The 56,777-nt window shown below is 58.8% G+C and carries 54 protein-coding genes, 1 other RNA gene and 1 riboswitch (1 of these 56 running past the window's edge); of the genes, 17 read left to right on the forward strand and 38 right to left on the reverse strand.

Annotated elements, in window-relative coordinates; translation table 11 throughout:
• The 10 genes from ACR0ID_RS16310 to rplJ all read right to left on the reverse strand — a co-directional run.
• Positions 1 to 163: GTP-binding protein (locus ACR0ID_RS16310; protein ID WP_293573406.1), on the reverse strand; the 163-nt coding region annotated here is incomplete at its 3' end.
• Positions 164 to 223: 60 nt separating this feature from the next.
• On the reverse strand, positions 224 to 2,341 hold the full coding sequence (gene fusA / locus ACR0ID_RS16315; protein ID WP_480474062.1) for an elongation factor G: 2,118 nt from the start codon (positions 2,339 to 2,341) through the stop codon (positions 224 to 226).
• Positions 2,342 to 2,359: 18 nt separating this feature from the next.
• Positions 2,360 to 2,830: a 30S ribosomal protein S7 gene (gene rpsG / locus ACR0ID_RS16320; protein ID WP_093964348.1), complete on the reverse strand. Its 471-nt coding sequence runs from the start codon at positions 2,828 to 2,830 to the stop codon at positions 2,360 to 2,362.
• Between the two features lie 15 nt (positions 2,831 to 2,845).
• Positions 2,846 to 3,217, reverse strand: coding sequence for a 30S ribosomal protein S12 (rpsL, locus tag ACR0ID_RS16325; RefSeq protein WP_005621086.1), 372 nt, complete (start codon positions 3,215 to 3,217; stop codon positions 2,846 to 2,848).
• A 434-nt stretch (positions 3,218 to 3,651) separates the two neighbouring features.
• Positions 3,652 to 4,521, reverse strand: a complete 870-nt coding sequence (locus tag ACR0ID_RS16330; protein WP_480607048.1) for a DMT family transporter — start codon at positions 4,519 to 4,521, stop codon at positions 3,652 to 3,654.
• A 138-nt stretch (positions 4,522 to 4,659) separates the two neighbouring features.
• A complete protein-coding gene (locus tag ACR0ID_RS16335) occupies positions 4,660 to 5,439 on the reverse strand; it encodes a hypothetical protein (protein ID WP_480607052.1) in 780 nt (259 codons plus the stop codon).
• Between the two features lie 211 nt (positions 5,440 to 5,650).
• Positions 5,651 to 9,892, reverse strand: a complete 4,242-nt coding sequence (gene rpoC / locus ACR0ID_RS16340) for a DNA-directed RNA polymerase subunit beta' (protein WP_480607055.1) — start codon at positions 9,890 to 9,892, stop codon at positions 5,651 to 5,653.
• Between the two features lie 106 nt (positions 9,893 to 9,998).
• On the reverse strand, positions 9,999 to 14,135 hold the full coding sequence (gene rpoB / locus ACR0ID_RS16345) for a DNA-directed RNA polymerase subunit beta (protein WP_480607058.1): 4,137 nt from the start codon (positions 14,133 to 14,135) through the stop codon (positions 9,999 to 10,001).
• A 250-nt stretch (positions 14,136 to 14,385) separates the two neighbouring features.
• On the reverse strand, positions 14,386 to 14,763 hold the full coding sequence (gene rplL / locus ACR0ID_RS16350) for a 50S ribosomal protein L7/L12 (protein WP_209507787.1): 378 nt from the start codon (positions 14,761 to 14,763) through the stop codon (positions 14,386 to 14,388).
• 79 nt (positions 14,764 to 14,842) lie between these two features.
• Positions 14,843 to 15,361: a 50S ribosomal protein L10 gene (gene rplJ / locus ACR0ID_RS16355; protein ID WP_209507785.1), complete on the reverse strand. Its 519-nt coding sequence runs from the start codon at positions 15,359 to 15,361 to the stop codon at positions 14,843 to 14,845.
• Between the two features lie 447 nt (positions 15,362 to 15,808).
• On the opposite strand from rplJ, the gene ACR0ID_RS16360 reads away from it, so the two are divergent.
• On the forward strand, positions 15,809 to 16,579 hold the full coding sequence (locus ACR0ID_RS16360; protein WP_480520914.1) for a class II glutamine amidotransferase: 771 nt from the start codon (positions 15,809 to 15,811) through the stop codon (positions 16,577 to 16,579).
• Positions 16,580 to 16,636: 57 nt separating this feature from the next.
• Here the strand turns inward: ACR0ID_RS16360 and rplA are convergent, their stop codons facing one another.
• The gene (gene rplA / locus ACR0ID_RS16365; RefSeq protein ID WP_480607062.1) at positions 16,637 to 17,335 is read right to left on the reverse strand and encodes a 50S ribosomal protein L1; all 699 of its coding nucleotides are present in this window, start codon (positions 17,333 to 17,335) and stop codon (positions 16,637 to 16,639) included.
• 1 nt (position 17,336) lies between these two features.
• Positions 17,337 to 17,786, reverse strand: coding sequence for a 50S ribosomal protein L11 (gene rplK, locus ACR0ID_RS16370; protein ID WP_480474069.1), 450 nt, complete (start codon positions 17,784 to 17,786; stop codon positions 17,337 to 17,339).
• Between the two features lie 446 nt (positions 17,787 to 18,232).
• Here rplK and ACR0ID_RS16375 point away from each other — a divergent pair, with 446 nt between their 5' ends.
• Positions 18,233 to 19,444, forward strand: coding sequence for a peptidoglycan-binding domain-containing protein (locus ACR0ID_RS16375; protein ID WP_480474070.1), 1,212 nt, complete (start codon positions 18,233 to 18,235; stop codon positions 19,442 to 19,444).
• 96 nt (positions 19,445 to 19,540) lie between these two features.
• On the opposite strand, the gene nusG is transcribed toward ACR0ID_RS16375, so the two are convergent.
• The 7 genes from nusG to ACR0ID_RS16410 all read right to left on the reverse strand — a co-directional run bounded on the left by nusG (position 19,541) and on the right by ACR0ID_RS16410 (position 25,778).
• The gene (nusG, locus tag ACR0ID_RS16380) at positions 19,541 to 20,074 is read right to left on the reverse strand and encodes a transcription termination/antitermination protein NusG (RefSeq protein WP_209507773.1); all 534 of its coding nucleotides are present in this window, start codon (positions 20,072 to 20,074) and stop codon (positions 19,541 to 19,543) included.
• 195 nt (positions 20,075 to 20,269) lie between these two features.
• Positions 20,270 to 20,467: a preprotein translocase subunit SecE gene (gene secE / locus ACR0ID_RS16385; protein ID WP_480474071.1), complete on the reverse strand. Its 198-nt coding sequence runs from the start codon at positions 20,465 to 20,467 to the stop codon at positions 20,270 to 20,272.
• A 99-nt stretch (positions 20,468 to 20,566) separates the two neighbouring features.
• The gene (gene ccoS, locus ACR0ID_RS16390) at positions 20,567 to 20,725 is read right to left on the reverse strand and encodes a cbb3-type cytochrome oxidase assembly protein CcoS (RefSeq protein WP_209507770.1); all 159 of its coding nucleotides are present in this window, start codon (positions 20,723 to 20,725) and stop codon (positions 20,567 to 20,569) included.
• Between the two features lie 5 nt (positions 20,726 to 20,730).
• Positions 20,731 to 22,908, reverse strand: a complete 2,178-nt coding sequence (locus ACR0ID_RS16395; protein ID WP_480474072.1) for a heavy metal translocating P-type ATPase — start codon at positions 22,906 to 22,908, stop codon at positions 20,731 to 20,733.
• Positions 22,909 to 22,911: 3 nt separating this feature from the next.
• Positions 22,912 to 23,370, reverse strand: coding sequence for a FixH family protein (locus ACR0ID_RS16400; protein ID WP_480520916.1), 459 nt, complete (start codon positions 23,368 to 23,370; stop codon positions 22,912 to 22,914).
• A gap of 2 nt (positions 23,371 to 23,372) precedes the next feature.
• The gene (ccoG, locus tag ACR0ID_RS16405) at positions 23,373 to 24,800 is read right to left on the reverse strand and encodes a cytochrome c oxidase accessory protein CcoG (protein ID WP_480555827.1); all 1,428 of its coding nucleotides are present in this window, start codon (positions 24,798 to 24,800) and stop codon (positions 23,373 to 23,375) included.
• Positions 24,801 to 24,902: 102 nt separating this feature from the next.
• Positions 24,903 to 25,778: a LysR family transcriptional regulator gene (locus ACR0ID_RS16410; protein WP_480474076.1), complete on the reverse strand. Its 876-nt coding sequence runs from the start codon at positions 25,776 to 25,778 to the stop codon at positions 24,903 to 24,905.
• A gap of 100 nt (positions 25,779 to 25,878) precedes the next feature.
• On the opposite strand from ACR0ID_RS16410, the gene ACR0ID_RS16415 reads away from it, so the two are divergent.
• Positions 25,879 to 26,037 (forward strand): hypothetical protein, encoded by a 159-nt coding sequence (locus tag ACR0ID_RS16415; RefSeq protein ID WP_480474077.1) that lies wholly within the window; start codon positions 25,879 to 25,881, stop codon positions 26,035 to 26,037.
• Between the two features lie 152 nt (positions 26,038 to 26,189).
• Here ACR0ID_RS16415 and ccoP read toward each other — a convergent pair whose 3' ends face one another.
• The 4 genes from ccoP to ccoN are packed head-to-tail and all read right to left on the reverse strand — an operon-like array spanning position 26,190 to position 29,600.
• Complete coding sequence (gene ccoP / locus ACR0ID_RS16420) at positions 26,190 to 27,053, reverse strand: cytochrome-c oxidase, cbb3-type subunit III (protein ID WP_480488888.1); 864 nt, start codon at positions 27,051 to 27,053, stop codon at positions 26,190 to 26,192.
• Complete coding sequence (locus ACR0ID_RS16425) at positions 27,050 to 27,235, reverse strand: cbb3-type cytochrome c oxidase subunit 3 (RefSeq protein WP_209507756.1); 186 nt, start codon at positions 27,233 to 27,235, stop codon at positions 27,050 to 27,052. Before ACR0ID_RS16425 ends, ccoP begins: the two co-directional genes overlap by 4 nt.
• Before the next feature lie 12 nt (positions 27,236 to 27,247).
• Positions 27,248 to 27,976: a cytochrome-c oxidase, cbb3-type subunit II gene (gene ccoO, locus ACR0ID_RS16430; protein ID WP_480474079.1), complete on the reverse strand. Its 729-nt coding sequence runs from the start codon at positions 27,974 to 27,976 to the stop codon at positions 27,248 to 27,250.
• Positions 27,977 to 27,992: 16 nt separating this feature from the next.
• A complete protein-coding gene (gene ccoN, locus ACR0ID_RS16435) occupies positions 27,993 to 29,600 on the reverse strand; it encodes a cytochrome-c oxidase, cbb3-type subunit I (RefSeq protein WP_480520922.1) in 1,608 nt (535 codons plus the stop codon).
• Between the two features lie 201 nt (positions 29,601 to 29,801).
• Here ccoN and ACR0ID_RS16440 point away from each other — a divergent pair, with 201 nt between their 5' ends.
• Entirely contained in the window at positions 29,802 to 30,641 is an 840-nt protein-coding gene (locus tag ACR0ID_RS16440) for a universal stress protein (RefSeq protein ID WP_480607071.1), read from the forward strand.
• Positions 30,642 to 30,681: 40 nt separating this feature from the next.
• Here ACR0ID_RS16440 and ACR0ID_RS16445 read toward each other — a convergent pair whose 3' ends face one another.
• Together ACR0ID_RS16445 and fnrL are read right to left on the reverse strand one after the other, a co-directional pair.
• Positions 30,682 to 30,936, reverse strand: coding sequence for a GlsB/YeaQ/YmgE family stress response membrane protein (locus ACR0ID_RS16445; RefSeq protein WP_209507747.1), 255 nt, complete (start codon positions 30,934 to 30,936; stop codon positions 30,682 to 30,684).
• Positions 30,937 to 31,009: 73 nt separating this feature from the next.
• Positions 31,010 to 31,753 carry a transcriptional regulator FnrL gene (gene fnrL, locus ACR0ID_RS16450; protein ID WP_480520926.1) on the reverse strand — a complete coding sequence of 248 codons (744 nt, stop codon included), beginning with the start codon at positions 31,751 to 31,753 and terminating at the stop codon, positions 31,010 to 31,012.
• Between the two features lie 61 nt (positions 31,754 to 31,814).
• Here fnrL and hemN point away from each other — a divergent pair, with 61 nt between their 5' ends.
• Together hemN and ACR0ID_RS16460 are read left to right on the forward strand one after the other, a co-directional pair.
• The gene (gene hemN / locus ACR0ID_RS16455) at positions 31,815 to 33,170 is read left to right on the forward strand and encodes an oxygen-independent coproporphyrinogen III oxidase (protein ID WP_480607074.1); all 1,356 of its coding nucleotides are present in this window, start codon (positions 31,815 to 31,817) and stop codon (positions 33,168 to 33,170) included.
• Positions 33,171 to 33,380: 210 nt separating this feature from the next.
• Positions 33,381 to 35,309 carry an elongation factor G gene (locus ACR0ID_RS16460; RefSeq protein WP_480607077.1) on the forward strand — a complete coding sequence of 643 codons (1,929 nt, stop codon included), beginning with the start codon at positions 33,381 to 33,383 and terminating at the stop codon, positions 35,307 to 35,309.
• 24 nt (positions 35,310 to 35,333) lie between these two features.
• Here the strand turns inward: ACR0ID_RS16460 and ACR0ID_RS16465 are convergent, their stop codons facing one another.
• The 5 genes from ACR0ID_RS16465 to ACR0ID_RS16485 form a co-directional block, all read right to left on the reverse strand.
• Positions 35,334 to 36,911 (reverse strand): ABC transporter ATP-binding protein, encoded by a 1,578-nt coding sequence (locus ACR0ID_RS16465; protein ID WP_480474085.1) that lies wholly within the window; start codon positions 36,909 to 36,911, stop codon positions 35,334 to 35,336.
• Complete coding sequence (locus tag ACR0ID_RS16470; protein ID WP_480520930.1) at positions 36,908 to 38,014, reverse strand: ABC transporter permease; 1,107 nt, start codon at positions 38,012 to 38,014, stop codon at positions 36,908 to 36,910. Before ACR0ID_RS16470 ends, ACR0ID_RS16465 begins: the two co-directional genes overlap by 4 nt.
• Positions 38,015 to 39,109 (reverse strand): microcin C ABC transporter permease YejB, encoded by a 1,095-nt coding sequence (locus ACR0ID_RS16475; protein WP_480495962.1) that lies wholly within the window; start codon positions 39,107 to 39,109, stop codon positions 38,015 to 38,017.
• A 1-nt stretch (position 39,110) separates the two neighbouring features.
• Entirely contained in the window at positions 39,111 to 41,015 is a 1,905-nt protein-coding gene (locus ACR0ID_RS16480; protein ID WP_480607081.1) for an extracellular solute-binding protein, read from the reverse strand.
• Positions 41,016 to 41,185: 170 nt separating this feature from the next.
• On the reverse strand, positions 41,186 to 41,698 hold the full coding sequence (locus ACR0ID_RS16485) for a c-type cytochrome (protein ID WP_209507801.1): 513 nt from the start codon (positions 41,696 to 41,698) through the stop codon (positions 41,186 to 41,188).
• A gap of 120 nt (positions 41,699 to 41,818) precedes the next feature.
• Here ACR0ID_RS16485 and ACR0ID_RS16490 point away from each other — a divergent pair, with 120 nt between their 5' ends.
• Positions 41,819 to 42,652 (forward strand): prephenate dehydratase, encoded by an 834-nt coding sequence (locus tag ACR0ID_RS16490; protein ID WP_480495966.1) that lies wholly within the window; start codon positions 41,819 to 41,821, stop codon positions 42,650 to 42,652.
• Between the two features lie 118 nt (positions 42,653 to 42,770).
• Here ACR0ID_RS16490 and ACR0ID_RS16495 read toward each other — a convergent pair whose 3' ends face one another.
• The 4 genes from ACR0ID_RS16495 to nudC are packed head-to-tail and all read right to left on the reverse strand — an operon-like array spanning position 42,771 to position 44,766.
• Positions 42,771 to 43,115: an N-acetyltransferase family protein gene (locus ACR0ID_RS16495; protein WP_480607116.1), complete on the reverse strand. Its 345-nt coding sequence runs from the start codon at positions 43,113 to 43,115 to the stop codon at positions 42,771 to 42,773.
• Between the two features lie 42 nt (positions 43,116 to 43,157).
• Complete coding sequence (locus tag ACR0ID_RS16500; protein WP_480607084.1) at positions 43,158 to 43,286, reverse strand: hypothetical protein; 129 nt, start codon at positions 43,284 to 43,286, stop codon at positions 43,158 to 43,160.
• Positions 43,276 to 43,743: an SRPBCC family protein gene (locus ACR0ID_RS16505; RefSeq protein WP_480520938.1), complete on the reverse strand. Its 468-nt coding sequence runs from the start codon at positions 43,741 to 43,743 to the stop codon at positions 43,276 to 43,278. Before ACR0ID_RS16505 ends, ACR0ID_RS16500 begins: the two co-directional genes overlap by 11 nt.
• 39 nt (positions 43,744 to 43,782) lie before the next feature.
• Positions 43,783 to 44,766, reverse strand: coding sequence for an NAD(+) diphosphatase (gene nudC / locus ACR0ID_RS16510; RefSeq protein WP_480520940.1), 984 nt, complete (start codon positions 44,764 to 44,766; stop codon positions 43,783 to 43,785).
• Between the two features lie 183 nt (positions 44,767 to 44,949).
• On the opposite strand from nudC, the gene ACR0ID_RS16515 reads away from it, so the two are divergent.
• From ACR0ID_RS16515 to rsgA, 3 genes are all read left to right on the forward strand, one after another.
• The gene (locus ACR0ID_RS16515) at positions 44,950 to 46,818 is read left to right on the forward strand and encodes a bifunctional 2',3'-cyclic-nucleotide 2'-phosphodiesterase/3'-nucleotidase (RefSeq protein ID WP_480607088.1); all 1,869 of its coding nucleotides are present in this window, start codon (positions 44,950 to 44,952) and stop codon (positions 46,816 to 46,818) included.
• Between the two features lie 39 nt (positions 46,819 to 46,857).
• Positions 46,858 to 46,956: signal recognition particle sRNA small type (gene ffs / locus ACR0ID_RS16520), an RNA gene on the forward strand.
• A 158-nt stretch (positions 46,957 to 47,114) separates the two neighbouring features.
• Positions 47,115 to 48,143, forward strand: coding sequence for a ribosome small subunit-dependent GTPase A (gene rsgA / locus ACR0ID_RS16525; protein ID WP_480520944.1), 1,029 nt, complete (start codon positions 47,115 to 47,117; stop codon positions 48,141 to 48,143).
• Between the two features lie 36 nt (positions 48,144 to 48,179).
• On the opposite strand, the gene ACR0ID_RS16530 is transcribed toward rsgA, so the two are convergent.
• Complete coding sequence (locus tag ACR0ID_RS16530) at positions 48,180 to 49,037, reverse strand: alpha/beta hydrolase family protein (RefSeq protein WP_480607091.1); 858 nt, start codon at positions 49,035 to 49,037, stop codon at positions 48,180 to 48,182.
• A gap of 132 nt (positions 49,038 to 49,169) precedes the next feature.
• Positions 49,170 to 49,388, forward strand: a riboswitch (cobalamin riboswitch).
• 90 nt (positions 49,389 to 49,478) lie between these two features.
• Here ACR0ID_RS16530 and ACR0ID_RS16535 point away from each other — a divergent pair.
• Entirely contained in the window at positions 49,479 to 49,886 is a 408-nt protein-coding gene (locus ACR0ID_RS16535) for a hypothetical protein (RefSeq protein ID WP_480607094.1), read from the forward strand.
• On the opposite strand, the gene ACR0ID_RS16540 is transcribed toward ACR0ID_RS16535, so the two are convergent.
• The gene (locus ACR0ID_RS16540) at positions 49,878 to 50,390 is read right to left on the reverse strand and encodes a protein-tyrosine phosphatase family protein (RefSeq protein ID WP_480488864.1); all 513 of its coding nucleotides are present in this window, start codon (positions 50,388 to 50,390) and stop codon (positions 49,878 to 49,880) included. The genes ACR0ID_RS16535 and ACR0ID_RS16540 overlap by 9 nt on opposite strands.
• Positions 50,391 to 50,562: 172 nt before the next feature.
• Here ACR0ID_RS16540 and ACR0ID_RS16545 point away from each other — a divergent pair, with 172 nt between their 5' ends.
• The 3 genes from ACR0ID_RS16545 to recR all read left to right on the forward strand — a co-directional run bounded on the left by ACR0ID_RS16545 (position 50,563) and on the right by recR (position 53,524).
• The gene (locus ACR0ID_RS16545) at positions 50,563 to 52,326 is read left to right on the forward strand and encodes a DNA polymerase III subunit gamma/tau (protein WP_480607097.1); all 1,764 of its coding nucleotides are present in this window, start codon (positions 50,563 to 50,565) and stop codon (positions 52,324 to 52,326) included.
• Between the two features lie 189 nt (positions 52,327 to 52,515).
• Positions 52,516 to 52,869 (forward strand): YbaB/EbfC family nucleoid-associated protein, encoded by a 354-nt coding sequence (locus ACR0ID_RS16550; RefSeq protein WP_209507712.1) that lies wholly within the window; start codon positions 52,516 to 52,518, stop codon positions 52,867 to 52,869.
• 61 nt (positions 52,870 to 52,930) lie between these two features.
• Positions 52,931 to 53,524 carry a recombination mediator RecR gene (gene recR / locus ACR0ID_RS16555; RefSeq protein ID WP_480474099.1) on the forward strand — a complete coding sequence of 198 codons (594 nt, stop codon included), beginning with the start codon at positions 52,931 to 52,933 and terminating at the stop codon, positions 53,522 to 53,524.
• Between the two features lie 59 nt (positions 53,525 to 53,583).
• Here recR and ACR0ID_RS16560 read toward each other — a convergent pair whose 3' ends face one another.
• Positions 53,584 to 54,432 (reverse strand): class I SAM-dependent methyltransferase, encoded by an 849-nt coding sequence (locus ACR0ID_RS16560; protein ID WP_480607101.1) that lies wholly within the window; start codon positions 54,430 to 54,432, stop codon positions 53,584 to 53,586.
• A 161-nt stretch (positions 54,433 to 54,593) separates the two neighbouring features.
• Between ACR0ID_RS16560 and ACR0ID_RS16565 the strand changes: the two genes are divergently transcribed.
• On the forward strand, positions 54,594 to 55,091 hold the full coding sequence (locus ACR0ID_RS16565) for a hypothetical protein (RefSeq protein ID WP_480607119.1): 498 nt from the start codon (positions 54,594 to 54,596) through the stop codon (positions 55,089 to 55,091).
• Here ACR0ID_RS16565 and ACR0ID_RS16570 read toward each other — a convergent pair.
• Positions 55,088 to 55,717, reverse strand: coding sequence for a ribonuclease T2 family protein (locus ACR0ID_RS16570; protein WP_480607104.1), 630 nt, complete (start codon positions 55,715 to 55,717; stop codon positions 55,088 to 55,090). The two genes, ACR0ID_RS16565 and ACR0ID_RS16570, sit on opposite strands and share 4 nt — an antisense overlap.
• Before the next feature lie 130 nt (positions 55,718 to 55,847).
• On the opposite strand from ACR0ID_RS16570, the gene ACR0ID_RS16575 reads away from it, so the two are divergent.
• Complete coding sequence (locus tag ACR0ID_RS16575) at positions 55,848 to 56,609, forward strand: DUF1013 domain-containing protein (RefSeq protein ID WP_480474102.1); 762 nt, start codon at positions 55,848 to 55,850, stop codon at positions 56,607 to 56,609.
• A gap of 51 nt (positions 56,610 to 56,660) precedes the next feature.
• On the forward strand, positions 56,661 to 56,777 hold the 5' portion of the coding sequence (locus ACR0ID_RS16580) for a hypothetical protein (RefSeq protein WP_267363610.1). It continues 273 nt past the right edge of the window; 117 of the gene's 390 nt are visible here — the first part of the coding sequence; it begins with the start codon at positions 56,661 to 56,663; its stop codon lies beyond the right edge, outside the window.

Consider the following 56,777-nt stretch of genomic DNA (forward strand, 5'->3'; position numbering starts at 1 on the left):
CGCGGGCTTTCTCTTCCGGCGCGCCGTCAATCTGGTCATACGCCTTGAAGTCACCAAAATACTTGGTGATCGCTGCGGTCAGCGTCGTCTTGCCGTGGTCAACATGCCCAATCGTGCCGATGTTGACGTGCGGTTTTGTACGCTCAAACTTTTCCTTTGCCATGATGGCCTCCTTTTTCTGTAATGAAGGGAGCCCCGGAACGGCGCTCCCTCAAATCGTCGCTTATGCGTATTTCGCCTGGATCTCGTCCGAGATGTTCTGCGGAACCGGATCGTAGTGGTCGAACTGCATGGTGAACTGGGCACGGCCCGACGACATCGAACGCAGGGTGTTGATGTAGCCGAACATGTTCGCCAGCGGAACAAACGCGTCGATCGCGATTGCGTTGCCGCGGGATTCCTGACCCGACACCTGGCCCCGACGCGAAGTCAGGTCACCGATGATACCGCCGGTGTATTCTTCCGGGGTGATCACTTCGACCTTCATGATCGGTTCCAGCAGCTTCGCGCCAGCTTTGCGCATGCCTTCACGCATACACATACGGGCCGCGATTTCGAATGCCAGAACGCTCGAGTCGACGTCGTGGAACTTACCGTCCAGCAGGGCAACCTTGAAGTCGATCACCGGGAAGCCAGCCAGAGGGCCGCTGTCCATGACCGAGTTGATGCCTTTTTCAACACCGGGGATGTATTCCTTAGGAACGGCACCACCAACGATGCGGCTTTCGAACGAGTAACCTTCGCCTGCCTCGGTGGGCTGGATCTCCAGCTTGACTTCAGCGAACTGACCCGAACCACCCGACTGTTTCTTGTGGGTGTAGGTGTGTTCGACCGGCATCGAGATGGTTTCACGATAAGCCACCTGAGGCGCACCGATGTTGGCTTCGACCTTGAACTCGCGCTTGAGACGGTCCACCAGGATGTCCAGGTGAAGTTCGCCCATGCCCTTCATGATGGTCTGACCCGATTCCAGGTCGGTTTCCACGCGGAAGGACGGGTCTTCGGCGGCCAGACGGGCCAGACCCTGAGACATCTTTTCCTGGTCGCCCTTGGTTTTGGGCTCGACCGCGATCTCGATCACAGGATCGGGGAAGGTCATGGTTTCCAGAACCACCGGATCCTTCGGATCGCAGAGGGTGTCACCGGTGGTGGTGTCTTTCAGACCCGCCAGCGCGATGATGTCGCCTGCAAACGCTTCTTCGATCTCTTCCCGGTTGTTGGAGTGCATCATCATCATACGACCGATGCGCTCTTTCTTGCCTTTGGTCGAGTTCAGGATCGAGTCGCCCTTCTGCATGGTGCCCGAATAAACGCGGGTGAAGGTCAGCGAACCGACGAAGGGGTCGTTCATGATTTTGAACGCCAGACCCGAGAAAGCCATGTCGTCATCGGCACGACGTGCGATGTTACGAACTTCTTCCTCGTCGCCGGGTTTGAAGCCCATGTAATCAACAACGTCCAGCGGGCTGGGCAGGTAGTCGATCACAGCGTTGAGCAGCGGCTGAACGCCTTTGTTCTTGAACGCCGAGCCACCCAGAACCGGAACGAAATGCAGCGCCAGCGTACCTTTGCGCAGCAGTTTGCGCAGGGTCGGAACGTCGGGCTCTTCGCCTTCCAGATAGGCCATCATCGCGTCGTCGTCTTCTTCGACGGCCGCTTCGATCATCTTGCCGCGCCATTCGTCAGCCATGTCTTTCAGGCTGTCACGGATCGGAGCTTTGACCCAGCTTGCACCAAGGTCTTCGCCCTGCCACAGCCACTCTTCCATGGTGACGAGGTCAACCAGGCCTTCCAGCTCGGTTTCGGCACCGATCGGAATACCAACCGGAACAGCACGTGCGCCGGTGCGGTCTTCGATCATGCGAACGCAGTTGAAGAAGTCTGCGCCGATCTTGTCCATCTTGTTGACGAAAACCATACGCGGAACCTTGTAGCGGTCAGCCTGACGCCACACGGTTTCGGTCTGGGGTTCAACACCGGCGTTTGCGTCCAGAACGCAGACGGCACCGTCGAGAACCGCCAGCGAGCGTTCAACTTCGATGGTGAAGTCAACGTGGCCGGGGGTGTCGATGATGTTCAGGCGGTGCTTAGGCGTGTCAGCATTCTGACCGTCTTCGGTGCGTTCCCAGAAGGTGGTAGTTGCAGCCGAAGTGATGGTGATGCCGCGTTCCTGCTCCTGCTCCATCCAGTCCATGGTGGCTGCACCATCGTGCACCTCACCGATGTTGTGGGATTTACCAGTGTAATACAGGATACGCTCCGAGCAGGTGGTCTTACCTGCGTCGATGTGCGCCATGATACCGAAGTTACGGTATAGTTCGAGCGGATATTCGCGTGCCATTTGGATAAGCCTCTGGGATTACCAACGGTAATGGCTGAAGGCTTTGTTCGCCTCGGCCATCTTGTGGGTGTCTTCGCGCTTCTTCACGGCGGTACCGCGGGACTGTACAGCGTCCAGCAGCTCACCGGCGAGGCGTTCTTCCATGGTGTTTTCATTGCGGCCGCGCGCAGCGGTGATCAGCCAGCGGATGGCCAGTGCTTCGCGGCGCTCGGGGCGGACTTCGACCGGAACCTGATAGGTTGCACCACCAACCCGGCGCGAGCGAACCTCGACCGACGGTTTGATGTTGTCGAGTGCTTCGTGGAACACTTCGACGGGCGCGCGCTTGATCTTGCTTTCGACGCGGTCAAAGGCGTTGTAGACGATGCGCTCGGCGACCGACTTCTTGCCGTCGATCATCAGGTTGTTCATGAATTTGGTCAGAACCTTATCGCCAAACTTGGCGTCAGGCAGGACTTCGCGTTTTTCGGCGGCGTGACGACGTGACATATCAGCCTCTCCTTCTTACTTGGGACGCTTCGCGCCGTATTTCGAACGGCGTTGCTTACGGTCTTTGACGCCCTGAGTATCCAGAACACCGCGCAGGATGTGGTAACGCACACCGGGAAGGTCTTTCACACGGCCGCCACGGATCAGAACAACCGAGTGTTCCTGAAGGTTGTGGCTTTCACCGGGGATGTACGAGATGACCTCGAACCCGTTGGTCAGGCGCACTTTGGCAACCTTACGCATAGCCGAGTTCGGTTTCTTCGGTGTGGTGGTGTAAACACGTGTGCAGACGCCGCGTTTCTGCGGGCACTGCTCCAGGTGCATGGACTTCGAGCGTTTTACTTTGGGCTGCCGCGGTTTGCGGATCAGCTGTTGAATAGTTGGCATTCCGGTTTCTTCCCCGTTTGCAACACACATGACATGCACGCAACTGGCGTGCGGCTAACTTCGCTGCGCTGATGCGTCCACAAGCGCAAAACCCACGAGCGTTCCCATTCCGAGGTGAACGTCGCGGTTGTTTCTCAGAGGGCGCGAACTGCAAAATTGTCCGGGCCTTGACCAGCTCATTACTGGAATCGGCTATGGGGCGGCCCCCGGCACCGAGATGACGCGCGTAATAGGGGGAGTCGGCCCGAGTGTCAACAGCACGATACCGGTTGCCCGGCAATTGGCTGATCCGGGCCGTGCCTATATGGGTGCGCAGGCTCAACCGGGTTCATAAAACCGCCCTGCACCAGAAGCGCCAATGTTGAGCTGAACCCGCAACCGGAGGCCGGGTTTCGCCTTCGGATAACCAGTGTTCAGAGCTTTGTCACGCAGGTTCACGCCGCTTCCCGACGCGCGCGTTCCCGGAACAGCGTAAACAGTCCGGCGGCCACGATCAGTGTCGCACCCAGCATGGTCAGGCCGTCGGGCCATTCATCGAATACGGCCCAGCCCAACCCCAGGGCCCAGATCAGGCTGGAATAGCGAAACGGCGCGATGAACCCGACATCGCCCTGACGCATGACCATGACGCTGAACAGATAGCCCATCAGGACGAACACGGCCGCCGCTGCAACCAAAGAACCCGCAGCGCCGGAAACCGGAACCCATCCTTCGAACACCGAAGCAACCGCGGCGGCCACCGTGATGGAAAGAGACGTCGCCAGTGTCACCACCATTGACGGAACTTGGGGCGACATGCGTCGCGTCACCAGATCGCGAACCGTGATCGAAGCCACTGCGATCAGCGCGTAGATGGAATACAGGCTGAAGCCGTCAGGACCGGGTCTGACGATCAGAACCATGCCGCCAAAACCAATGGCAATCGCCAATATGCGCCGCCAGCCGACCTGTTCGGAAAAGACCAGCGCCGCGCCCAGCGTCACGGTCAGGGGCAGCGCCTGCAGAATGGCCGTCACATTGGCAAGCGGCATGTTCTTGAGCGCTGTCAGGAAAAAGAAGGTGGCCGACAGTTCGGTCAGGCTGCGCAGCGCAACCAGCCACCGGTCGTGATTTGAGAAATTGAGGTGCAGCGCCCCCAGATAGCGGGCAAGAGCGTAGACAAGGAAAACGGCCAGTACGCCCCGCATGGCCACCAGTTGGAACAAAGGCAGTTCCCGAAGCGCGACCTTGACCAAAGTGTCGTTCAGGGTGAAGGCCGCCATGCTGCCCATCATCAGCAAGGCACCTTTGGTGTTTGGGTTCATGTCAGATATGGCCCTGCGCAGAGTGATCGGGCCATTGGCCCAATCGGACAGCCGCCTGTCAACGCATCAAATCAGATCAGCGCGAGAATTGCCCTCCGACGCGTGCGGAGCGTTTCGAAAACGCCGACTGATCCCCTATCAGAGGCCGGATACCCGGCCGCCTCCGATACCTTCCACAGCCACCCCGGCGCTGAGCGTGTGCGTTGCAATCAACCCACCGGACATGTCCAGAACGCCAAGCTGGTTGCCGTTCTGAAGGGCGACATAAAGCTCGCGGCGTTTGGAGTTGATGCCAAGGCCAAAGCGTTCGATCTGCACCGCTGCGCCGACCGATGGATTGGTCGCGCGGATCGTCCTTAGAACCGTGCCGTTCAAATCCACCTCGGAGATCAGGCGATTGCGGATGAACAGCACATAAAGCGTGCCGGTCGTTTCATCAAAGGCCAGCCCGCCAATCGGCCCCTGTGGCTGGCTAAGGGTTATGTTGCGCACGAATTGCCCGTCGCGGGTCAGTTCCGCGATCATCACCCCGTTCGGATGGTCGAGGAAAAGATGGCCGTCGCCGCCCCGAATGGCCAGCCCGCATTCTTTTATGGGGAACTCGTCAGGTGTGATGCCACCGCATCCGGCCGGAACCCGCTGTGCCGCAAAGGTACGCAGGACACGGCCATTTCGGTCAAGCTCCTGTAGCTGGGTACCGGGAAGATTGCGCAGAAAGATCCGCCTTCTCGGCTCATCATAAGCCAGCCCGACGATCGAGCCGGATATCGGGATCAGGCGCGTCGTGCCGTTCGGGATCACGATCTCACGCGATGGCTGGCCCGGCGGCATCCCCACATAGGCATAATCCGTGCAGGCGGCCATCAGGCCCAGACCGAAAACCGAAAATACGCGCGACAGCTTTGTGACAGCTCTCATCATCCACCCCCGTCACCTGTGTGAATTCAAGGCGGATGGTAGCACAGTTTAGCCTAAATCAGAAAAACCCTGCTGTTATTGTAGGTCTCATACGGCAAGCGCGATATGCCAGTGGTCTGGAACTGCCCTAAGCGTGGCGTGCGTTTCAACCCTGAAAAAACAAAAGGCCCCGCGAAATCGCGGGGCCTTCCTAAACTTGTCAATCGGGCGATTACTCGCGGCTTTCGGGTGTTTCCACCAGCACGTCCAGCTCATCCCCGACCAGATCATCATCCATGATCGGCGCAGCCAGGGCAGCGGCCGCTTCGGCCTCTTCCCGGCGGGCTTCGATCACCACATTGTCGCGCGACTGCGCGATGTGGCGGACGGCCTGTGTGGCCCCACCGGTACCGGCGGGGATCAGGCGACCAACGATGACGTTCTCTTTCAAACCAACCAGCTTGTCCTTTTTGCCCTGCACGGACGCTTCGGTCAGTACGCGGGTGGTTTCCTGGAACGACGCGGCCGAGATGAACGAACGCGTTTGCAGCGAAGCCTTGGTGATCCCTAGAAGGATCGGCTCGCCCTGTGCCGGACGACCACCGCGAGCGATGGTCTTTTCGTTGGCTGCGTCGAACTCCTGCTTGTCGACATGTTCGCCTTTCAGCAGGGTGGTGTCGCCTGAATCCAGGATCTCCCACTTCTGCAGCATCTGGCGCACGATGACTTCGATGTGCTTGTCGTTGATCTTCACGCCTTGCAGACGATACACATCCTGCACTTCGTCGATCATGTAGTTCGCCAGCGCTTCGACACCCATGATGGACAGGATGTCATGCGGAGCCGGGTTACCGTCCATGATGTAGTCGCCCTTCTGTACGAAGTCGCCTTCGACAACAGGGATGTGCTTGCCCTTGGGTACCATGTACTCGATGGGCTCCAGTGACTCGTCAGCCGGTTCGATGGTGATGCGGCGCTTGTTCTTGTAGTCGCGGCCAAAGCGCACGTAACCATCGGCTTCTGCGATGATCGCGTGATCTTTCGGACGGCGGGCTTCGAACAGTTCGGCCACACGCGGCAGACCACCGGTGATGTCCTTGGTTTTGGCACCTTCACGCGGAATACGCGCGACAACGTCACCGGCTTCGATCTTCTGGCCATCTTCGACCGACAGGATCGCATCCACCGACATCGGATAGTGAACCGGGTTGCCCGCATCGTTGCGGACCGGTTCGCCATCGTCACCGACCAGAATGATCTCGGGCTTCAGGTCGCTGCCACGGGGGGCCGCGCGCCAGTCAATCACGATCTTCTGGGTCATGCCGGTTGCTTCGTCGGTCTCGTCACGGACGGCAAGGCCCGAAACCAGGTCGACGTATTTGGTGGTACCGGCTTTCTCGGCGATGATCGGCAGGGTGTAGGGATCCCATTCGAACAGCTTGTCGCCACGGGACACTTTCGCGCCTTCCTTGACGAACAGCTTGGAGCCGTAGCCCAGCTTGTGGTTGGCACGCTCTTCGCCGTGATCGTCCTTGATCACCAGCTTCATGTTCCGGCCCATGACGAGGCTTTCGCCTGCGGCATTCACCAGGATCTGCGGGTTCTCGAAGGATACGTTGCCGGCTTGGCTTGCTTCCTGGAACGACTGCTGACCACCTTGCGCAACACCGCCGATGTGGAAGGTCCGCATCGTCAGCTGTGTACCGGGTTCACCGATGGACTGGGCGGCGATGATGCCGACAGCCTCACCCGTGTTCACCATGGTACCGCGAGCAAGGTCACGACCGTAACAGGTGGCACAGACGCCTTCCTCGGACTCGCAGGTCAGAGGCGAGCGGATACGGGTCGACTGAACGCCAGCCTCATCGATGATGTCCGCCATCCGTTCGTCGATCAGCTGACCCGCGGCCACGAGCACCTCTTCCGTGCCCGGACGCAGGATGTCATCGGCAGCCACGCGGCCCAAGATACGTTCGGCCAGCGAGGCGACAACTTCACCATCGTTGACCGCAGCTTCGGCCGTGATCGCGCGTTCAGTGCCGCAGTCGATCTCGCGAACAATGCAGTCCTGTGCCACGTCCACCAGACGACGGGTCAGGTAACCCGAGTTCGCCGTCTTCAGAGCGGTATCCGACAGACCTTTACGGGCACCGTGGGTCGAGTTGAAGTATTCAAGAACGGTCAGACCTTCCTTGAAGTTCGAGATGATCGGCGTCTCGATGATGTCACCGTTCGGCTTGGCCATCAGGCCCCGCATACCGCCCAGCTGTTTCATCTGAGTGACCGAGCCCCGCGCACCGGAGTGAGCCATCATGTAAACCGAGTTCGGCTCCATGTCCGACCCGTCTTCGGCCTTGGCGACGTTCGAGATGGTGCTCATCATCGCCTCGGTCACGCGGTCGTTACACTTCGACCAGGCATCGACAACCTTGTTGTACTTTTCGCCCTGAGTGATCAGGCCGTCCATGTACTGCTGTTCGAAATCTTTCACCTGATCGCGGGTGTCATCAACGATGCCCCACTTGTCGTCTGGAATGACCATGTCGTCCTTGCCGAACGAGATGCCCGCCCTGAACGCTTCTTTGAAGCCCATCGACATGATCTGGTCACAGAAGATAACCGACTCTTTCTGACCGCAGTAGCGGTAGACGGTGTCGATCACCTGCTGCACTTCTTTCTTCCGCAGCAGGCGGTTGACCAGATCGAACGGCGCCTTGTTGTTCATCGGCAGCAGGGCCCCCAGACGCAGACGGCCCGGAGTGGTTTCATAGCGCTTCTGAACTTCGTTGCCTTCTTCGTCGATCTGCGTGATCCGCGCGGTGATTTTGGTGTGCAGATGCACCTCACCCGAGTCCAGCGCGTGCTGAACTTCGTCGATCGAACCAAAGACCTTGCCTTCGCCCGGCATGCCGGCACGTTCCAGCGACACATAGTACAGGCCCAGGATCATGTCCTGCGACGGAACGATAATCGGCGCGCCGTTTGCAGGCGACAGAACGTTGTTCGTCGACATCATCAGAACGCGGGCTTCCAGCTGTGCCTCAAGGCTCAGCGGGACGTGAACGGCCATCTGGTCGCCGTCGAAGTCGGCGTTGAAGGCCGAACAGACCAGCGGGTGCAGCTGGATCGCTTTGCCTTCGATCAGGACCGGTTCGAACGCCTGAATGCCAAGACGGTGCAGCGTCGGCGCACGGTTCAGCATGACAGGGTGTTCGCGGATCACCTCGTCGAGGATATCCCACACTTCGGGACGCTCTTTCTCGACCAGTTTCTTCGCCTGTTTCACGGTCGAAGACAGACCCTTGGCTTCAAGGCGCGAGTAGATGAACGGCTTGAACAGTTCCAGCGCCATCTTCTTGGGCAGGCCACACTGGTGCAGCTTGAGTTCCGGACCAGTCACGATGACCGAACGGCCCGAGAAGTCGACGCGTTTCCCCAGAAGGTTCTGACGGAAGCGGCCCTGCTTGCCTTTCAGCATGTCCGACAGCGATTTCAGCGGGCGCTTGTTGGCGCCGGTAATCACGCGGCCACGACGGCCGTTGTCAAACAGAGCGTCCACGGATTCCTGCAACATCCGCTTTTCGTTGCGGACGATGATGTCAGGCGCACGCAGTTCGATCAGACGCTTGAGGCGGTTGTTCCGGTTGATCACGCGACGATACAGATCGTTCAGATCCGAGGTCGCAAAGCGGCCACCATCCAGCGGAACCAGGGGGCGCAGTTCCGGCGGGATGACCGGGATCACGGTCATGACCATCCATTCAGGTCGGTTGCCCGACTCGAGGAAGGATTCAACAACCTTCAGACGCTTGATGATCTTCTTGGGCTTCAGTTCGCCTGTGGCTTCGGCCAGATCAGCGCGCAGCTGCTCGGCTTCGGCTTCCAGATCGATCTGGGCCAGCATCTCACGGATGGCTTCGGCACCGATATTGGCGGTGAACGCGTCCATGCCAAAGGCATCCTGCGCATCCATGTACTCTTCTTCGGTCAGCATCTGGCCGTAGGTCAGGTCGGTCAGACCGGGCTCGATAACGACGTAGTTTTCAAAGTACAGAACGCGTTCCAGATCGCGCAGCGTCATGTCCAGCATCAGACCGATGCGGGACGGCAGCGATTTCAGGAACCAGATATGTGCAACGGGCGCGGCCAGTTCGATGTGGCCCATACGCTCGCGGCGGACTTTCTGCAGAGTGACTTCCACACCGCATTTCTCGCAGACAACGCCGCGATACTTCATCCGCTTATATTTGCCGCACAGACATTCGTAATCTTTGATCGGGCCAAAGATACGCGCGCAGAACAGACCGTCGCGTTCAGGCTTGAACGTCCGGTAGTTGATGGTTTCAGGTTTCTTGATCTCGCCATAGGACCAAGACAGGATCCGCTCGGGCGACGCCAGCGAGACCTTGATCTCGTCGAAAACCTTCGGGGGCGTCAGCGGGTTGAACGGGTTGTTGGTGATTTCCTGGTTCATCTCTTTACCTCAGAGTTAGAGGGTGCGGGGGTCACGCAAAGCCGGGCTGAAGCCCGGCCTACGCCGGATCAGATGGTAGGCCGGGCTTCAGCCCGGCATCCCTTCGTCACTCATCGACCTCCGCATCCAGGAGTTCCATATTCAGGCCGAGGCCGCGGACTTCTTTCACCAGAACGTTGAACGATTCCGGTACGCCCGCTTCAAAGTTATCCTCGCCCTTGACGATCGACTCATAGACCTTGGTCCGGCCGGCGACGTCATCCGATTTCACGGTGAGCATCTCCTGCAGGGTGTAGGCGGCGCCGTAAGCTTCCAGAGCCCAGACTTCCATCTCACCAAAGCGCTGACCACCGAACTGCGCCTTACCGCCCAGCGGCTGCTGGGTAACCAGGCTGTAGGGCCCGGTCGAACGCGCGTGGATCTTGTCGTCCACAAGGTGGTGCAGTTTCAGCAGGTACTTGATGCCCACGGTCACCGGACGCGCAAATTGCTCACCCGTTCGACCGTCGAACAGGATCGACTGACCGCTTTGCGAGAAGCCCGCACGCACCAGCGCGTCGTTGACGTCAGCCTCTTTGGCACCGTCAAAGACCGGGGTTGCGATCGGAACACCGCGGGTCACGTTGCCCGCTGCTTCGACCAGCGTCTCCTCGTCCATGCCGGTGATGCCTTCTTCGTAGACATCTTCGCCATAGGCCAGCTTCATCGCCTCGCGCACCGGGGTCAGGTCGCCAGACCGGCGGTACTCACCCAGAGCCTCATCGATGTTCAGGCCCAGACCGCGCGCGGCCCAACCCATGTGGGTTTCAAGGATCTGACCAACGTTCATACGCGAAGGCACACCCAGCGGGTTCAGACAGAAGTCGACCGGCGTACCATCGGCCAGGAACGGCATGTCTTCCATCGGAACAACCTTGGAAATCACACCCTTGTTCCCGTGACGACCGGCCATCTTGTCGCCCGGCTGCAGCTTGCGCTTCACGGCGATGAAGACTTTGACCATCTTCATCACACCCGGCGGCAGGTCGTCGCCACGGCGGACCTTCTCGACCTTATCCTCGAAACGGGCGTCCAGAGCGCGCTTTTGCACTTCGTATTGCTCGTTCAGGGCCTCGACGATCTGGGCGTCCTGCTCGTCTTCCAGCGCCAGCTGCCACCATTGACCACGGGTCAGGGTGTCCAACAGCTCCTCGGTGATCACCGACCCTGCCTTGACACCTTTCGGGCCTTTGACCGCAGTTTTACCCAGGATCAGACCTTGCAGACGCGCATAGATGTTGCGGTCAAGGATCGCCAGCTCGTCGTCCCGGTCACGGGCCAGACGTTCGACTTCCTCACGCTCGATCTGCAGCGCACGCTCGTCTTTCTCGACGCCGTGACGGTTGAAGACGCGCACCTCGACGACCGTACCGTAATCGCCCGGCTTCACGCGCAGCGAGGTGTCGCGCACGTCAGATGCTTTTTCGCCAAAGATGGCGCGCAGCAGCTTTTCTTCCGGGGTCATCGGGCTTTCGCCCTTCGGAGTGATCTTGCCGACCAGAATATCGCCCGGCTCGACATCCGCACCGATGTAAACGATGCCCGCCTCGTCGAGGTTGCGCAGCGCTTCTTCACCGACGTTGGGGATGTCGCGGGTGATCTCTTCCGGGCCCAGCTTGGTGTCACGGGCGGCGACTTCGAATTCCTCGATATGGACCGAGGTAAAGACGTCATCACGCGCGATACGTTCCGAGATCAGGATCGAGTCTTCGTAGTTGTAGCCGTTCCACGGCATGAACGCGACGACCACGTTCTTGCCAAGGGCCAGTTCACCCATATCGGTCGACGGACCGTCGGCAATGACCTCGCCCTTCTGGACGGTGTCACCCACCTTGATCAGCGGACGCTGGTTGATGCAGGTGTTCTGGTTCGAACGCTGGAATTTGCGCAGACGATAGATGTCAACGCCAGCGTCGCCCAGTTCCAGATCCTCGGTGGCCCGGATAACGATACGCTGGGCATCGACCTGGTCGATGATACCGGCGCGTTTCGCCTGAATCGCAGCGCCCGAGTCGATCGCAACCTTTTCCTCGATGCCCGTCCCGACCAGCGGTGCCTCGGCCCGCAGCAGCGGAACCGCCTGACGTTGCATGTTCGAGCCCATCAGAGCGCGGTTTGCGTCGTCATTTTCAAGGAACGGGATCAGCGATGCAGCAACCGAGACCAGCTGCTTCGGCGACACGTCGATCAGGTCCACATTCTCGCGCGGGGCAAGAGTGTAGTCGCCTGCCTGACGGGTCGAAACCAGATCGTTGATGAATTTGCCGTTCTTGTCCAGTGTCGCGTTCGCCTGCGCCACGGTATGACGCATTTCCTCGGTCGCGGACATGTAGTGAACCTCATCAGTCACCTCGGCGTTCTTGACAACGCGGTAAGGTGTTTCGATGAAGCCATACTTGTTCACGCGGGCAAAGGTGGCCAGCGAGTTGATCAGACCAATATTCGGGCCTTCCGGCGTTTCAATCGGGCACATCCGTCCATAGTGGGTCGGGTGCACGTCGCGTACCTCAAAGCCCGCACGTTCACGCGTCAGACCACCGGGGCCAAGCGCCGAGAGACGGCGTTTGTGGGTGACTTCCGACAGCGGGTTGGTCTGGTCCATGAACTGCGACAGCTGCGACGAGCCGAAGAATTCGCGCACAGCAGCAGCAGCCGGTTTCGCGTTGATCAGGTCCTGCGGCATGACGGTGTCGATCTCGACCGACGACATACGCTCTTTGATCGCGCGCTCCATACGCAGAAGACCGACGCGGTACTGGTTTTCCATTAGTTCGCCGACCGAACGCACACGACGGTTGCCGAGGTGGTCGATGTCGTCCACGTCGCCCTTGCCATCGCGCAGTTCGACCAGAGCCTTGACGCAGGCCACGATGTCTTCGCGGCGCAGGGTGCGCAGGGTATCCGGTGCGTCCAGAGCCAGGCGCATGTTCATCTTCACGCGGCCAACAGCGGACAGGTCATACCGCTCGCTGTCGAAGAACAGGGTGTCGAACAGGGCCGACGCCGCTTCGACGGTGGGCGGCTCACCTGGACGCATGACGCGGTAGATATCCATGAGCGCGGTTTCACGGCCCATATTCTTATCTGCGGCCATGGTGTTGCGCATGTAGGGACCAACATTGACGTTGTCGATGTCGAGAACCGGGATATCGGTGATGCCCGCGTCGATCAGTTCCTTCGCGGTACCGCCGATCAGGTCGCCATCCTTGTCATATTCCAGCGTCAGTTCGTCACCGGCTTCGACATAGATCGCGCCGTTTTCTTCGTTGATGATGTCTTTGGCGACAAACTTGCCAACGATGTGATCGAACGGAACCAGCAGTTCGGTGACGGTGCCCTCGTCGATCAGCTTTTTGACCGCGCGCGGGGTGACTTTCTTGCCTGCCTCGGCAATCACCTCACCTGATTTTGCGTCGATCAGGTCATAGGTCGGACGGGTGCCGCGAACACGCTCGGGGAAGAACGGCGTGACCCAGCCCTTCTTCTTTTCCAGCTTGTAGGAAACGGTGTTGTAATACGCGTCCATGATCGCTTCCTGATCCATACCCAGCGCATAAAGCAGGGTTGTTACAGGCAGTTTGCGACGGCGGTCGATACGGGCGAACACGATATCCTTGGCGTCGAACTCGAAGTCCAGCCAGCTGCCGCGATACGGGATGATGCGGCAGGCAAACAGCAGCTTGCCCGAGGAATGGGTTTTACCCTTGTCGTGGTCAAAGAACACGCCGGGCGAGCGGTGCATCTGGGAGACGATCACACGCTCGGTGCCGTTGACGACAAAGGTGCCGTTCGGGGTCATCAGGGGCATGTCGCCCATGAAGACATCCTGTTCCTTGATGTCTTTTACCGATTTCGCGCCGGTGTCCTCATCGACATCGAACACGATCAGACGCAGGGTAACCTTCAGCGGTGCGCTGTAGGTCATGTCGCGCTGCATGCACTCTTCGACATCGTATTTGGGTTTTTCCAGATCGTATTTCACGAACTCCAGAACGGAGGTTTCGTTGAAATCCTTGATCGGGAAAACCGACTGGAACACGCCTTTGATGCCTTCGCCGTCTGTGGGCTGTTCTGCATCGCCGGAGCGCAGGAAAAGATCATAAGAAGATTTCTGTACCTCAATGAGGTTCGGCATCTCCAGCACTTCGCGGATTTTACCGTAATATTTACGAAGACGTTTCTGGCCAAGGAACGTTTGAGCCATGTCAGATGTCACCTTTCGATGTTCTCAGCGGGCAAAGACACCGTCGGGCCCCGGCATCTTGCACAATCGAGACAACACGTCCGGATCAATTCGTGGCCACCGTCCCGAAGGCGGCCTCCCGATCCGAAAACCGTGTCTTAGAAAACGCCCCATTCTGTGAGGCCCTTTCTAAGACAGGTTCGGCTGGACCCGGATTTCTCCGGATCCAGCCAGAATTTTCGGCGCATCAGCGATGCACCTGAGACCAGGCTTAGGCCAGCTCGACTTCGGCGCCAGCTGCTTCCAGCTTGGCTTTGACGTCTTCGGCTTCGTCTTTCGACACGCCTTCTTTGATCTTGCCGCCGGCTTCGACCAGTTCCTTGGCTTCTTTCAGGCCCAGACCGGTGATGCCGCGAACTTCTTTGATCACGTTGATTTTCGAAGCGCCGGCGTTCTTCAGAACGACGTCGAATTCGGTTTTTTCTTCCTCAGCTGCGCCACCGGCGTCGCCACCAGCTGCTGCGACCATTACGGCGCCGCCAGCTGCGGGCTCGATGCCGTATTCGTCTTTGAGGATGGTTTTCAGTTCTTGTGCTTCCAGCAGGGTCAGACCCACGATGCTTTCTGCGAGTGCTTTCAGATCAGCCATTTTATCAGCTCTTTCCGTTTACAATGTGTGTTCCAACGTCAGGGTAGGTACCCTACGCAGATCATTCAGTGCCAACCGCTTACGCAGCTTCCGCCTTCTCTTCGATGGTGGAAAGGATGCTTGCGATATTGCTTGCAGGTGCGCCAATCGCGCCGGCGATGTTCGAAGCAGGTGCGCCAATGCAGCCCACGATCGAAGCAATAAGCTCCTCGCGAGACGGCATTTTCGAAACGGCTTCAACGCCTTTGCGGTCCAGAGCGTTCTCACCCATAGCACCGCCGAGGATTTCAAATTTCTTGTTATCCTTGGCGAAGTCCTCGGCCACCTTGGCTGCTGCCACGGGGTCCTCGGAATAGGTCAGAACGGTCATCCCTGTCAGCAGGTCGGCCATGCTTGCACACGGCTTACCCTCGAGGGCGATTTTGGCGAGCCTGTTCTTGGCAACACGCACGGAACCACCCGCGTCACGGGCACGTGCGCGAAGGTCCTGCATCTCGGCAACTGTCAGACCGGCGTAGTGAGCAACCACTACGACGCCAGAGCTTTCGAAGATTTGGCCGAGTTCCTCGACCACTTTCTCTTTCTGGGCTCTATCCACAGTTCTCTCCAAGTTAGGGGTGAGATCTCACCCCGGCTCATATTTGCCGCGGCTTGCGCCCCGGCGTTCAGGTCCGTTGTTACGGGATTGGCCAAAATTCGCCCGAGGGTGGGACCCTCAGAATTCTTTGGTCTTACCCGTCTCAGGCAGGGAATTAAGGGGCCATATGGCACCACCCACCGTCTTGGACGAAACAAAATAAAGCGCACGACGAATCGCACGCTTTATTCCGCAGGTCTACTTAGGACAGATGGCCGGGGTTTCCAAGAGGTAAATTGTGATAAATCAAACGCAACAAGGGATGACCAAAACAACAAGATAAAGTGCGCTGACGAGCAATTGATTAGGTCGAATTACAGGGTTGAGCGCAAAATAGTTCGTGACATTGTTCCAACTTCAAGACTATAACCCGACAATTTTTCTCAGAAACAAGACGAAGCAGAAAAAATGTGTAGAATTGCCGCCTATTGCGGACCAAGTATTCCGCTTGAAAACATCGTCATCCGGCCCCAGCATTCATTGCTGGAGCAAAGCCAGCACGCGGCCGAGGCAAAGCTTGCCGTCAATGGCGATGGCTTCGGTATGGCATGGTACGCGGATCAGGATCGTCCCGGCCTGTACAGGGATGTCCTGCCCGCGTGGTCGGATGGTAACCTGGTCGATCTTTGCAGGATGATAAAATCCTCGCTGTTTTTGGCCCATGTCCGCGCGTCGACATTCGGCGAAGTGTCGCGCGCAAACTGCCACCCTTTTACATTTGGCAAATGGTCCTTCATGCACAATGGTCAGATCGGTGAGTTCGGGCGTTTGCGCAGACGGCTAGAATCCTCACTGCCGGACGAGCTTTATGCGGCGCGGCGCGGGTCGACGGATTCAGAGCTTCTGTTTCTGCTGCTGCTGGCCAACGGGCTGGATGATGCGCCGCAGGACGCTGTTGTCGCAACTCTGCGTCAGATCGATGCGCTTGACAGTCATCGGACGCAACCGGATCGCATGGCCGTCGCCTTTTCGGATGGACAGAGCCTGTATGCGTTTCGATATTCCAGCGACCAGCGCAGCCCGTCCCTGTATTTCGGGGAAGGGCTGGACCACGGCGGCAAGGTCATTGCATCCGAACCTCTGGACAAGGGCACAGGAAAATGGACGCCCATTGAAGACCGGAGTTTCTTTACCCTGACCGGCGAAACAGCCAGCCATACCGCGTTGCCGTTCAGCTAATCGAAAACGGGCGGTCCGATTGGACCGCCCGCAACATTGCTTTAGCGTAGATCAGGCTTATTCGCCCGAAGCTTCTGCCACATCAACGGTCACGCCGGGGCCCATGGTCGAGCTCAGCGCGATTTTCTTCATGTAGGTGCCTTTGGCGCCCGACGGCCTGGCCCGGGCAACAGCCGAGACGAAGGCGCGAATGTTTTCGGCCAGCTTGGCGTCATCGAACGATGCTTTGCCAACGCCTGCGTGCACAACGCCGCCTTTTTCCGCCTTGAACTGAACTTCACCGCCTTTGGCTGCTTCCACGGCTGCTTTCACATCCATGGTCACGGTGCCAACCTTGGGGTTCGGCATCAGGTTACGGGGGCCCAGAACCTTACCCAAACGACCGACGATCGGCATCATGTCCGGGGTTGCAATGCAACGATCGAATTCGATGGTGCCGCCCTGAATGGTTTCCATCAGGTCTTCTGCGCCAACGATATCCGCGCCTGCTTCTTTCGCTTCGTCAGCCTTCGCGCCACGTGCGAACACAGCAACGCGCATGTCTTTGCCTGTGCCGTTCGGCAGGCCGACAACGCCGCGCACCATCTGGTCTGCGTGACGGGTGTCAACGCCCAGGTTCATCGCGATTTCGATGGTCTCGTCGAATTTCGAAGTTGCATTGGCTTTGACCAGAGCAACAGCTTCGTCCACCGACAGGTTTTCCTTGCCAGCGACGGCTTCGCGCGCAGCGCGGGTACGTTTACCGAGTTTTGCCATCTTACTTCACCTCGATGCCCATGGAGCGGGCCGAGCCCAGGATGATCTGCATTGCGCCTTCGATGTCGTTGGCGTTCAGATCTTTCATTTTGGCTTCGGCGATTTCACGAACCTGCTTCGAGGTCACGGTTGCGATCGTTTCACGACCGGGATTCTCCGCTCCACGAGGGCGGTTCCGCTTGCCAACCGGCTTCAGACCAGCTGCTTTTTTCAGGTAATAAGACGCCGGCGGCGTCTTGATGTCCATGGTGAAGGACTTGTCCTGATAGTAGGTGATCACGGTCGGGCACGGCGCGCCGGGCTCCATGTCTGCGGTCTTGGCGTTGAACGCCTTGCAGAATTCCATGATGTTGATGCCGCGCTGACCCAGCGCCGGACCAACCGGCGGCGACGGGTTCGCCTGACCTGCAGGAACCTGCAGTTTCATTGTACCAGCAAGCTTCTTGGCCATTTGGTTTTCCTTTCAACTAAGGTGAAACGCGTCTCACCCAGATTATGTTGCGTGGTCCGGCCCGGGATCGCGATCCCGGTAACCTCCCACGAGAGAATCTCGCCCGAAGACGATGGGGCGGCGTTTACAGGGGATCATGGGGGTTGGCAAGTGGCCCGCCATTCAATTCGGGATCACCGAATCGAGTTTCAAATCGATAAACACCGGCGTCGACGCGCCATGGCGGGAAATTGCTGGTCATTCCGGTCAAACCCAGGAAATCCCAGGTGGCCTGTAAAACGAGGTTTCGCGCTATATTAAGGGTTTATTTTGCTTGAAAAAACCGGAGCGAACCCGGCGCCCGACCGACAGACTGCTGTGGCTTCGTTCCTTGCGCCGCATAAATAACCGCGCCATGCTGTGGCTGTGCTATAATCGGGGAAAACAAATTTGTTCGGAGGTTCGTCATGATTATTCGTTTATTAACTATGCTTGTCGCCGCACTGTCTTTTGCGGCGTCCGTTCCCCAGACCGCACGGGCCGATGCGGGCGACTTCATCGGCGGCGCTGTCGTTGGCGGGGTCGTCGGATACGCGATCGGCAAGGACCAGCAAAAGAAAAAGTCCCGGTCTTCAAGCCAGACCTACCGGTCAGGCATTCCGTCCACCTCGCAAGGGGCGCAGACACAGACCGCGCTCAACTATTTCGGCTATAATGCCGGGCGTGTCGATGGGCAGGTCGGGCATGGGACCCGGTCGGCGATCGAACGCTATCAGGTGTCCATGGGCTATCCTGTGAATGGCTATGACTTCCAGCCCTATCAGTATGACTTTCTGATGCAGGCCTATTACTGGGCGACAAGCGGTGGGCAGGCGGCAACCCAGCTTTCGGGTCAACCGCTTTTGATGGCCTATCGGCAACAGGTGCAAACCGGCTCTGCCTTGGCGGCGGCGCCTCAGACCCAGGCCCCGGCCATCCCGGTTATCACGCCTCAACAGGCCGAACCCGCAACAAGCGCCGCTGAAGCTACGACAGCCAGCCTGCCGAGCCTGTTTTCCGGCGGTACCGGAGGCCCATCGTTAGCCAATCGGTGCAGCGGGGTCATGCTGCAAACGTCGACCAATGGCGGCTATACGACCCTGTCGAACATGTCCGATCCTGACTTTGCGCTCAGCGAGCAATTCTGCCTTGCCCGCAGCTATGCGATGGCACAGGGTGAAGAACTGATGCAGGACATCCAGGGCCTTACACCCGATCAGGTCGCAGCCCAGTGCGCCGCCTATGGCGACATGCTGGCACCGCAAGTTGACGCGCTGTCTATCAACTCGAAATCAGAGGCTGAAACCCAGGTGCGCAAGCTTGCCTTGGATTCGGGTCTAAGCCCTGCTGATCTTGCCGCGACCAGCAAGGTCTGCCTTGCGATGGGATATCGTCAGGACAACATGGATACCGCGGTTGGCTCCGCGCTGATGCTGGTTGCCATGGGTGAACCCGCATACGGAGAACTGGTCGGTCACCACCTGCGCGAAGGCTTTGGTGTCCAGGCGCGCCGCGACCTTGCGATGCAGTGGTATGATGCAAGCCTTTCGGCGCTGGATTCCGGGTCGCAGGCGGTTTTCCTGCCATCCCAGACCGACCGCCCGCAGCTTTTGCGCGCAGCCATGGTTCAGTCGCAGTAAGCCCATTTGAAAACTGTGTCGGCCCGTGTAGGGCTGAAACTGAAAACGCCGCGATGCTTTGACATCGCGGCGTTTCGAATTTCTCTGGCAGAACGCTTAGCTTTGCTTGGTGACCTGCGTGAAGTCCAGCTCGACCGGGGTTTCGCGGCCAAAAATCGACACCGAAACCTTCAGCTTTTGCGCTTCGTCGTCCACGCCTTCGACCATGCCGTCGAAATCCTCGAACGGGCCGTCGTTGACCTTGACCTTTTCGCCGATCTCGAAGGTGATCATCAGCTTGGGCGCTTCTTCGCCTTCCTGAACGCGGTTGAGGATCTGGTTCACCTCGGCGTCGCGCATCGGCATCGGGCGACCCTGCGGACCCAGAAAACCGGTGACGCGGTTGATCGAGTTGATCAGATGATAGCCCTGATCCGACATTTCCATATGCACCAACACGTAACCCGGCATAAAGCGGCGTTCGGTGGTGACCTTCTTGCCCCGGCGCACTTCGATCACCTCTTCGGTGGGCACCAGAACTTCGTCGATATCGTTCTCAAGGCCCTGTTCAGCCACCGACGTGCGGATCTGCTCTGCGATCTTCTTTTCGAAATTCGAAAGAACGCTGACCGAGTACCACCGTTTCGCCATGAACCTGTCGTCCTTGTTTGTCTTCGGGGCATCACATCTTGCGGACACACCCGTCATTTAAATCCTGTCACGTCATCCGGAATAAAAAGCGGCGCGTGACCCGAATCGCCACACGCCCATTCCGAATATGCGTCACCTACTCTGACATCGCGCGAGGTGCAAGGGGCAGTCGTATTTGCCCCCGCCTGAACCGGCTTAGCCGAAAGCGCCCAGAACCAGCTGAAGGCCGCCCCGGATACCCAGATCGACCAAAGCAAAAAACACAGCTGTCAGCGCCGCCATGATGAAGACCATGACCGTGGTCAACAGCACTTCGCGCCGGGTCGGCCAGACGACCTTGGAAACTTCGGCACGGACTTGCTGAATGAACTGGATCGGGTTGGTGGTGGCCATTTGGCGTGTTCTCTCTGCTTGCGGATGGGCCGGACATAGCCGGGCATTGCGGCAATTTCAAGGGCGCTTGGATGAACTCTGCGCATATCGGGCGATTGGTCAGGGTTTGGGTTTGTCGTCCCACTCGTCACTCAGGATGCGGCGCGCGTCGCCATCGGGGTCTTCGTACTGATTGGAACGAACGGTATAGATAAAGGCGACCAGACCAACGCCCCCCAGAAACAGGGATATCGGGATCAGATAGGCAAGCACTTCCATCAGGGTTACCTCAGCCGCAATGCGTTCAGCGATACGGTAATTGACGAGGTCGACATCGCCAAGGCCGCGATCAGCGGTGTTGCCAGTCCGATCACGGCCAGCGGAACGGCAATCACGTTGTAAACGGTTGCGATCTGGAAGTTCTCGCGGATGCGACGGGTGGCCTTGATGGCCGTATCGCAGGCATCCGCAATGGGCAGAAGGTCATTGCCCAGAAGAACGATGTCCGAGGCAACCCGCGCCGCATCCAACGCCGAGGCCGGAGAGATCGACACATGTGCCGCCGCCAATGCAGCCGTGTCGTTCAGGCCGTCCCCCACCATCAGAACTTTGCGGCCCTGATCCCTGAGGTCCTGAATGCGCTGTGCCTTGTCCTGCGGCAAAGCCTCGGCGACCCAATCCGTTATTCCCAGCTTCTCGGCCAAAGATTGCACGGCGCCCTTCGAATCCCCCGAGATCAACAGCACATGCTTGCCTGACGCCCGCAACGCTTCCACCGCCTCGGCCGCGCCTGGGCGCAACGCGTCCGAGAAGCGGAACGCCAAGGGCGCATCGTCGCCAATTGCAAGCCAGGCAGACGTTTCCGCGCCCTGCTGTGCGCCGAGCCATGCGGCCCGGCCCAAACGAACGCGTTGACCGCGGTATTCCCCTTGGGTGCCGTATCCCGGCACTTCGGTTATGTCCCGAACATTTGCAGGCTTGATCCCGGCCTGTCGCGCGGCTTTGGCCAATGACACGGACAAGGGATGCGCAGAGGCCTCGGTCAGGGCCAGCGCAACCTCGACCTGCGCGCGGGCGTGATCGCCAAGATTGACCAGTTCCGGCGCACCCGAGGTCAGCGTGCCCGTCTTGTCGAACACCACGGTGTCGGTCTCGGACAACCGTTCGAGCGCGGTTGCGTGCTTGATCAGCATACCCTTGCGGAACAACCGGCCCGAGGCAGCGGTGGTCACTGCCGGAACAGCCAGACCCAAGGCGCAGGGACAGGTGATGATCAGAACCGCCGCGGCGATGTTCAGAGCGGTGCGCAAATCGCCCGAATAGATGTACCACCCCACAAAGCTGAGCGCCGAAAGGATGTGGACACCGGGCGCATAAAGCTTGGCGGCCTTGTCGGCCAGCGAGGTATAGCGGGACCGCCCCGATTCAGCGATGGCCACCAGATCCGCCATCCGGTGCAGCGACGTATCCTGCCCCACTGCTGTGGCGCGCAGGGTCAGCGGACCTGTCAGGTTGACCTCGCCCGCGCTGACCAACTGGCCGGCTTCGGCAAACACCGGCAGGGTTTCCCCCGTCAACAGCGAACGGTCCAGTTCGGATTGGCCAGACACAATCTGACCGTCCACCGGCATTCGGCCACCGGGGCGCACAAGGATCAGATCACCAACCTTCAGATCGGCCACCGCAACTTCGGCCTCTAGCCCGTCCACGATGCGAATGGCGCGCGGCACTTCCAGAGCGGTAAGCTCTTCTGCCGCGGATCGGGCTGCGGCGCGGGTGCGGTAGTCCAGATATCGGCCCGCCAGCAGGAAGAATGTCAGGGTCAGCGCGGCATCGAAATAGGCATGCTCTCCGCTCAGTGCGGTCTCCCACAGGGATGTGACCAGCGCCAGCAGGATCGCCAGCGTGATCGGCACATCCATGTTCAGCCGCCGCACCCGCAGGGCGCTCCAAGCGTTGGCAAAGAACGGTTGCGCCGAAAAGGCAATGGCGGGCAGCGCGATTGCAGCGGAGATCCAGTGGAACATGTCACGCGTCGCGTCTGTTGCGCCGGACCAGACCGACACCGACAACAGCATCACGTTCATGGAAGCAAACCCGGCGACGGCCAGTCGCATCAGCAGGTCACGTCCCGCCTTGTCCGCCTGTGTTGCCGACAAAGCGCCGGGGTCAAGCTCGTGCGCTTCGAAACCTGCCCGTTCAAGCACCGGGATCAGATCGGCCGCTCGGGTTTCCGGCGCGGCTTTGATCATCGCCCGTTTCAGAGTCAGGTTGACCCGCGCGTCTTCGACACCGGGATGGGCGTTCAGTTCACGTTCGACCGTCGTGATACAGGCCGAGCAGTGGATGCCCGGCAAGGACAAGGCAATCTGCACATCTTCCGGAATCGGGCGCGCGGGTTCTGCTGGTGCTGCCAGACACCCCGGGCAGGCCGCCGTACCGGATGAAAGCTGCGCCGTCATCGGCTACCCTTTCACATACAGCGGAACGCGCTGCGAAAACTCGGCACCATTGCCGTCACGCGCGACCAGCCGGATATTCCAGTTGCCCTTGCCCAGCGTGGCCGGAGTGGCATAGGCCGCGCCATCAAAGGTGAAATCCGGTGCGAAATCGTCCCGCACATGGGTTGCGCGGCCAACCACCGCCTGCAATTCGCTGACCTGAACCGGCGCGCCGGTCGCGTCCGTAATATGCAGGATCAGAAGGCCACCTTTGGTTTCTGCCCGAACCGTCCAGCCCAATGCCTGCTGCTCTTTCAGGCGATCGTTGAACTCCTGGCTGGCAACGTAGGAATTCTTGACCTCCAGCCCCGGAAACGTCTTCACCGCATTATAAGCCAGCACGAGGTTCACCGCGATGATCACGCCAAAGGCACCGACAAACACCGCCAGAGCGTGCTTTCCGGTGAATTTACGTTCGGCCATGATCAGTTCCCCCGTCCGTTGAACGTGGTGTCTTTGTAAGCACGTTCGCCGCTGCTGAGGTCTTCGACCCAGATCCGCACTGGCGTCGCTTCTGCTGCCGCCGGACCGCTGTCACGGGACGCCACGATATATACACGGGTCAATTGTGCCGTATCCGCCGTGACATTCACAGTATCTATCTTGGTTCCCTCAATTTCCAATCGCATCGACGGATCGCCCGCCAGAGACAATTTGAACAGGCGGTCTTCACCGTGCTTGTTGCGCAGCCTGACGTCATAGGTGTTTCGAATGGTGCCATCCGACAGGGTGACAAAGGTCGGGTTGCGCACGGGTGCTACGGTCAGATCGATGTCAGAGCGAATGAACAGGGCGAACAGCAGCGCAACCCCCACCAGTGACCACAACGAGGTGTACAGGATCGTACGGGGCCGGAAGATGTGTTTCCAGACATTCTTGGGCGGTTGTCCCGAGCGTTCACGCGGCTCGTCGCTGAGCGCCATATAATCGATCAGCCCGCGCGGTTTGCCGATCTTGGCCATCATGTCGTCACACGCGTCGATACACAGGGCACAGGTGATACATTCAAGCTGCTGACCATCGCGGATATCGATTCCGACAGGGCAGACATTGACGCAGGCCATGCAGTCGATGCAATCCCCCAACTCGGAATCAGCTGTCCGCTTGCCTTTGCCGCGCGGCTCACCACGCCATTCGCGGTATCCCACGACCAGCGTGTCTTCATCCATCATCGCGGCCTGAATGCGCGGCCAAGGACACGCGTAGATACAAATCTGTTCGCGGGCGAACCCGCCGAAAAAGAAGGTCGTGCCAGTCAGAACCAGCATCGTCGTGTAAGCGACGGGATGCGCGTTGCCCGTCACAATATCGCGGAGCAGCGTCGGCGCATCCGCAAAATAAAACACCCAGGCACCGCCGGTGGCCAGGCCGATCAGGAACCAGGTCACCCATTTCGTCAACCGGAGCCGAGCCTTGCGGAAATCCAGCTTTTCCTGACGATGCAGGCGCAAACGGGCGTTTCTGTCGCCTTCGATCCAGCGCTCGACCAGAATGAAAAGGTCAGTCCAGACCGTTTGCGGGCAGGCATACCCGCACCAGACCCGCCCAAGCGCAGATGTGAATAGAAACAGACCCAGCCCCGCCATGATCAGCAGGCCCGCCACGAAATAGAACTCGTGCGGCCAGATTTCGATCCAGAAGAAATAGAAGCGCCGGTTTGCCAAATCCAGCAGGACGGCCTGATCCGGCAAGCTGGGGCCGCGATCCCATCTGATCCAGGGCGTTACATAGTAAATGCCCAGTGTCACGATAAGGATGATCCATTTCAGGTTCCGAAATGGCCCAGAAACGCGCCTTGGAAAGATCGGTTCTCGTGCGGCGTATAGGCTGGGGGTGGGGTTGGAATCGCTCACAGGCTGGCTCCGGTACTGGCTCTTCTGAGTGTGTGTTCTTCCAGATCACGTGCATAGCAACTTTGACATGGGTCAAAACGCGCATCGTACAGACACCTTTTATCACATTTCCCGTGCCTGATGCCTCAACCACGTCACAAAAGTTCTGACAGCTGGTCTAAGTGCTGAATTTGGCGTCACAATATGGTATCCGCGCGTATCCGGCTCTGCATAAAGCTCAACGATGCGACCGGCCTTGATGTCAGGCTCGACGAAATGTCGCACCGTGACAGTGACCCCCTGCCCGGCCCGCAGACCGTCCAGCACCAGGTTTCCCGGCAGCTCGGTCCGGCCCGCACCGCGTTCAGGACCGGCACCATGTTCGGCCAGCCAGGTCGTCGCCTCGGTGGTGCCGATTTCCTCGAGCCAGGGCAGTTGGGCCAACTCGGTCGGCGTCCATGACGTCTTTTCACCCAGCAGTTTCGGAGCGGCGACGATGACCACCGGCGACTGCAACAGCATCTCTGATTGCACACCGGTCCAACCGCCGGGGCCGTACCGAATGGCAATGTCGATCCCACCCGGTCGCAGTTCAACAACTTCGGCAGTGGGATCGAGGATCAGGTTCACCTCGGGATGGGTTTCGCGAAAAGCCGGTAGACGCGGCATCAGCCAAGAGGCCGCAAAAGAGGATGTCAGCGACACGTGGACCGGGCGATCCTGACCAGACCGCACCAAATCCCCCACTGCCGCCTCGATCGCGCCAAACCCGAGTTGCAGGGCTCGGGCCAGATGTTCACCATCGGCGGTCAGGGTCAGGGCCTTGCCTGTTCGATCCAGCAAGGCAGCACCCAGATGGTTCTCAAGTACGCGCAACTGCTGGCTAATCGCCGCATGGCTTACGTTCAACGCAGCACCAGCTTCGACGACGTTGCGTTTTTCAGCAAATGCCGCAAACGCCCTCAGCGCGGCCAATGGGGGAAGCGACAACCAATTCATATGTAATCCTGACTTACACTATGGAATGGTATTTGAGTCGCATTCAGCACTTCAAAGGTCAATCTTTATTGCAGAGATACCCTTGCAGAGGAGACCAACCATGCTGACCGTTTTTGCCAGATCTTTCATGACCGCAACCCGGATCAATGCGCCGCATATTCGCGATGTGCCAAAACCGGGTCGCCACAAACGCCGTTGGCTGCCGGAAGGTCATTGGTGGATTAAAAACCCGCGCGAGGTGGATCCGAACAACTTTTGACGCAGGGAACAGTAAACCTGAATCTGGACCACAGGTTTAAGTGGCCTTATTGTGGGAAAAAAGCACCGGCTGTTCAGGAAACGCGCGAACAGATGGAACAGCCGGTGCCCCAGCCTTCGGGCGGCGAACCGCCCGAAGGTGTTCTTTAGATCTTACTGACCGCCGCCCAACTGGTGGACATAGGCAGATACGGCGCGAATCTGCGCCTCGGTCAGGCGGGTATCCCAGTTCGGCATGACGCCAAAGCGGCTGTAAGTTACGGTTTCCGTCAGCGTTTCTTCGCTGCCACCGTAAAGCCAGATCGCGTCAGTCAGGTTCGGCGCACCCTGGAAGATATCGCCTGTGCCATCCTCGCCGTGGCAGGCCGCGCAGTTGTCTTCGAAGACAACTTTGCCTGCCTGCGCTGCTGCATCGTCGGTCTGGGCATTGCTCAGCGACATGACGTACTGGACCACCTGCGTGATTTCGTCGTGTTCGAGGATTTCGCCAAATGCCGGCATCTCGGAATAGCGCGCATCGTCGCTTTCTTCGTTCCGGACACCGTAGCTGACGGTGTAGACGATATCGTCCAGCGTTCCGCCCCACAGCCAGGCATCATCCAACAGGTTCGGGAAACCCGGCGCACCCTGCGCACCCGAACCATGGCATTGTGCGCACCAGGTCCGGAACACCGCACCTCCCGAGTTCACGGCATATTGCTGCAGTTCTGCATCCTTGGCGATGTCTTCCAGCGAAGTTTCCACCAGCTTGGCGTTCCAGGGCGCGTTTGCCTCTTCGAAGGCAACCATGTCCTGCTGAACGTTTTCTCGGGTTGACCATCCCAGCACACCGGCTGTCGCGCCGTGGACCAAGGGCCAGGCCGGAAACATGATCGTATAGATCACGCCCCAGAAGATGGTGGCGTAGAAGGTCCATAGCCACCAGCGCGGCATAGGATTGTCGAATTCCTCAATCCCGTCCCAGCTGTGCCCGGTTGTATTTGGATCGCCCGGCTGTTTATCAGGTGTCTTGCTCATTGCCGCGCCTCCTTGGGTGTGGCGGGTTTGTCTTGATGCCGGAAGGGGATGTTGGCAGTGTCCTTGTATTCCTTGCTGGCACCGGGGCGGAAAACCCAGATCACGATGCCAACGAAGAAGGCAAACAACACAAGCAGCATCCAGCTATCCGCGAACTGTCGAAGAAGTGTGTATTCTTCCATCCCACCCTCCTGTTAACGGCTTGCATCCGGGGTAAAGGTCGAGAAATCGACCAGCGTACCCAGCATTTGCAGATAGGCGATCAGCGCGTCGGCTTCGGTCAGTTCAGGCTGACCATCGAAGTTGCGTACGTTGACCTTGTCACCGTACCGCTCCAGCAGACCGTCGTAGTCACTGTCCGGGTCGGCCTGCGCGCTGAAATCGGCAACCGCGTTTTCCAGCATCTCGTCGGTATAAGGGGTGCCGACAACCGCATTGGTCGCCATGATGTCACCGATATACTTGCCGTCGATCTTGCGATGTTCGAGGAAGCCGTATTTGGGCATCACCGATTCAGGCACCACAGACTGAGGGTCGCGCAGGTGGTCCATCTGCCACTGATCCGAATAGCGGCCACCGACACGCGCCAGATCAGGTCCGGTACGCTTTGATCCCCACTGGAACGGGTGGTCATACATCGATTCAGCCGCCAGCGAGTAGTGGCCATAACGTTCGACCTCGTCCCGCATCGGGCGGATCATCTGGCTGTGGCAGACATAGCAACCTTCGCGGATGTAAATTTCACGCCCTGCCATTTCGAGAGGGGTGTAAGGGCGCATGCCCTCCACCTTCTCGATGGTGTTCTCAAGATAGAACAGCGGGGTGATCTGCACCAGGCCACCGATGGTCACGACCAGAAAGCTGAAGATCAGCAGGAGGGTCGCGTTGGTCTCGAGGATCTTATGTTTGTCGAGAATTGCCATTGCTCCGGCCCTCCCTCTATTCAGCAGGGACCGCGACGGTCAGGCTGGCCTCTTTGGCCGGCGCTTTCCGCACAGTCATCCACAGGTTGTAGCACATGATCACGGCGCCAGCGACGAACAGAACGCCACCCAGAGCACGCACCACATACATCGGGAACTTGGCGGCCACGGTGTCAGCGAACGAGTTCACCAGGAAGCCATTTGCATCCACTTCACGCCACATCAGGCCTTCCATGATACCGGTGACCCACATCGACGCGGCATAAAGCACGATGCCGATCGTGGCGAGCCAGAAGTGCCAGCTGACCATCTGCAGCGAGTACAGACGCTCGCGCTTCCAAAGCACGGGCACCAGGAAGTACAGCGCGCCAAAGGTGATCATGCCGTTCCAGCCCAGCGCGCCCGAATGCACGTGACCAATGGTCCAGTCGGTGTAGTGGCTGAGGCTGTTCACAGCACGGATCGACATCATCGGACCTTCAAAGGTGGACATGCCGTAGAAGCCGACCGAGATGACCATCATGCGGATCACCGGATCGGTGCGCAGCTTGTCCCAGGCACCCGACAGCGTCATCAGACCGTTGATCATACCGCCCCAGGACGGCATCCACAGGATCACCGAGAACACCATACCCAGCGTCGACGCCCAGTCAGGCAGCGCAGTATAGTGAAGGTGGTGTGGACCGGCCCAGATATACAGGAAGATCAGCGCCCAGAAGTGGATGATCGACAGCTTGTACGAAAACACCGGGCGTTCGGCCTGTTTCGGGATGAAATAGTACATCATGCCCAGGAAACCCGCGGTCAGGAAGAAGCCCACAGCGTTGTGGCCATACCACCACTGGATCATGGCATCCTGCACACCCGACCAGACGATGACCGATTTCGAACCCCAGATGCTGACCGGGATGGTCATGTTGTTGACCAGATGCAGCATGGCGACGGTGACGATAAAGGCCAGATAGAACCAGTTGGCCACATAGATGTGGGGTTCTTTCCGCTTGATGATCGTACCCAGGTAGACCGCCAGATAGGCGACCCAAACAATGGTCAGCCACAGATCGACATACCATTCAGGTTCGGCATATTCCTTGGACTGCGTTCCGCCCAGCACATAGCCGGTTGCGGCCAGAACGATGAACAGCTGATAGCCCCAGAACACGAACCACGCGAGGTTGCCGCCCCAAAGCCGCGCCGCGCTGGTACGCTGAACCACATAGAACGAGGTTGCGATCAATGCGTTACCGCCAAATGCAAAAATGACCGCCGAAGTGTGCAACGGACGCAGACGACCAAAATTCAAATAACCCTGCGCCCATTCGAAGTTCAGTACCGGAAACGCCAGCTGAAACGCGATAAACGTCCCGGCGAGGAACCCGATCACGCCCCAAAAGGCAGTTGCGATCACGCCATAGCGGATCACGCCATCCATGTATTCGCCCGAGCGGTCGATCTGAATATCTGGCTCGTCAGTGTTTCGAAGCGTCCAGATGAACAGGCCACCGGCGATGAGCATCACCAGCAGCGCATGTACCTGATACGCCAAATCGCGTGCATAATTGGTTCCGATCGCTGCAAACAGCGCGATCAGACCAAGCACGATCAGCTTGATGTAATTCGACATATTGCGTCCCTTTGCCATGCTCCGCGCGCTTTTGATTCTTATGACGCGCGAAACCCATTTGACTGGCTGCCGTTCTGAAGCACGGCCACCTTCATTGCTTTGATCTGTATCAAGACAGTCCAGCGTTTTCTATGACACGCATGGTAGTAGAAAAGGGCTAACAGGTCACATGAGACCAATTGCCCGAAAAATGAGGTCAAAATGGCGTACAAATCTCTTCTCACAGTCATGACCGAAACGCAGACTGCACAGGCTGCTTTGGCGCAGATTGTGGCCCTGGCCGAGGCTCAGGATGCCCATGCCGAAGTCCTGTGTCTGGGCGTCGATCGCAGTCAGACAGGTTACTATTATGCGGGTGCCAATGCTTTGATCGTTCAGGAAACGCTGAACCGGGCCAATGCCGAGGCACAGGATTTGCTGGCCTTTGCCAATGACTATCTCGGCAAATCCGGCGTGCGTTGGTCCGCCGAACACGGCGTTGCACAAATTGCCGATATCGGGCGCCACGTCGCGCACCGGGCCCGGTTTTCCGACCTTGTGATCCTGCCACATCCGTATGGTGAAGGTCGGGGGGCCGAGGCCGAGCCCATTATCGAAGCGGCCATGTTCGAAGGACATTGCCCTGTTCTTGTGGTTCCCGACAGCGGCGCGCCGTTGAAAGTGCCGGGCAACATCATGATCGCCTGGAACGAAAGCGTCGAGGCCATGTGCGCCATCCGGCGGGCCCTGCCCTTCCTCAAACGGGCCGAGATCGTCCGTATTGTGGTTATTGACCCACCACAGCACGGGCCAGACCGGTCGGACCCGGGTGGGATGCTGTCCCAGATGCTGGCCCGTCATGGTGTCAAATGCGAGATCGATGTGCTCAGCAAGACCATGACCCGCGTCTCGGATATCCTTAATCGCCACGCGACGGATACCGAATCGGACATGATTGTGATGGGCGCTTATGGCCACTCCCGCTTTCGCGAAGCCATTCTGGGCGGGGCGACCCGGAACATGCTGGAACAATCCTCGGTTCCGGTGTTCCTGGCGCACTGACCTAAACAAGCTAAAAGCCGCCTCGACAGGCGGCTTTTTTTCACCCCCGACGAATGAGGCCGATCAGGAACAAAAGGATCACGGCCCCAATTGTTGCGAAAAGGATCGACGACAACAGGCCCCCGCCAACAGAAAATCCTAGCGCCGGAAAGATCATGCCCGACAGGAACGCACCGACGATGCCGACGATAATGTTGCCGATCAGGCCGAACCCACGGCCCTCCATGATCTTTCCCGACAGCCATCCGGCGATTGCGCCAATGAACAGCATTGCCAACAGACTGCTGAACCCCATGCCACACTCCTATGTTAGTTCGTGAACCGACCGGATGGTCGCGGTAAGCGAGTTCTGCCGAGCGAAAGACCGGTCAGACCAGAAACCCGCCATCGGAATCGTCGCCTGCTTCTTCCATGAGCCGGCCAAGATCGGGGATGGTCACGTGACGTTTGCCTTCCAGCAAGATCAAACCGTCCTTTTTCAGAGCTGAGATCTGGCGGCTGACCGTCTCAAGCGTAAGTCCCAGATAATCCGCCATGGCCTCTCGGGTCAGGGGCAGATCGAACACGATCGGTCCCGACAGGCCCTTTTGACCAATCGACGCATCCCGGCGGGCAATGATCGATATCAGGCTGGCGATTTTTTCGCGCGCTGTCTTGCGACCCAGAACCAGCATCCATTCACGGGCAGCATCAAGCTCGTCCAACGTCATCTGTAGCAGGCGATGCGCGATGTGTGGCGTTTCGTCCATCAGCTCTTCAAATGGTTTCTTGCGGAAACAGCACATCACGACATCCGTTGTCGCCTGCACATCGTAAGGCGCAATGTCGCGCCCCGGGCGACCGACGAAATCACTGGGCAAGAGAAGACCAACCATCTGGGTGCGCCCGTCTTCCATCGTTTGTGTCAGCGACGCGATTCCCGCGACGACTGAACCGACAAAATTCATCTGGTCGCCCGACCAGATGATGGTCTGACCCGCTTCGAAACTGCGGTAATACTTAATGGCATCAAGCGCTTCCAGCTCGTCAGCGTCACAGCGGGCGCAGACCGCGCGATGTCGTATCGGGCAGTCTGCGCAATTTGAATGATCGAACTGTGCTTTTATTGTCATCTGCGTTTCCACTTGATCTCCGTCAAAGCACCTAAGTCGCCTGCCCCCTAAGGGTATCGTCATGATAGTGAAACCACAATTGGCAAAGCTTGGACTTTTTGACGCGAAAGTACCGCGTTACACAAGCTATCCCACAGCGCCCCATTTCAACAATGACGTGGGGGCGGACATGTTTGGCGACTGGATTTCGGGAATCGAGCCCGGCAGCGCCATATCCCTTTATATCCACGTCCCGTTCTGCCGCAGGCTGTGCTGGTTCTGCGCCTGCAGGACGCAAGGCACACAAACCGACAATCCGGTGATTGCATATGTGGATGTTCTGAAAGCCGAGCTGGACCTGCTGGCGGCGCGCCTGCCCGCGGGCGTGGTGCTGTCGCGCCTGCACTGGGGCGGCGGTACGCCAACGTTGCTGAACGCCCAGCTGATGCGTGATCTGGCACGGCACATTCTGGGGATCGTCCCCATGGGGCCGGACGCCGAGTTTTCGGTTGAAATCGATCCGAACGAGATTGACGAGGCGCGTCTGGATGCGCTGGCAGAGGCAGGCATGAACCGCGCCTCGATCGGAGTGCAGGATTTCGACGATGAAATCCAGAAGACCATTGGCCGCATTCAAAGCTACGATACAACGCGCGACGCGATCGACATGATCCGCGCACGTGGCATTGCCAGCCTGAACGCGGATATCCTTTACGGGCTGCCACACCAGACGAAGGCCCGGATGACGGAAAGCGTGCAGAAGCTTTTGTCGCTCAGCCCGGACCGCGTGGCGCTTTATGGGTACGCCCATGTGCCGTGGATGGCCAAACGGCAGCAGCTGATCCCGTCGGACGCACTGCCAACGCCCGAACAACGGCTGGAACTGTTCGACACCGCCCGCCGCCTGTTCCTGTGGGACAACTACGCCGAGATCGGCATCGACCATTTTGCCACGCAGGATGACGGGCTGACCCAGGCCCTGCGCACGGGTCGTCTGAAGCGGAACTTCCAGGGCTATACCGACGATCAGGCCGATGTGTTGATCGGTGTCGGGGCCAGCTCGATCTCGCGCTTTCCACAAGGCTATGCGCAGAACGCCCCGGCCACATCCGCCCATACAAAAGCCATCCGCAACGGGCAGTTTTCGACGTCCCGCGGGCACCTGTTCAAAGGTCAGGATATTCTGCGCGCCCGTCTGATCGAAGCGCTGATGTGTGATTTCCGGATCGATTCGGCTGAAATCCTGCGCGATCACGATATCTCGGCCGCAGCGCTGAATGAGATGTATCGTGCCGCCAACGCCTCATTCGACGGGCTGCTGCAAATCAGCGAGGAAGGGCTGTTCATCCCCCCCGAGGCGAGGGCGCTGACCCGGATGGTTGCCCGCAGCTTTGACGCATACGACCTCAGCAAAGCCGGGCACAGCTCGGCGATCTGACCTTTTTTTCGGGCAACATTCAGCCCGTTGAGTACAAAACACATCGGGGGCTTGACGCACGCCTGCGGTTTTTCCCACACTCAAGCTGTGGGGTGATGTTTCGCCCTGCGGCCTGAGGCGGGCAAATTACAGACAGTCCTAGCTGACGCGACTGCGTCGGACGGCCCTTTTCGTGCAGCCATTCTGCAACCTGAAAGAGGGACAACACTCATGCGCGTATTCACCGTCCTCGGGCCCAGCCAGTCGGGCAAATCTACCCTGGTCGAGGCCATCAGCCGCCTCGACGGGCGCCCGACCACATTCGATGTTTCCGGAACCGTGCACTTGCACGGTTTTTCTTACCTGGACGAGCCCTGGTGCGCGATCGACGTGGATGGGGGTGGCGATTCCCTCGCGTATGTCGGCCCAGCCATGGCGATCTCGGATGCAGCCGTTATCCTGGTACCGCCCGATCCAAATGCCGCCGTGCTGTGTGCGCCGTATCTTCGGCTGGTGGAAGAGGCAGGCATTCCCTGTTTTCTTTTCATCAACCGCATGGACAACCCCAATGGCCGCATCCGCGACATCATCGCGGCGCTGCAAACCTACTGCACGCACCACATCGCCCTGCGTCAGGTTCCGATCCGCGAGGGGGACACGATCATCGGCGCGGTCGATCTGATCTCGGAACGGGCGTGGAAATATCAGGAGGGCCAGCCGTCGGCCCTGATAGAGCTGCCCAAATCTGTCGAGGATCGCGAGCAGGAAGCCCGGACCGAGTTGCTTGAGACACTTTCCGATTTCGATGACCACCTGCTGGAACAGTTGATTGAAGACAAACAGCCCCCAAGCGATGAGGTTTATGAGCTGGCCGCGCAGGTTTTGCAGAATCATCAGTTGATCCCAGCCTGTCTGGGCGCCGCAAGCCACGGCAACGGGCTGACGCGCCTGATGAAAGCACTGCGTCATGAGGCCCCCGAGTTTGATATCGCCGCCGGACGAGACGAGGCCGCCGAAAACGCCCGTGCCATCGCGGGCTTTGCGGATGTCAAAAAGCATATCGGAAAGATCATCGTTCTGCGCGGCCTTGGGGACGGGGTAAAAGCCCATGAGGCGTTGGGCGGTGAAACGGTCGGCAACCTGACAACACTGGACGCCAAGACCCAGATCGCCGCGCTGGAGGCCGGGCAGATCGGACTGGCGGTCAAATCCGATCACCTCAACCCCGGATACATTTATGACAGTTCCTCCGCGACAGAGTTGCCGGAATGGGCGTCTTCTCATCCGGTTGCGCATCGTCAAGTCGTCTCGCCCGCGCATGAGCGGGACGATGTGCGCCTGTCAAACGCCCTGAGCCGTCTGGCCGAAATCGATCCGGGCCTGCACCTGCAACAGGATGAGATGAGCGGCCATTCGATTCTCGGCTCGCAAGGTCCGCAACATATGCGCCGCGTGACCGCCAAGCTGGCAGAGGATTTCGGGATCGAGATCGAGGCGGAACAGGTGGAAACCGCCTATCGCGAAACCATCCGCGCAACGGTTGAGCATCGCCATCGCCATCGCAAGCAATCCGGCGGCGCGGGGCAATTCGCGGATGTGGTAATATCGGTCGCGCCATTGCCGCGCGGATCGGGGTTCCAGTTCGATGAGGTGGTCAAGGGCGGTGCCGTTCCCAAGAACTACATCCCGTCGGTGGAACACGGGGCAAAGGACGCGCTGGAACAAGGCCCCGAGGGCTTTCCGGTGGTTGATGTCAAAGTGACCCTGAGCGATGGCAAACACCACAATGTGGACAGTTCGGATTATGCCTTCCGGACCGCAGGCAAGAACGCCGTGCGCGAGGCATTGCCGCAAGCCAAACCTGTGGTCCTGCAACCGATCCTGAGCGCCGAGATACACTTACCCTCGGCTTTTGTGGGCGATCTCGTACCAACGATCAGCACCCTTCAGGGGCAGGTTCTGGGATTTGAGGGCAACCCGAATGCAACGGGCTGGGAGATATTCAACGCCCAGTTGCCCGCCGTTGCCGAGGACGAGCTGCACCGCACCCTTGCCAGTGCCACACGTGGAACTGGGTGGGTCAAGCTGAGCTTTGATCACTATGAAGAACTGCGCGGGCCTGTGCCCCAGTCATCGGCGCGAGAAAAAGCCAGCGCCTGACTCGCGACACCGGGCGGGCTGTTCTCAGCCCGCCGCTGCGATCAATTCGCGGGTATAGTCGGTCTGGGCGTTCTCGAACAAATCCTCTGCCGCGCCCATTTCGACCACATCGCCGTTTCGCATGACGATCACGTTGTGCGACATCGCACGGACCACTTTCAGGTCATGGCTGATGAACAGATAGGCCAGCCCGTATTTCTGTTGCAGATTGCGAAGCAGATCGACGATCTGAACCTGAACGGTCATATCCAGCGCACTGGTCGGCTCGTCCAGAACCAGCAGTTTGGGACGCAGAACCATCGCGCGCGCAATGGCGATGCGCTGACGCTGACCGCCAGAAAACTCGTGCGGGTATCGATCCATCGTCGCCGGATCAAGCCCCACTTCGGTCATCACCTCGGCCACAAGTTCGCGTGGCGCGCGGTCCGGGTCGACTTTGTGAATGGCCAGACCTTCCGCAATGATCTGCTGGCAGGTCATCCGCGGGCTGAGGCTGCCAAACGGGTCCTGAAACACGATCTGCATGTCCTTGCGCAACCGGCGCAGTTCCCGCGTGGACCATTTGCGCACGTCCTGATCGCGAAAGGTGATGCCACCCTCGGACGCGATCAGCCGCATCATGGCCAGCGCCAGCGTGGTCTTGCCTGACCCGCTTTCGCCAACAATCCCCAACGTCTCACCCGCGCGCACGCTAAGGGTCGCGTCGTTCACCGCTTTCACATATCCAACCGTTCGCTTCAGAAACCCGCGCTGGATCGGAAACCAGACCTTAAGGTGGTCGGTGCGTGCGACCTCTTCCGCATCTGAGGCAACGGGTTCAGGCCGACCCGACGGCTCCGCCGCCAGAAGTTTGCGGGTATAGGGGTGCTGCGGGTTTTCGAATATCTCGGCCGTCACGCCGGTTTCGACAATCTCGCCGTCTTTCATCACACAGACCCGGTCGGCGATGCGGCGCACGATGCCCAGATCATGGGTGATAAACAGCATCCCCATGTTTTCCGATTTCTGCAATTCAGCCAGCAGTTCGAGGATCTGCGCCTGAATGGTCACATCCAGAGCCGTTGTCGGCTCATCCGCGATCAGGATGTCCGGTTTGTTGGCAAGGGCCATTGCGATCATCACCCGTTGCCGCTGACCGCCCGACAACTGATGCGGATAGCTGTCCAGCCGGTCTTGAGGATCGCGGATACCGACCTTGGTCAGCAACTCGACAATCCTGTCCCGCGCCACATCGCCCGCTACACCCTGATGCAGGGCCAGCGATTCAGCCATCTGTTTCTGGATCGTGTGCAACGGGTTCAGCGAGGTCATCGGCTCCTGAAAGATAAAGCTGATGTCGTTGCCCCGCACATCCATCAGACGCTGTTCCGAGGCGCCAATCATCTCTTGCCCGTCATAGGTGACCGAGCCGTCGACCAACGCGCTGTCGCCCAGCAGGGAAACGGTCGATAACGCCGTCACGGATTTTCCTGATCCGGATTCGCCCACCAGCGCGACGGTTTCACCCCGGTCCACAGTGAAGGACACGCCTTTGACCGCCGCGTTGACCTGCCCATCCTGACGGAACGAGACCTTGAGGTTTTTCACATCCAGCAAGCTCATGAGAAGGTCTTTCTGGGATCAAACGCATCGCGAACGCCTTCGAAGATGAAGACCAGCAGCGACAGCATAATGGCAAAGGTGAAGAAGGCGGTGAAGGCCAGCCACGGGGCCTGAAGGTTCTGCTTGGCCTGCAAGGTCAGCTCTCCCAGCGAGGGGGCCGAGGATGGCAGGCCAAAGCCCAGATAATCCAGCGAAGCCAGCCCGCCGATGGTTCCGGTGACGATGAACGGCATGAAGGTCAGCGTGGCCACCATCGCATTGGGCAGCATATGACGGAACATGATCGTCATGTTGCCCACGCCCAGCGCCCGCGCGGCGCGCACATATTCAAGGTTCCGCGCCCGCAGGAACTCGGCGCGGACCACTCCGACCAGCCCGGTCCAACTGAACAGGATCATCAGCGCGACCAGCAACCAGAAACTTCGCCCCAGCACCGCAAACATGATGATGATGACGTAAAGCGACGGGGTTGCGGACCAGATTTCGATAATCCGCTGAAAGATCAGGTCCAGCCACCCACCAAAGAACCCTTGTATGGCCCCGGCGAAAATCCCGATCAGGCTTGCCGCGCCCGTCACAAGCAGCGTGAACAGGATCGACAAACGAAAGCCGTAAATCACGCGGGCCAGCACGTCGCGCTTGGTATCATCGGTACCCAGCAGGTTCTGGCCGTTGGGCGGCAGGGGCGCCGCGCCGGGCCGGTCCACCGAGGTATTGAAGGAATAGGGGATCAACGGCCAGAGCGACCAGCCGCGTTCAAAACCCTCGGCCTGGAATGTACCGGCGTCGATCTGTTCGATGATGCCTTCGGGATCATCGAAACAGTCTTCCAATCCACCGCTGTCGATCAGGCACTGAACTTCAGGGTCGCGATAGATCGCTTCGGTCTGGAAATCGCCGCCAAATTCGGTTTCGGCGTAGAAGTTGAAGATCGGCGTAAAGTACTCTCCCCGATATTTCACAAGGATGGGTTTGTCGTTGGCGATAAACTCGGCAAAGAGCGACAGGCCAAACAGGATCGAGAAGATGATCAGCGACCAGAAGGCCCGTCTGTTGCGGCGGAAGTTGCTCCAGCGGCGCTGGTTCAGCGGGGACAAAGCCATTTACCCCTCCCGCTTTTCGAAATCGATGCGCGGGTCGACCAGCACATACATCAGGTCGCTGATGATGCCGACGACCAGCCCCATCAGACCGAAGATGAACAGCGTGCCGAAGATCACCGGATAATCGCGCGCAACGGCAGCCTCGAACCCTAATCGGCCCAGACCATCCAGCGAAAAGATCGTCTCGATAATGATCGACCCCCCGAAGAACACACCGATGAACACGGCCGGGAACCCTGCGATCACGATCAGCATCGCGTTTCGGAAGACATGATTATAGAGCACCTTGCGCTCGCTCAACCCTTTGGCGCGGGCTGTCATGACGTACTGTTTCTTGATCTCGTCCAGAAACGAGTTCTTGGTCAGCAGGGTCAGCGTCGCAAAGGCCGAGATCGTCAACGCAATCGTCGGCAGCGCTATGTGCCAGAAATAATCCGTGATCTTGCCAAAGAAACTCAGGCTGTCCCAATTGTCCGACGTCAGACCGCGCAGCGGGAAGATTTGCCAATATGATCCGCCAGCGAAGAGCACCAGCAGCAGGATCGCAAACAAAAAGCCCGGAATGGCATAGGCCACAATAATCGCCCCGCTTGTCCAGGTATCGAATTGCGATCCATCCTTGACCGCCTTTCGAATACCCAGCGGGATCGAGACCAGATAGGCAATCAGGGTCGACCACAGCCCCAGCGAGATCGAGACCGGCATCTTTTCAAGCACCAGATCGATCACGCTGATCGAGCGGAAATAACTCTCGCCGAAATCAAACGTCAGATAGTTGCCCATCATATTCAGGAACCGTTCCAGCGGGGGCTTGTCGAAGCCGAATTCTTTTTCCAGCTCGGCAATAAACTCGGGCGGAAGGCCGCGTGCGCCGACATATTTGTCGTCGAAGACACCGCCCGCCGGTTCGGAACCCGCTCCGGCGTCGCCCCCACCGGCGAACCCGGCGAACACGTCACCCTGACCTTCGATTTGCGCGATGATCTGTTCGACCGGCCCGCCAGGTACGAACTGGACCAGCGTGAAGTTGACGATCATGATACCCAGAAGAGTCGGAATGATCAGCAATAAGCGTCTTAGTATATAGGCGCCCATGTTATCGCAGCGCGCCTTTCGCTTTCAACGCAGCCTGTTTTTCCGGATTGATCCACCACAGATCAAGATAACCCAGCGAATAGGGCGGCAGGTTTTCCGGGTATTCGTACATATCGTAATATGCTGTCCAGTATTCTGCGATGTATCCCACGGGGATTACGAAAAACTCGTACCGCAAGGCGCGATCCAAAGCCATCAACGCCGTGTCCTGATCGGCCTGATTGTCAGTCTCAAAGGACGCTTCGATGATTGCGTCGACCAAGGGACTGGCCAGACCTGCCGGATTGAACAGGCTAAAAGCCGCTTCTTCCGATCCGTACATCTGGCTCAGACCGCCCCCGGTAGACAAAAACGACCCGTAGCGCGTGGAATAGACCATGTCATAATCCCGCTCGCGGCTGCGCAACGTGTATTGCGCCGGGTCAACTTTCTCGGTCGAGGCATCCACCCCGATGGATTGCAGGTTTTGGACATAGGTTTCGATCATCGTTGCGGTCGAGGTCGGCAGGTTTGAAGGATATGGAATATTCACCTTCAAAGTCTGCCCTTCGGTATTGCGGCGAATATTGCCTTCGCCGACGGACCAGCCTGCCTCGTCCAATAACCTGGCAGCTTTGCGAAGGTTTTGTCGGTCATTCAGGCGTGCAGGGTTTGATTCGTGCGCCACTACAGCGGGTTCCGTCAGGACATCTTCGGGAACGACGTCGCCCAACGCCTGCAGGAACGCCAGCTCAGCCCCTTCGGGCAGGCCTTGCGCCTCGATCGGGGTTCCTTGCGTGAAAGAATTCCGCGGCGTGTTCAGGCCGAACAACAATGACTCGTTCGTCCATTCGAAATTGAAGGCCAAGGCCAGGCCCTTGCGGACATTCTTGTCGGCGAATTGCGGTTTTCCAAGGTTGAAGACAAAGCCCGAAGGTGTCGGCGGGCTGCCATCTGCGATCTCATCCCGAATAACGGTGCCTTCATCCAGCTTCGGGAAATCATACCCGGTCGCCCAAAGCTTGGGATCACTTTCAATCCGAAATGTATATTCACCCGCCTTGAAACCTTCGAACGCTGCCGTCTGATCGGCGAAATACTCGACCCGAATTGTATCGAAGTTGTTGCGTCCGACATTGAAAGGCAGGTCCTTGCCCCAATAATCGTCCCGGCGTTTGTAAACGATGCGGCGATTGATGTCGTAGCTGTCGAGCTTGTAGGGGCCAGAGCCCACCGCCACTTCCAGCCGTGGTTCATCCAGGCGCCGTGTCTCATCTGCCTCGAACCATGCTTTTGAGAAAACAGGAGTTGAGCCGACGGTTTCGATCAGGCTGCGGCGAGTGACTTCGGGGTTGAAGGTAAATTTTACGGTATGGTCATCCAACGCCTCGGCTCCTGTCACCATACGGCCAACGGCCTGCGCGTAAGATGGCAGGCCCTGTTCGATGAACAAACGGTGGCTGTAGACAACATCTTCCGCCGTGACAGGCGTGCCATCCCAAAAAGTTGCTTCGGGACGCAAATGGAAAATGACGTAATTGCGCCCTTCGTCATATTCCAGACTTTCCGCAACTACGCCGTAATACTGCCCGACACTGTCTTCGGCACTTTCAAACAGACGGTCATATTGCAATGTGGTCAGCGCACCGGCGCGCCCTTTGCGTGAATAGGGGTTGAGGGAATCGAACGTTCCAGAGGCTGCCAGCGAAAGCTCGCCACCCTTGGGGGCGTCGGGATTCACATAATTCAGATGCGCATAGTCCGCCGGGTAATCCAGATTTCCGAAATACGAATACCCGTGGCTGCGGGTGACGCCTTCATCCAGCGCCTGTGCTGCATGCGGAGCAATCAGAGCGGCGCAGAGCCCCAAAATGCCAACCCATGGCCTTACCTCAAGATCACGTGCAGCAGGCATCAGGGATATCATATTGCTCATCCTCTCGGTCATTGTCACCGTCAATGTCGTAACCGCTAGCTAAAGTGCCAGCACGTGCAGATTCAAGTTTAGAATGCGTGAGCACTTTGTGAAGGTTTCTTCAGACAAAAAAGCCGCTGCGTTGCGGCAGCGGCTTTGAATGGTTCTGATCGGTCAGGCAATCAGTTGCCGATTGTCTGCAGATAGGCAATCACGTCGGCGCGATCCTGCGGCTTTTTCAGGCCGGCAAAGCTCATCGATGTGCCCGAGATATAGCTGCCGGGCTTGGTCAGGAAGGCATCCAGCGCTTCGGGTGTCCAGTTGCCGCCATGCGCCTGCATACCGGCCGAGTAACCGGTGAAGCCGTTGGCCGAGGCGACGGGGCGATTAACCACACCGTACAGGTAAGGGCCGGTGCCGTTTGCGCCGTCTTCCAGCTTGTGGCACGCGGTGCATTTGCGGAACACTTTTGCGCCGCTCTCGACGTCTGCGGCGGCCAGCAGGTCCTCAAAGACCACTTCTTCACCGTCGGCGCTTTCGCCCGAGCTTTCGGTTTCGATAATGTAGGCGGCCTCAGCCGAGCCATGGCCACCGGAAGAATAGAGGACATCCGCCCCCCACTTGGCCAGAAGCAGCACCAGGAATGTGCCGAACAGGCCTGCGGCGGCCTTGGTTACTGTCATCGTGTCGAACATTGATCGCGAGTCCATTTCAGCTGTCTGGGCAGCTGTCTAAGGCTTCCCCTTGCGAGAGGCAAGGTATAGACACCGCGACGAAACGACCAAATCGCGAACTTGTTGCATGGAATCGACCAAATGACCAATCGCATTGCCTTTCAGGGGGAACCCGGCGCCTACAGTCACGAGGCTTGCCGCAACGCTCGGCCAGATATGGAAGCCCTGCCCTGCCGCACTTTCGAGGATGTGATCGAATCGGTCCGCTCGGGTGCTGCGGATCTGGCAATGCTTCCGGTCGAGAACACGACCTATGGACGGGTGGCCGATATTCACCGGCTGTTACCTCACAGCGGGCTGCATATCATCGATGAGGCCTTTGTCCGTGTGCACATCAACCTTCTTGCCGTACCGGGTGCAAAACTGGAAGACATCACCGAGGCGCATTCGCATCTGGTACTGCTGCCGCAATGCGCGGGCTTTCTGAAGGAACACGGCATTCGCGGCCGCGTCAGCCCCGATAACGCCCGCGCCGCCCGCGAAGTGGCTGAGGAAGGCAATCCGCATTCAGCCGCGCTGGCCAGCGAGCTGGCCGCTGAGATCTATAACCTGAACGTTCTGGCCCGCCATATCGAGGATAATGACGACAACACGACCCGCTTTCTTGTCATGTCGCGCGAAACGGATTTGTCCCGCCGGGGCGATCATGGGATGATCACCAGCTTTGTGTTTCAGGTCCGCAACATCCCCGCCGCGCTTTACAAAGCGATGGGTGGGTTTGCCACCAATGGGATCAACATGACCAAGCTGGAAAGCTATATGGTCGACGGCTCCTTCACCGCGACGCAGTTTTACGCGGATATTGTCGGGCATCCCGAAGACCGCAACGTGCAGCTGGCCATGGACGAGCTTGAGCATTTCACGACCAATGTCGAGGTTCTGGGCGTCTATCCGGCAGCACATCCGCGCGGATAATCACGGTTCGCCATGGCATTCCTTTGAGCTTGTTTCGTTGTTGCCCGTTTTTTCGAAGCTGTTTGCAATGCCGGTGGCCCCCCATGTCTCGTGCCGCTGCGCCTGGAATCGTCGCTCTCTAGCGGTTAATCCGGTAGACCTTTGACACAGACCCATCTTGTGTGCGGTACGTCCGGAAACCCATGGCTTCGTAATAGGCCAGACCTTCAGTATTGCCTGCGCCAATTGTTGCATCGATAGCAGGGAGACCGCGCGCAAGGGCCGCGTCCAGAGTGTGCGCGAAAAGTGCGCGCCCGATCCCAAGCCGGGCGGCTGATGGTCGGATATGGGTTCCAATCACGCCCCACCCCACTGACACGCCGTAGGGGTTGTTTTCGACCGCATATTTCAGGGATTGGAACCCGAGCACGTGACCATTCGGGTCCGTGGCGATTGTACATCGTAATTGATCCGGGTGGCGAATATAGTGCCTTAGGGCAAAATCGACATCGTGGGCTTTGCGCCGCTAGCCAGCCAGGACCAGATCGTGAAGGACACCAGCGACCCCTTCGGCATCGGTTTCGGATGCGGGTTTAAAACTCAGGTGGTCCGATCCCTTCACACCTGCAGTGCGATCTTGTGTCTTACCCGCCATGCAGGTGCCTCTGCTCCAACTCGCGTGCGAATTCGCTGAGACGCACCTGAAACCGCTTGCGAAACCTCGACTGCCCCAGCTTCATGGATTGCAACAGCAACCGTGCCGGCAGGGACTTGGCGGCCAGGGACATCTCGATGCTCAGGCGTGTCCGGCGCGGGGACAGGGCCAGAAAATCCACGGTCGTGAACCCGGTAATGCCCTTGCTGGCAGCGTCAAATCGCATTTGCGAAGGCCTGTCGAAATCAGTCATAACCACTGACATCTGACGCGGCTTTCCGCGCAGTTTGAACTCCGTATTCCACTCGGTTCCGGCAGTCACCGCTGCGCCACCGCCCAAACGGCGCACATCGATGCCGCGGCGCATTGCCATACGCTCGAACCGTTCGAAATCCGACACCATGTCGAATACCGATTGGATGGGGGCTTCGATATCTTCGCGCGCTGAAAACTGCATACTGACCTTTGCTGTCGTAATTACTGAGCCAATGTTTCCTCAGTCCAGAGTATCTGCAAGCCAGTTCTGAAGCAGAAAATGAGCGACTGCCCCCTTGCGCGCTGGCAATAGCCTAGGATGATCGCCTGCAAAGGCCTGCATCATTTCGGATTTGCTGACCCACATCGCCTCTTCTATTTCGACCGGATCGATCACGATGTCGCGTGACAGTGCCTCACCTGCACACCCAAACATCAATGAGGCCGGAAACGGCCAGGGCTGGCTGGACAGGTACGAAACCGCACCCACCGGCACGCCCGCCTCTTCCATCACTTCGCGGCGCACTGCTGCCTCAAGCGTTTCGCCGGGCTCAACAAATCCCGCCAGCAAGGAGAACATCCCGTCAGGCCAGCCCGGAGACCGGCCCATCAGCACGCTGTCACCATGCGTGATCAACATGATCACAACCGGATCGGTGCGCGGAAAGTGCTGCCCGCCACAGGACGGGCAACTGCGCTGCCATCCCCCTTGCGACACCTCGCTGGCGGCACCGCATCGTGCGCAATAGCGATGTGTTTCATGCCAGCCGATTATTGCCTTAGACGTGGCCGCCAGTTCCGCGTCGCGTGCCGACAGCCGTGTCATGATCCGGCGCAGTTCGGCAAACACGTGGCCTTGCGGTAAATCCGGGTGTTGTTGTTCGGACTTGTCCACGAAGGCGCCCAGACTGGTCAGATCCAGCCCCTCGGCTGCCCATGCGGAAATATCAACGGCAAACACGGGGGCGCTGTCAGCGCTCAGACCCAAAAACACCGGGGATTCAATGACGCCGCCGGGACCATTGCTGATCAGCGGGTGCGTCATCGGGATCATGGCAAGCTGGTCCAGCCCCTCACCCTGTACCAGCAGCTTTCCACGCCACAGCAAGACACACCGCGCGGCCGGGTCGCGCATCGCCTCGGCCAGCTTGTTCGCATCTCCGCGATACTGCGCCGCCCGATCAAGGCCCGACCCCCCGAAGGTTACGTGCTCTGCGTTTTTCATTGGATTTCCTTTTGATCTTGCGCACAGGGCTGCCACGTCTCGGCCCGTGTTGCAATGGCTATTCAGGGACGGAAAATCCACCACCCTGCCGCTGAAAAGCCGCATGGTGGCCTCGGAAAAATCATCTAGAGTGAATTTTGATGGATTTAATCAATACCCACATTCAATAGCAGAATACTCAAAGTGAAGATCCCCTTCTCGACGCAGGTACAGCCCATTGGTGACAGTGGGAAAATTCGCATTCTGGCCACAACTGACCTGCATATGAACCTGACCGGTTTTGACTATTACACCGACACGCCAGACCAGACGATTGGATTGACGCGCACCGCCAGCCTGATCCACGCAGCCCGACAAGAGGCCAAGGACGCGCTGGTGCTGATGTTTGACAACGGGGATTCGTTGCAGGGAACCCCAATGGGCGATTGGGCCGCCAAAAGTGGCACTGCCCATCCGATGATGACGGCGTTCGAAGCCCTGGATTATGACGTGATCGGGCTGGGCAACCATGATTTTGGGTTCGGGCTGGCGACATTGGGCAACATCCTGACGCAAGCCCCCTGCCCAGTTATTTGCAGCAACCTGCATCGCACGCGCGGACCTCAGCCCTGGCAGCGGCACATGGTTCTGGACCGCACCGTGTCTTTGAACGGAGAAGACATTCCCGTTCGCATCGGCATCTTCTCGGTTCTTCCGCCGCAAACGACCTGTTGGGAGGCGCATAATCTGGATGGCGGTATCGTCGTCGAGGATATCCTGCTTGCGGCTAAATCCCTGACGCAGACATTGCGCAACGAGGGTTGTGATATCATCGTGGCGCTTGCCCATTCCGGCCTTGGGGGCAGCGAGCCGGTAGCCGGGATGGAAAACGCCGTGATCCCTCTGGCCGCGATCAAAGGCATCGATGCCATTGTGGCCGGGCACACCCACCTGACACTTCCAGGAGAGAGCCACGCCAATACCCCGATGGTCGATCACCTGACGGGGCTGGTACATGGAACGCCCATTGTCATGCCGGGATCAGCGGGCTCTTACCTGGGGGTTATCGATTTGGCCGTGACCGCCGGGCTGGACGGCAAAGTGCGAATCCGGGATAGCCGCGTCGAACTGCGCCCGGTTATCAGCAACGGCACAGCCGTCGGGGAAGACCGTGAAATTGCGGGCCTGTGTGAGGTGGCGCATCGCATGACCCGTCAATCCGTTGCGGCACCGGTGGCACATATCCCGGATACATTGCACAGCTATTTCAGTTGCTGTGCGCCGGATCGCGGGCTGACCCTTGTAGCTGCGGCGCAAGCCGCCGCACTGCGCCCGCTTTTGCAGGGAACAGACCTGGCGGATATGCCGATTCTGTCGGTTGTTTCGCCTGCCAAATCCGGCGGGCGCTCAGGCCCCCGCCATTATACCGAGGTACCCGCCGGAGAAATATGTTTGCGTCATGTCGCGGATCTGCATGTGTTTCCCAACGAGCTGCGCGCAATCCGGATCAGCGGTGCGCATCTGCTGGACTGGTTGGAGATGTCGGCCAGCGTATTCAACCAGTTAAAGCCCGGTTCCGAGCCCGAACTGATCAACCCTAAACGGGCCGGGTACAATTTCGACATCGTGTTTGGACTGTCTTATCAGATCGACCCTACTCAGCCGCCTCGATACGATGCGCAGGGGAAAATGATCCATCCAGACCACAGGCGGATCAGCGATCTGACATATGCAGGCCGCCCCGTACGACCGGAGCAGATGTTCGTTATGGCGCTGAACAATTGCCGCGCCAGCGGAGGCGGGCATTTCCCGCATGCGACAACGTCTGAGTTCATCAGCCTGCCACCGCTGAGCATCAAGGACCTTGTGCGGGATTACCTGGCGCAGCACCTTCCGCCCGATCCGATCGTCACGCAGCCCTACCCGTTCTCGCTGATGCCGCAGCGGGGCGTGACAACAATTCTTCGAACAGGTCCGGGCGCCCCGAAATATTTGGATGAGTTGCGCAGGTTCGATCCCGTGTTGCTGGGCTCGGATGGCAGGGGATTTGAACGCATCCGCCTGACGCTCTGACGGGTTGTCTTTTCCCGTTGCCTTCCCTATATCCGGACTCGAGAGGTTGGCGCGGGCGAGCGCCTCGCCAACCTGGTCAGGTCCGGAAGGAAGCAGCCACAACGAGCCCCGCTTGGGTCGATGTCCAACCTCTCACTTCGTGAACCACAGCCACAGGAGGGCTTGATGATTGTAGTGAAAACCCTTCGGGCAGACTGGTTCTGATTCACCGGAATCACCGGACTGCCTGAACACACGACCTGCGGATGCGCGCATGCCATCCGTTGGCATTGCTGTTTCTGAAAACAGGCAGATAAATGTCTTATACGCTTTCGGACCTGGGATGGTCCTCTTACTTTGCCGCGCAGCATGCGGTTTTTCCTTCTGACACGCCCTTTCGTATCGCATCGGTACATCGGGACCGTCTGATCGGGCTGAGCCCGGATGGTGATATCCCTTTGCTGACACCGGATAATCCGACCGGTTCATATGCCGTTGGGGATTGGGTCCTTGCCGACGCCGAAAACCGCGTGCGTCACATTCTGGACCGGCGCAGCCTGCTGCAACGCAGGGCTGCCGGTACAGGTGCCGCAACACAACTGATAGCAGCCAATGTCGATGTGTTGTTCATCGTCAGCTCGTGCAACGCCGATTTCAACCTGCCCCGGCTGGAACGTTATCTGGCGCTGGCACATCAGGCCGGATGTTATCCTGTCGTTGTCCTGACGAAAGCTGACCAGTCGGATGACCCCGGCAGTTTCTCGGGACAAGTGCAATCTCTGGACCCTTTTTTGTCGGTACTGGCGATCAATGCGCTGGACCCGGCAGATATCGAAAAGGTTCTGGCATGGTGCCCCAAAGGCCAGACCGGCGCGCTGGTCGGGTCGTCGGGCGTGGGTAAAACGACGCTCAGCAACGCCATGACGGATCAAAACCTCGCCACCTCTGGAATTCGCGAAGACGACGCACGGGGCAGGCACACGACAACGGTGCGCGCGTTGCACCGGATGGGTAACGGTGGCTGGCTGATTGACACGCCGGGAATGCGCGCATTGCGTTTGTTGGACGCTCAGGACGGGATCGACAACGTGTTCTCGGACATCACAGAGCTTGGCCAAAGCTGCCGCTTTTCGGATTGTCAGCACGAGACCGAGCCCGGCTGTGCCGTGCAGAACGCAATAGGCAAGGGCGTTCTTGATCCGGCGCGGCTGGACCGTTGGCGCAAGCTGCGGCGCGAAGATCAGCGAAACTCGGAAACCGTTGCGCAATCGCGGGCGCGGGACAAGGCGTTCGGCAAGATGGTCCGCGGTGTCATGCAGGACAAGAAGCTTCGCAAACGGCCATAGCTGCAAGGTGTTATGGAAAACCTGCGTCGCGTCTGATCAGGCGATCAGGCGCGGCCAGACCGCTGCATTGCGCCGGGCAAATGCGCCTATGTGACCAATCTCCGGCAGCCCAAATTCGGCAGGCTTCAGAAGGTGGCGTCTGGCCCCGGGGCCATACAGATCGGCAAGGCGCCAAACCGCCTCGGGCGGAACCATCTGGTCGTCTTCGAACGTGAACAGATCCACAGCTGTTCCAGAACTGCCCCAATGCGCATCAGGCAAATTCTGCCCGATCTCGGGAACGTAGCTAAGAGGAGCTGTGCACCATTTGCGCCATTGCCAGTAGACCGAGGCGGGCAGGTCCGAGCCAAACCCGATTGCTTTGCCAGGCAGATAGCCAAGCGCCCGCACCATCAGCGGTGCATGGCCATACCAGAACAGCCCCGCCAGCCCCCGATAGGGCCATGGGTGATCTTTCAAAGTCACCAGCCCCGAACACACACCGATCATTCGGTCGATCTGGTCGATATCCGGCTGCACCGGCCCCAGCATCGCACCGACGGAATGGCCGATGGTCCACTGCTGCGCCATTTGAAACCGCCGGCGCATTTCGGCCCGTGCCGCTGGCATGTCGATCAACGCCCAATCCGCCATTGTTGCAGTTGCGTCTTTCAGGCGGCCAACCAAAGAAAGCCCGTAGTCCCGATAGTCATAGGTCAGGCAAGCTATCCCCCGCTCGGTAGCCAGCCATCGCGCGAAGTGTTGATAATAGTCACGCGGCACACCCGTGGCACTGTTAAGTACGACAACGGTTTCCGGCTCACCCACTGGCCGGTACAGCCGCGCCGACAAGGTCACGGACCCTGACGGAAAGCGGAAATCTTCGATCAACACCGTCTGTTCCGTATCCAACATGATCCCCGGCTTTCGCTGAAACAATGGTTTGCCTGCCTTCGATGCCGACGAAACTAAGCCGGAACGTAAACCGCATCCAGCATGACCAAACGTCCGGCCTAAAGATCGGCTTGACTCGGAACGCGATCAGGCGCTAGCGGTTGTGTGATGGTTTCCGGCCCCCACAAGAGGTCGGGATGAAAAGGGAACACGGTGCGGTTTGTCTGGTCACACAGATATCAACCAAGTCCGCGACTGCCCCCGCAACTGTAAGCGGTAAGCAATGCCGAAATACCACTGGCCCACGGGCTGGGAAGGTCGGCAGAGCAATGACCCGCAAGTCAGGAGACCTGCCATCGGAACTGAAACCGAAACTCGGGCGGGGTGTCCGGGCAGGTCCTGACAGCGAGATGCTGTCCCACCTGCCCCAATATCCAGCCCACCACGCGCGGAGGGCGCAGGATGATCTGGAAGACAAAGTCACACGAATACAGCGCAACTGTGTGCCAGCGGACGGGCAATACCTGCCCGGCTTTGGCGCGACTGGCCCGCTCGATTTCCGAAGCCATGGCGCAGGCGGTTTCGGCCACCAGCGAAGATTTCGAATTTGAAGGCAACAGCGCGCTGTCACATTGCGCGGAAGGGTGCATGGCAACGATCCGAGCGCGATCCGACAGCGTTCGCGTTTTCTGCGGGGCGCACCCTGATACGGCAATTCGGGACCTTGATGCCTATGCCGATTTGATCTTCGGACCTACATTCGGCACGCTGCCCTCGGGCATTGTCGCGAACCCGCCTTGCGCCATGATCGAGGTTTCAACGATCCGGCCCCGGAAAACCGGCTACGCACCCCAGCAGCTGTCAGCTTGATCCCACTTCCACCTGTGCCGGGGTGATCCGGGACGCCCAGGCCAGCTGCGCATCGGTTTCGACAGCGCAGGGGCGCACGGCCCGCAGGCGGTCCAGTGCGTCGCTGGCGCGTTCACCGCATTCAACCATCAGTCGCAGAACAATCATCCCGGATCTGCCGCACCCCCCACGGCAATGCACAAGAACCCGGCCACCGCCCGACAGCGCATGTCGGGCCGTGGCGCTGACCTCTGGCCAGGCCTTCTGAACCGCCTGCGTCGGTGCTCCAAAATCTTCGATCGGCAGGTGAACCCACCGGCTGGCACGGCTTTGGATGTCGCTGCCAAAGTGCTGCGCGCCATCCTGAAGCATTTCAACATCCGTCGTCATTGAAATCACAAGGCCCGGTTTCCAAGCCGCAATCATATCCAGATCGCCGACGTAATCCCCGCCACGCCCGGGCATTGAAGTAAGGGCAAGCGTTCCGCCTCCGACCTGCAGAGCAAAAATGACCAGCTGCGACATGAAGTGCGTCCTCCCCCAAGGTACTCTTTAAGAAATGAGTCATTAAATCCGCTGGACCAGTTTAGTTGGAAACCAGCCCGTTTCTGAAACAAAAAATCATCACGCCCCACAGTGGACGCGGAGTGCCGCCGCCACTACGCTGTGCCGAAGCACCGAATCCGAGCGAGAAGACATGACAGACACGCCAAGCCCCGCCTATCAGGTTCTCGCCCGCAAATACCGCCCGGAAACCTTTGCCGACCTGGTGGGTCAAGATGCTATGGTGCGCACCCTAAAAAACGCCTTCGAGGCCGACCGGATTGCGCAGGCCTTTATCATGACCGGCATTCGCGGAACGGGAAAAACCACCACGGCGCGGATCATCGCCAAAGGCATGAACTGCATCGGACCGGATGGAACCGGAGGACCGACAACCGAGCCTTGCGGTCAGTGCGAGCATTGCGTCGCAATCATGGAAGGTCGCCATGTCGATGTGATGGAAATGGATGCGGCCAGCCGTACCGGCGTCAACGATATCCGCGAGATCATCGACAGTGTCCGCTATCGCGCCGCCAGTGCACGCTACAAGATCTACATCATCGACGAGGTTCACATGCTCTCGACCAGCGCATTCAACGCGCTGCTCAAGACGCTCGAGGAACCGCCCGCACATGTGAAATTCATCTTCGCGACCACCGAGATTCGCAAAGTGCCGGTCACGGTTCTGTCGCGGTGTCAGCGCTTTGACCTGCGCCGGATCGAGCCCGAAGACATGATCGGCCTGCTGCGCAAGATCGCCGGGGCCGAGAGCGCGCAGATCGCCGACGATGCGCTGGCGTTGATCACCCGCGCCGCAGAAGGATCGGCCCGCGACGCGACCTCATTGCTGGATCAGGCAATCTCGCACGGGGCCGGAGAGACGACGGCAGATCAGGTCCGTGCGATGCTGGGTCTGGCCGATCGTGGACGGGTTCTGGACCTGATGGACATGATCCTGCGCGGTGACGCGGCAGGGGCGCTCACTGAACTGAGCGGTCAATATGCGGAAGGCGCAGACCCTCTGGCCGTGCTGCGCGATCTGGCCGAAATCACGCATTGGGTGTCCGTCGTAAAGATCACACCTGACGCGGCCCAGGACCCGACGGTTTCCCCCGACGAACGCACACGGGGCCAGCACATGGCCGAGGCCTTGCCAATGCGGGTTCTGACCCGGATGTGGCAAATGCTGCTGAAGGCGCTGGAGGAAGTCTCTGCCGCGCCCAACGCGATGATGGCCGCCGAAATGGCTGTTATCCGACTGACGCATGTCGCCGATTTGCCCAGCCCCGAAGAGCTGATCAAACGGCTGCAAGACGCCCCACCTTCGCCACCCGGCGGGCCGGGCGGGGGCATGTCACCGTCCCGGCAGGCCCCGGTGGCAACGCAATCCAACGCGACCCCGCCGCCTGCCTATGCATCGCCCCCGCGCGGCGCGGGTGGCGCACCGGTTGCCGCGCTGGCGCAGGATGCCCAGACGGCCCTGGCCCGCTATCCAACCTTCGGGCATGTGGTGGAACTGATCCGCACAAACCGCGATGTGAAACTGCTTGTCGAGGTGGAAAGCGGCGTGCGCCTTGTGTCGTACCAGCCTGGCCGGATCGAATTCACCCCGACGCCTCAGGCACCGTCGGATCTGGCGTCGCGATTGGGCTCTGCCCTGCAACGCTGGACTGGCAATCGGTGGGCCGTCTCCATTGTCTCGGACGGGGATGCGGCGACCATCGCGGAAGTGCGGGACCGGGCCGAACTGGCCCTGAAAGCCGAGGCCGAAGAGCACCCGCTGGTTCAGGCCGTTCTGGCGCAATTCCCCAAGGCGAGGATCATAAGGATCGAAACACCTGAACAGCGCGCCGCCAAGGTTGAGACCGAGGCCCTTCCCGAAGTCGAAGATGAATGGGACCCCTTCGAAGAGGATTAGCCCTAAGCTTGTGGGTCCAAGTTTCAGGAAACCGGCATACTCACCCCCTTTCACGATGAAACTGAGGGAGGGAATGCGGGCGCATAAATGATCGGCCGGCGACGCTCTGATCTGGACAGGCGGGAGACCTCTTGTGCCGCCTGCCTGCGGTCCGTATTTAGAACCAAACAGAAACACAGGAGACGACTGATGCTGAAAGGACTCGGCGGGCTTGGCGGACTGGGCGACATGGCCAAGATGATGAAATCCGCACAAGACCTGCAAACCAAGATGACCGAGATGCAGGAAGAGCTGAACAACATGATGGTTGTCGGCGAATCCGGTGCGGGGCTGGTCAAGGCAACGGCCACAGCCAAGGGTGAACTCAAAGGGCTGGACATCGATCCGTCGATCTTCAACGGCGACGACAAGGAAGTGGTCGAAGACCTGATCCTGGCCGCCATCAAGGACGCTCAGGCCAAAGCTGCCGAACGTTCACAGGAAGAGATGGGCAAGCTGACCGAAAGCATGGGCCTGCCGAAGGACATCAAGCTACCGTTCTGAGCTTCATCTTTTCCCAAATACTCCCGCCGGAGGCTCCCTCCGGTGCAAAGCAGGGCAGGCCATGGGCACGAACAGCGAAATCGACAATCTGATCGACCTGATGGCCAAATTGCCGGGGCTTGGCCCGCGCTCGGCCCGCCGTGCGGTGCTGCATCTGATCCGCAAACGCGCTCTGCTTCTGACGCCCCTGTCAGACGCCATGCAGCAAGTGGCCATCACCGCCCGCGAATGCCTGAATTGCGGCAACGTGGGCACCACCGATATCTGCGATATCTGCAATAGCGAGGCCCGAGCGAACGGCGAACTCTGCGTGGTTGAGGACGTCGCCGACCTCTGGGCGATGGAGCGGTCAGGGGTCTTCAAAGGCCGCTATCACGTGCTGGGTGGCACACTGTCTGCACTGGACGGCATCGGCCCGGACGAGCTGCGTATTCCCCGCCTCAGGGATCGGGTTCTGGCCGAAGGGATCACCGAAGTGATCCTTGCCCTGAACGCCACTGTCGACGGCCAGACCACCGCCCATTACATCGCGGACCAGCTGGAAGGTCAGGTGCGCCTGACCTCACTGGCGCAAGGCGTGCCCATCGGCGGAGAGTTGGATTATCTGGATGATGGGACGATTACGGCGGCGCTCAGGGCGCGCAAGGAAATGTAGCCTAACGAAGGATGATATACCAGCTGCACGAGTCTGTCACCTGGCTGTCATTTGTAAGCTTATTCAGGGTTAACTGCTTCAAAAAAGTTTAACTTTGCGGGAATACCAACGCCCTCCGGATTCTCGAATACCCTGAATTTTTCCATAACGGCTTCTTGTATTGCCGCGACATCCGCATCCGTTCCACAATACTTTTTTAGAATTCGCGCTGCTGGTCCTATGTTGGAAGCCAAATCAGAAACTTTCTTGAGCGGTCCTTGATGTTTTAGTGTGATCGCCGAAACCTCTCCTTTCACATTTCTGAACCCTGCTTTTTTCAACACATCGACAACGTAGTCGATATCCTGAAAACCCAGAGGTCCCGGTGCGTTGGGATCAGCAGGATCAGGTGGCCCCAAACGTGAAACTGCCGCGTTGCATGGAGCATCGAACCAAGGGTTTATTGCCATTGGAGCCCAAGCCGCTGCAATCAAACGCCCCTGTGCCCGCATGTGTTTTCGTATATTGGCAAACGCAGCGTTCGGATCGGAAAAGAACATGACGCCAAAGCGCGAAATCACAAGATCGAATGGCGCGCTTGGGATCGCACCTTGTTGCGCGTCCATCAAAAAATACCTTGATTTTACGGGAAGCTTACCAGCTTTCTCTTGAGCGTGCTCCAACAGCGGTTTGGAAATATCCAACGCCGTCAGTGTTCCATTTGGGGTCAGCTTTTTCGCAAAAGCACGGCTCGTGGCACCGGTTCCGCAACCAACATCAAGTACATCCGCATCATGGATATCACCCGCTCGCCGGATGAGTTCTTGGTCCACCGCTTCAAAAACAGCGTCCAGTTCTTCTTCGAACCTGATCCACTGAAGTCCCGGAGCTGAACTCCAGTAATCCGCCTGCGCTTTGTTGGCAGTCATAGCGTTTCTCACATTCTTGAACGCAATCACTGTAGCATAGTTGCCGCTCAAAACTGTCGTACTTTGAAACTGCTGAAGCATCTGGACCAGGTTTCAGAGAATACTGTTTGCCTGAAACAGAGTTACAGTTAGATACAGCCAACCACATTTTTTAGATGGGAGTGCTTAACTTGACCCGCCTTCTCGCCTTTACCTTCGCCGCCTTCACCGCAACCGCTGCCCTGTCGCAGGAACTGGTCGACAAGGGCTTTGTCGAAGGCTGGAACATCATGATGGACCCCGCGCTTGGGAACGGGTGTCTGATCCAGACGGTCTATCAGGACCTCTCGGTCGTGCGGCTGGGCTATGACGCATTGGATAATCGCGGGTACTTCGCCGTTTACAACAAGGCCTGGGGCAATATTGAACAGGGTAAAAGCTATCCCATCCGGTTCGAACTGGACGGCAAGAGCTTTGATGCCACCGCTATCGGGTTCAATGAACGCAAAGTGCCCGGTGCGACGGTTTTTTTCACCGACCGGAATTTCGTCACCGCGATTGCCCAGAACAAGACGATGACGGTTTACAATCCCGCAGGCGAGGTGGTGATGGCGATTGATCTGAAAGGCACCGCCAAGGCGCTGGACTATGCGCGGGACTGCCAGAACAAAAAACTTTAACGAATCGGATCGAACAGCGCGTCCTTGGCGGTGCAGTCGCGGATCACATCGCGGCCGCATGGCACCGGATCAAGATCGCGCGACAGGCAGAGACGAACCTCTTCGATGTAGCCCTGTTTGCAGGTGACCGTGATCATATCGCGCTCAAACCCCGGATTGGCCTTCAAAAACGCATCCTCAACCACCGAAGCCGGCAGTTTGACGGATGCGTCCAGTTTGCGGAAGAGCTGCGGGCGTTCGACCGCATCATAGGCACGCCGGGACAGGGCGAAATAGTCGGGCGCAGATAGCCCCGAACAGGTGCCGTGTTTCTTCCACTGATGCCATGCAAGGCCAGCACTACCCTGAATATCTTCCATTTCCCGCGTCACGCGGCGCGATGGCGGCGCCTCGGGTGAGGGGCAGAAGGATGGCCAGCCCTGATCAAATTGCGGCCAGAGCCCGTGCAGGATCCATCCGTGGTCGTGTCGGTCGTCGCATTGGTCTGACCCGCGCGCGTCCCCTTCCCGGGCGCACCAATTGGGCGACCAGCTAAGCGACAAGACGTAATAGTCGAACTCACCCGCTTTTTCACCATCGGCCAGCGCTGCCATCGCGCTGAAAACCCACAATACGACCCAGCGCATTCGCCTCTTCCCTTCTTGCTGCGTGGCGACTATATACGGGCCAAGTTCCCCGACAACGGAAACCTGCCCCAAGACCAAGGGGCCGCCGAATTCCGGCGACGGGAAAGATGTATGTATAGGAGACGGGCTGATGGCAAAACCGCTTATGGCCAAGGCAACCGCCGTATGGCTGGTGGACAACACCACGATCAGCTTCAAGCAGATCGCGGATTTCGTAGGGATGCACGAACTGGAAGTGCAGGGCATCGCCGATGGTGATGTGGCCGCAGGCGTAAAGGGCTTTGACCCAATCGCAAACAACCAGCTGACCCAGGATGAGATCGACGCCGCGCAGAACAACCACCTGCACAAGCTGAAGCTCAAGTTCAACCCGGCGGCATCCGGCGAAGAAAAGCGCCGTGGCCCGCGTTATACCCCGCTGTCCAAGCGTCAGGACCGTCCGAACTCGATCCTGTGGCTGGTCAAGTTCCACCCCGAACTCAGCGACGGCCAGATCGCCAAGCTGGTCGGCACCACCAAGCCGACCATCCAGTCGATCCGCGAGCGCACGCACTGGAACATCTCGAACATGCAGCCGATCGACCCGGTTGCGTTGGGCCTGTGCAAACAGTCCGAACTGGATGCGATCGTGCAGAAGGCAGCTGCCAAGAAAGCGGCCGAAGGCGGCGTGATGAGCGATGACGAGCGTCGCAAGCTGGTTTCGACCGAGCAGTCGCTGGAAATGGACGCTGCGCCGAAAATCCCGACCGCGATCGAAGGTCTGGAAACCTTCTCGCTGTCCGATGATCGGTCGGATGACAAAGACGACGAGCCTATCATCGACGCCGACAGTTTCTTCAACCTGCCCAAAGGCGGGGCGGATGATGAAGACGAGGATGATCCTCGTTTGTAACAGACAATCAGCCCCGGTCGGAACGGCTGGGGCTTTTTTGACGGACTTGTCATGCTGAGCATTCTTTCCGCGATTTTCGGTCCGCACCGCGCCGTAACGATCTATGCCTTTCTCAGGACATGGGGGCTGGGTCTGGCGGGTGGTGTTGTCATGATCGCCATCGTCACC

It is taken from the genome of Ruegeria sp. AL2, assembly GCF_056540845.1.

Coding starts and splice junctions, on each gene's coding strand:
- ACR0ID_RS16440 (WP_480607071.1), top strand. CDS start 29,802: ATGGCGTACAAATCTCTTCTCACAGTCATGACCGAAACGCAGACTGCA.
- ACR0ID_RS16330 (WP_480607048.1), bottom strand. CDS start 4,521: ATGAACCCAAACACCAAAGGTGCCTTGCTGATGATGGGCAGCATGGCG.
- rpsG (WP_093964348.1), bottom strand. CDS start 2,830: ATGTCACGTCGTCACGCCGCCGAAAAACGCGAAGTCCTGCCTGACGCC.
- ACR0ID_RS16360 (WP_480520914.1), top strand. CDS start 15,809: ATGTGTAGAATTGCCGCCTATTGCGGACCAAGTATTCCGCTTGAAAAC.
- rplL (WP_209507787.1), bottom strand. CDS start 14,763: ATGGCTGATCTGAAAGCACTCGCAGAAAGCATCGTGGGTCTGACCCTG.
- ACR0ID_RS16490 (WP_480495966.1), top strand. CDS start 41,819: ATGACCAATCGCATTGCCTTTCAGGGGGAACCCGGCGCCTACAGTCAC.
- ACR0ID_RS16465 (WP_480474085.1), bottom strand. CDS start 36,911: ATGAGCTTGCTGGATGTGAAAAACCTCAAGGTCTCGTTCCGTCAGGAT.
- rpoC (WP_480607055.1), bottom strand. CDS start 9,892: ATGAACCAGGAAATCACCAACAACCCGTTCAACCCGCTGACGCCCCCG.
- ACR0ID_RS16410 (WP_480474076.1), bottom strand. CDS start 25,778: ATGAATTGGTTGTCGCTTCCCCCATTGGCCGCGCTGAGGGCGTTTGCG.
- recR (WP_480474099.1), top strand. CDS start 52,931: ATGGGCACGAACAGCGAAATCGACAATCTGATCGACCTGATGGCCAAA.
- ccoO (WP_480474079.1), bottom strand. CDS start 27,976: ATGGCAATTCTCGACAAACATAAGATCCTCGAGACCAACGCGACCCTC.
- ACR0ID_RS16415 (WP_480474077.1), top strand. CDS start 25,879: ATGCTGACCGTTTTTGCCAGATCTTTCATGACCGCAACCCGGATCAAT.
- ACR0ID_RS16530 (WP_480607091.1), bottom strand. CDS start 49,037: ATGTTGGATACGGAACAGACGGTGTTGATCGAAGATTTCCGCTTTCCG.
- rsgA (WP_480520944.1), top strand. CDS start 47,115: ATGTCTTATACGCTTTCGGACCTGGGATGGTCCTCTTACTTTGCCGCG.
- ACR0ID_RS16445 (WP_209507747.1), bottom strand. CDS start 30,936: ATGGGGTTCAGCAGTCTGTTGGCAATGCTGTTCATTGGCGCAATCGCC.
- ACR0ID_RS16460 (WP_480607077.1), top strand. CDS start 33,381: ATGCGCGTATTCACCGTCCTCGGGCCCAGCCAGTCGGGCAAATCTACC.
- rplK (WP_480474069.1), bottom strand. CDS start 17,786: ATGGCCAAGAAGCTTGCTGGTACAATGAAACTGCAGGTTCCTGCAGGT.
- nusG (WP_209507773.1), bottom strand. CDS start 20,074: ATGGCGAAACGGTGGTACTCGGTCAGCGTTCTTTCGAATTTCGAAAAG.
- ACR0ID_RS16485 (WP_209507801.1), bottom strand. CDS start 41,698: ATGTTCGACACGATGACAGTAACCAAGGCCGCCGCAGGCCTGTTCGGC.
- ccoP (WP_480488888.1), bottom strand. CDS start 27,053: ATGAGCAAGACACCTGATAAACAGCCGGGCGATCCAAATACAACCGGG.
- ACR0ID_RS16500 (WP_480607084.1), bottom strand. CDS start 43,286: ATGGCGGGTAAGACACAAGATCGCACTGCAGGTGTGAAGGGATCGGAC.
- ccoS (WP_209507770.1), bottom strand. CDS start 20,725: ATGGAAGTGCTTGCCTATCTGATCCCGATATCCCTGTTTCTGGGGGGC.
- fnrL (WP_480520926.1), bottom strand. CDS start 31,753: ATGACAATAAAAGCACAGTTCGATCATTCAAATTGCGCAGACTGCCCG.
- ACR0ID_RS16560 (WP_480607101.1), bottom strand. CDS start 54,432: ATGACTGCCAACAAAGCGCAGGCGGATTACTGGAGTTCAGCTCCGGGA.
- ACR0ID_RS16480 (WP_480607081.1), bottom strand. CDS start 41,015: ATGATATCCCTGATGCCTGCTGCACGTGATCTTGAGGTAAGGCCATGG.
- nudC (WP_480520940.1), bottom strand. CDS start 44,766: ATGAAAAACGCAGAGCACGTAACCTTCGGGGGGTCGGGCCTTGATCGG.
- ACR0ID_RS16335 (WP_480607052.1), bottom strand. CDS start 5,439: ATGAGAGCTGTCACAAAGCTGTCGCGCGTATTTTCGGTTTTCGGTCTG.
- ACR0ID_RS16575 (WP_480474102.1), top strand. CDS start 55,848: ATGGCAAAACCGCTTATGGCCAAGGCAACCGCCGTATGGCTGGTGGAC.
- ACR0ID_RS16395 (WP_480474072.1), bottom strand. CDS start 22,908: ATGACGGCGCAGCTTTCATCCGGTACGGCGGCCTGCCCGGGGTGTCTG.
- ACR0ID_RS16425 (WP_209507756.1), bottom strand. CDS start 27,235: ATGGAAGAATACACACTTCTTCGACAGTTCGCGGATAGCTGGATGCTG.
- ACR0ID_RS16375 (WP_480474070.1), top strand. CDS start 18,233: ATGATTATTCGTTTATTAACTATGCTTGTCGCCGCACTGTCTTTTGCG.
- ccoN (WP_480520922.1), bottom strand. CDS start 29,600: ATGTCGAATTACATCAAGCTGATCGTGCTTGGTCTGATCGCGCTGTTT.
- ACR0ID_RS16570 (WP_480607104.1), bottom strand. CDS start 55,717: ATGCGCTGGGTCGTATTGTGGGTTTTCAGCGCGATGGCAGCGCTGGCC.
- ACR0ID_RS16545 (WP_480607097.1), top strand. CDS start 50,563: ATGACAGACACGCCAAGCCCCGCCTATCAGGTTCTCGCCCGCAAATAC.
- fusA (WP_480474062.1), bottom strand. CDS start 2,341: ATGGCACGCGAATATCCGCTCGAACTATACCGTAACTTCGGTATCATG.
- ACR0ID_RS16400 (WP_480520916.1), bottom strand. CDS start 23,370: ATGGCCGAACGTAAATTCACCGGAAAGCACGCTCTGGCGGTGTTTGTC.
- rplA (WP_480607062.1), bottom strand. CDS start 17,335: ATGGCAAAACTCGGTAAACGTACCCGCGCTGCGCGCGAAGCCGTCGCT.
- secE (WP_480474071.1), bottom strand. CDS start 20,467: ATGGCCACCACCAACCCGATCCAGTTCATTCAGCAAGTCCGTGCCGAA.
- ACR0ID_RS16505 (WP_480520938.1), bottom strand. CDS start 43,743: ATGCAGTTTTCAGCGCGCGAAGATATCGAAGCCCCCATCCAATCGGTA.
- ACR0ID_RS16475 (WP_480495962.1), bottom strand. CDS start 39,109: ATGGGCGCCTATATACTAAGACGCTTATTGCTGATCATTCCGACTCTT.
- rpoB (WP_480607058.1), bottom strand. CDS start 14,135: ATGGCTCAAACGTTCCTTGGCCAGAAACGTCTTCGTAAATATTACGGT.
- rpsL (WP_005621086.1), bottom strand. CDS start 3,217: ATGCCAACTATTCAACAGCTGATCCGCAAACCGCGGCAGCCCAAAGTA.
- ACR0ID_RS16550 (WP_209507712.1), top strand. CDS start 52,516: ATGCTGAAAGGACTCGGCGGGCTTGGCGGACTGGGCGACATGGCCAAG.
- ACR0ID_RS16535 (WP_480607094.1), top strand. CDS start 49,479: ATGATCTGGAAGACAAAGTCACACGAATACAGCGCAACTGTGTGCCAG.
- ACR0ID_RS16470 (WP_480520930.1), bottom strand. CDS start 38,014: ATGGCTTTGTCCCCGCTGAACCAGCGCCGCTGGAGCAACTTCCGCCGC.
- ACR0ID_RS16540 (WP_480488864.1), bottom strand. CDS start 50,390: ATGTCGCAGCTGGTCATTTTTGCTCTGCAGGTCGGAGGCGGAACGCTT.
- hemN (WP_480607074.1), top strand. CDS start 31,815: ATGATAGTGAAACCACAATTGGCAAAGCTTGGACTTTTTGACGCGAAA.